Origin of the sequence: Pseudoalteromonas sp. ECSMB14103 (assembly GCF_000813065.1) — a bacterium.
Taxonomy (GTDB): domain Bacteria; phylum Pseudomonadota; class Gammaproteobacteria; order Enterobacterales; family Alteromonadaceae; genus Pseudoalteromonas; species Pseudoalteromonas marina.
In genome coordinates this window covers 114441-172111 of the sequence record NZ_JWGY01000009.1, presented here as the reverse complement: position 1 = coordinate 172111, position 57671 = coordinate 114441, and the positions used below count along the sequence as shown (strand labels likewise).

Genomic DNA, 57671 nt, shown 5'->3' with positions numbered 1-57671 from the left:
GAGGTAAATCATGCAAGTTTCTGTTGAGACGACCCAAGGCCTTGAGCGCCGTATAACTATCACCGTTCCTGCAGAGAACGTTGAGACCGAAGTAAAAAAACGCCTACAACAACTGTCAAAAACACAGCGTATAGATGGTTTCCGTGCTGGTAAGGTACCTGTATCTGTAATTAACAAGCGTTTTGGCGCTGCAGTTCGTCAAGAAGTTGCTGGCGAAGTAATGCAACGTAACTACATTGAAGCAATCGTTGCTGAAAAAATTAATCCTGCTGGCGCGCCTTCATTCGCTCCTAAATCACTTGAAGCAGGTAAAGATTTAGAATTCTCAGCTACATTTGAAGTTTATCCTGAAGTTGAAGTTCAAGGTTTAGACAAAATTGCTGTTGAAAAACCAGCGGTAACAGTAACTGACGAAGACTTAGCAAACATGCTAGAAACTCTTCGTAAGCAACACGCAGAATGGGCTGAAGTTGATACAGCTGCCGGCGAAAGTGACCGTGTAACAGTTGATTTCGTAGGTACTATCGACGGTGAAGTATTTGAAGGCGGTAAAGCTGATGACTTCCCATTAGAGCTTGGTCAAGGTCGTATGATCCCAGGTTTTGAAGATAACATCGTTGGTAAAAAAGCAGGCGAAGAAGTTGTTGCAGATGTAACATTCCCTGAAGATTACCATGCTGAAAACCTTAAAGGTAAAGCAGCTCAATTCACTATCACAGTGAAGAAAGTAGAAGCGCAAGAGCTTCCTGAATTAAGCGAAGAGTTTGCAACTAAATTCGGTGTTACCGAAGGCGGCGTAGACGCGCTTAAAGAAGAAGTTAAAAAGAACATGACGCGTGAACTTGACCAAGCGGTTAAAGCTAACGTTAAAGACCAAGCAATCAAAGGTCTTTTAGAAAACAACGAAATTGAAGTGCCAAAAGCACTTGTTGATCAAGAAGTTGACGCACTACGTCAGCAAGCAGCTCAACGTTTTGGCGGCGACGCTAAAAACATGCCTGAGCTTCCAGCTGAATTGTTCCATGAGCAAGCTGTAACACGCGTTAAAACTGGTCTTTTATTAGGCGAAGTAATCAAAGCTAACGACATTAAAGTTGATGATGCTAAAGTTGAAGCATTAATTGCAACAGTGGCTTCTGCATACGAAGATCCAACTGAAGTAGTAGAATACTACAAAGCAAATGATCAACTTATGCAACAAATGCGTAATGTTGCAATGGAAGAGCAAGCTGTTGAAGCTATTTTAGCTAAAGCAAATGTTTCAGACGTTGAAAAAGCATTTGATGACATCATGAATCCGCAGCAAGGTGCTTAATAAGTCATTGACTTAAGCTCTCGCTAACGATTAAATGGCTCGTGTTACACTGTTTAAACAGCGTGCCCGGGCCATTTTTAGTTTTTGGCTCTTAATTTGCGAAAAACGATAACTATGCTTCCTTATAATAAGGATAAGTATAAGCGCATAAGGAATTAAATAAGTATGAATACTGGTATTACAGATCCCCTAAATGCATTGGTCCCTATGGTTGTTGAGCAAACACCAAAAGGTGAGCGCTCGTATGATATTTATTCGCGACTTTTAAAAGAGCGTATTATTTTTTTAACAGGCCAAGTTGAAGACAACATGGCAAACCTAATTTTAGCGCAAATGCTATTTTTAGAATCAGAGAACCCTGATAAAGATATTTTCTTATACATAAATTCACCGGGCGGCTCAGTAACTGCTGGTATGGCAATTTACGACACAATGAACTTTATCAAACCTGATGTGAGTACTATTTGTGTAGGACAAGCAGCGAGCATGGGGGCATTTTTGCTTACCGCTGGTGCTAAAGGTAAACGTTTTTGCTTACCTAACTCACGTGTAATGATCCACCAACCTTTAGGTGGTTTCCAAGGTCAGGCGTCTGACTTTGAAATACACGCCAAAGAAATACTATCTATTAAAGATAAGCTAAATCGCTTAATGGCAGAACACACGGGTCAGCCGTTAGATGTGATTTCAAAAGATACTGATCGTGACAACTTCATGAGCGCTTCAGAAGCTGTAGAGTACGGCTTAGTTGACTCAGTATTTGCAAATCGCGATAAAAAGTAAGCGCTTGGTGAGCAGGGGACCTGTTAATCACTTTTAGTTACTATGCGAAAAACAATAAATTTTGTTATAGTTAAGCGTATTGAAATAGCCACCATAAATCTTGGTGGCCAACGTAATAAGATGAGGTAGCTGAATGTCTGACACTCCTACAGACGGCGACAAAAGTAATAAATTGTTATACTGCTCTTTTTGTGGCAAGAGCCAGCACGAAGTACGCAAATTAATTGCAGGCCCTTCAGTATACGTTTGTGATGAATGTGTAGAGTTGTGTAACGATATTATCAGGGAAGAGATCAAAGATATTGCTCCTAAGCATGACTCGTCTGATAAACTACCTGTTCCAAAAGAAATTCGAAAACACCTAGACGACTACGTTATCGGCCAAGACCATGCGAAAAAAGTATTGTCTGTTGCTGTTTACAACCATTACAAACGTCTTCGTAATCAATCAACCAAGCAAGATATTGAGCTTAGCAAAAGTAATATTTTGCTAATAGGTCCGACTGGTAGTGGTAAAACATTACTAGCAGAGACGCTGGCTCGTTTACTTGACGTACCGTTTACAATGGCTGATGCAACGACACTTACCGAAGCCGGTTACGTGGGCGAGGATGTAGAAAATATCATCCAAAAACTATTGCAAAAATGCGACTACGATGTGGAAAAAGCACAGCGTGGCATTGTATACATTGATGAAATAGACAAAATTTCTCGCAAATCAGATAACCCATCAATCACGCGCGATGTGTCGGGTGAAGGTGTGCAACAAGCATTACTTAAGCTGATTGAGGGTACGATTGCTTCTGTGCCTCCTCAAGGTGGACGCAAACACCCACAGCAAGAATTTTTACAAGTAGATACGTCTAAAATCTTGTTTATTTGTGGTGGTGCGTTTTCAGGGCTTGATAAAGTCATTGAGCAACGTAGCCATAAAAATACTGGCATTGGTTTTGGCGTTAGTGTTAAAGAGTCTGCAGAAACGCGTTCTTTAAGCGAGACGTTTAAAGACGTAGAGCCTGAAGATTTAGTAAAGTACGGTTTAATACCTGAATTTATTGGCCGTTTACCTGTAGTTGCTACACTCACAGAGTTAGATGAAGCTGCACTCGTACAGATTCTAAGTGAGCCTAAAAACGCGATTACTAAACAGTTCTCAGTGTTGTTTGGTATGGAAGATGTAGAGCTTGAGTTCCGTGATGATGCTTTATCTGCTATCGCTCACAAAGCGATGGTTCGTAAAACCGGTGCTCGTGGTCTTCGCTCTATCGTAGAAGGTATTTTACTAGATACCATGTACGAACTTCCATCTATGGATGATGTCAGCAAAGTAGTTATTGACGAAACGGTAATTAAAGGTGAGTCTGATCCAATCTTGATATATGAAAATAATAATCAAGATAAAGCAGCATCTGAATAGTTTTTAAGCTATTTACATTAAAAAGGAGCCTAGGGCTCCTTTTTTTATAATTAATTTAAACGAGTCGGGGAAAATTGTTGAACTTTAATGTGGTTATCCCCATATACTTGAGTAATCTTTTAAATAAATGAAGTGCGAAGAGAAATATAATGACGCTTGAGAGAACCGACCAAGTCGAAATCCCAGTGCTAGCACTGCGCGATGTTGTGGTGTACCCACACATGGTGATCCCGCTTTTTGTAGGCCGTGAAAAATCAATAAAATGCCTTGAAGCGGCAATGGATAAAGACAAACAAATTTTCTTGGTTGCACAAAAAGATGCAACTGTAGACGAACCAGAGCAAGATGATATTTATCGCATTGGTACTATTGCAACTGTACTTCAATTATTAAAACTCCCTGACGGGACAGTAAAAGTATTGGTAGAAGGCACACAGCGCGCTGAAATCAAAAACTTCGTTGATAACGACGAGTTTTTTGTTGCCGATGCTCAATTTATTGAATCAGATTTAATTGATGAACAAGAGCAAGATGTATTTATTCGAAGCGCAATTAGCCAATTTGAAGGCTATGTAAAGCTCAATAAAAAAATTCCACCAGAAGTGCTCACTTCGGTATCAGGTATTGATGAACCAGCGCGACTTGCAGACACAATGGCTGCGCATATGCCGTTAAAAGTGCCTGAAAAACAAAAAGTGCTAGAAATTTCAAGCGTGACAGAGCGTTTAGAATACCTAATGGCCCTAATGGAAGGTGAGATCGACTTATTGCAGGTTGAGAAGAAGATCCGTACCCGCGTTAAAAAGCAGATGGAAAAATCTCAGCGCGAGTATTACCTCAACGAGCAAATGAAAGCCATTCAAAAAGAGCTTGGTGAACTTGACGATGTTCCTGATGAGTTTGAAGCGCTCAAAAAGCGTATTGAAGAATCGGGTATGTCATCAGAAGCACAAGAAAAAGCCACGACAGAACTTAATAAACTTAAGATGATGTCGCCAATGTCCGCTGAGGCAACGGTTGTGCGTTCTTACATCGATACATTAATTAATGTGCCATGGAAAAAACGTTCAAAAGTTAAAAAAGATTTGGCTGGTGCACAAAAAATATTAGACAGCGAACACCATGGTCTTGATAAAGTAAAAGAACGTATTTTAGAGTATCTAGCGGTACAACAGCGTACTAACAAGCTTAAAGGGCCAATTTTGTGCCTTGTAGGACCTCCAGGTGTCGGTAAAACATCACTTGGTCAGTCTATTGCTCGTTCTACTGGCCGTAAGTATATTCGTATGGCGTTAGGCGGTGTTCGTGATGAAGCCGAAATTCGAGGCCACCGTCGAACGTATATTGGTTCTATGCCTGGTAAGCTAATTCAAAACATGACAAAAGTAGGGGTTAAAAACCCACTATTTTTATTAGATGAAATCGATAAAATGTCTTCAGATATGCGCGGCGACCCAGCTTCAGCATTGTTAGAAGTACTTGATCCTGAGCAAAATAGCCATTTTGCCGATCATTATCTTGAAATAGATTTTGATTTGTCGGATGTTATGTTTGTCGCTACTTCGAATAGCTTTAACATCCCTGGTCCTCTTTTAGACCGTATGGAAGTTATTCGTTTGTCAGGTTACACCGAAGACGAAAAGCTTAATATTGCAAAAGAGCACCTGATCACTAAGCAAGTAAAGCGTAATGGCTTAAAAGACAACGAGATTGAAATAGACGATAGTGCAATTATCGGCATTATTCGCTATTACACACGTGAAGCGGGTGTGCGTAATCTAGAGCGAGAAATTTCTAAGTTGTGCCGCAAAGCTGTTAAAAATATTCTGATTGAAAAAGACACTAAAACGGTGACTATTAATCAAGATAATTTAGAAGAGTACTTAGGCGTTCAACGTTTTGACTATGGTAAAGCAGAAGATGGTGATCGAATTGGTCAAGTTACAGGTCTTGCATGGACTGAGGTTGGTGGTGATTTACTGACAATCGAATGTGCAGCCGTGCCAGGAAAAGGTAAATTGACTTACACCGGTTCACTTGGCGATGTAATGCAAGAGTCGATTCAAGCAGCAATGACCGTTGTGCGTAATCGTGCTGATACTTTTCGCATCAACAGTGATTTTTATGAAAAGCGTGACATTCATGTTCACGTTCCTGAAGGTGCAACACCAAAAGATGGCCCAAGTGCTGGTGCAGCCATGGTGACTGGTCTGGTGTCGAGTTTAACAGGTAATCCAGTTAAAGCTGATGTTGCTATGACTGGCGAAATAACGCTTCGTGGTGAAGTTCTGCCTATTGGTGGCTTAAAAGAGAAGTTACTAGCTGCGCACCGTGGTGGAATAAAAACCGTTATTATTCCAAAAATTAACGAACGTGACTTAAAAGAGATCCCAGATAACGTACTGGCAGGTCTTGATATTCACCCAGTTACATGGATTGATGAGGTGTTAAAACTTGCTTTGGTACATCCTGTTGAGAGTTTTTCAGTCGAAACAGAGAAAAAGCAGTAAAAAACGTAAAAAAAGTGCTTTTTAGGGCTTTTCAAATCTAAACGGTATGATAAGTTAAGCACTGGTTTTCAAGCCTAGGCCTTATGTGGCCTAGGCTTAAGAAAAATATAATCATGTGAGCATTACAAGTTTGCTCTAAAATTTTCAAAAAAGTGATGTTAGTTTAAAAAACCATCGCTCTTGATAATAACAATGAAAGAGGATGATATTGTGAATAAATCTCAATTAATCGATCAAATCGCAGCTGATGCTGACATTTCTAAAGCGGCTGCAGGTCGTGCACTTGATTCATTCATCGAATCTGTATCTGGCGCGCTTAAAGATGGCGACTCAGTTGCACTTGTTGGTTTTGGTACTTTCTCAGTACGTGAACGTGCTGCACGAGCTGGCCGTAACCCACAAACTGGTGAAACTATTCAAATCGCTGCTGCAAACATTCCAGCTTTCAAAGCCGGTAAAGCGCTTAAAGACGCAGTAAACTAATCAATAGTTTAAACAGATTAGTTATGGCGAAAGTAAAGTTACTTAATCAGCCTAACAGTTGAATTGAGTAACTTTACCGCTAGTTACTTCAAGTGAAAAAGCGTATCTGGTAAGATACGCTTTTTTTACATGTGACAAGGTATTGAGCCTTGATCAAAAAGAGATAAACAAATGCTTGAGAAAATCAGAGAAGGTTCGCAAGGACCTGTAGCCAAAATAATTTTAGGCGCGGTGATTTTATCTTTTGCTTTAGCAGGGATCGGTAGTTACCTAGGTCAAACCACGGAACAACCTGTTGCTGAAGTAAACGGAGTTAAAATTAGCCAAACGGAATTTAACCGCGCGTACCAAAACGAACGTAATCGTTTAGAGCAACAATTTGGTGAGTACTTTACACAAATTGCTGCAGATCCAAATTATATGGCACAAATTCGTCAAGGTGTAATTGACCGCTTAGTACAACAAGAATTGCAATCACAGTTAGCGGCAGAATTAGGCCTTCGCGTGAGCGATGATACAGTTCGTAAAACAATTTTAGAATTGCCTTACTTCCAACTTGGCGATAAATTTAATAACGATCGTTATTTACAAGTAATTCGTCAAATGAACTTCCAACCAGATACTTTTCGTGAATACCTTCGCGAAGACATGACACGCAGTCAGTTAGTATCAGCAGTTGCAGGCACAGACTTTGCGCTTGAAAGCGAGCTTAAAAGTGCTATTGCTCTTCAACAACAAACTCGTAGCATTGATTACTTAGTAATTAATAAAGAGTCACTTGCAGATAATGTTGAAGTATCAGAGCAAGAAGTTTCAGATTACTATGACCTAAATGCATCGCAGTTTTTATCACCAGAACTTATCTCGGTGAACTATGTCGAGTTGAAAGCTGAAAATATAGTTGTTGGTTCAGTGACTGAAGAAGATGTGAAAGCGTCTTATGAGCAAAATAAGGCGCAATATGTTGAGCCTGAAAAACGTCGTGTGTCTCACATATTAATAGATAATAGTGAAGACGATGATGCAGCTAAAGCTAAAGTCGATGCGCTTTATGCTGAGCTTCAACAAGGTGCAGACTTTGCTGAACTCGCAGAGTCTTCATCTGATGATATCGTTAGCGCAGAGATGGGCGGTGACCTTGATTGGATTGAACGTGATGTAATGGATCCTGCATTTGAAGATGCAGCATTTTCACTTGAAGCGAAAGGTGATTTTTCAGAAGTGGTTGCGTCAGAGTTCGGTTATCACATCATTAAACTGACTGATATTCAGCCACAACAAGTTAAACCATTTGATGATGTAAAAGCGGACTTACGTGCTGAATTAGAGCGTGCTGAAAAAATTGATGCATTTTACGATAAGCAAACCGAAATGGGTGCAATTGCGTTTGAAATTTCAGATCGTTTAGATGATGCTGCAGAAGTTGCTGAACTAGAAGTTCAGTCAACCCCTCTTTTAGCGTTGAATGCTTTACCAGAGCCGTTAAATACACCGGCTGTTATTACTGCACTCACATCTGTTGACTTACTTGAAGACAGAGTTAACTCTGAAGTTATTGAGTTGGGCGATGAGCACATTGTTATCGTGCGTATTAACGAGCATCAGCCAGCGTCAACTAAACCATTAAGTGATGTAAGTGAACAGATTAAAACACGCTTGGTAAATGACAAGACCTCTGAGCTTGCCAAAGATAAAGCGCGTAGTTTGTTTGCTGAAATTCAAGCAGGTAAAAGTTTGAATGATATTGCAACTGAGCAAGACTTAACGCTTCGTCAAGAGTCACAACTAAATCGTCAAAGTTTTGCTGTCTCGCCAGCGATTGTTACTCAGGCATTTAAAATGGCTCACCCAGCAGACACTGCAGTGGTAGATGTTGTTGACTTAAATAACGGTGATGCAGCGATTGTTGCACTTAACTCAGTGACAGATGCTACAGTAACGGCTGATATTGACCCACAAGCTAAACAAAGCATTACAATGGCTCAAGCAAACAAAAACTATATGGTTTTCATAGAGTCGCTTAAAGCTAAAGCTGAACTTAATTTACCAGTAGTTGAACAAGCTGCTGAATAAGTTAGTTTTGGTTATTAAAAAAGGCGCCTCTGAGCGCCTTTTTTATTGCTTTAAATTCGGGTGTGCTTATACCACTGCGTAATAATACCAATCATTTTAGGGCGCTAGATAGGCCTTGCAATAAATTCAATACGGTTACCGCTAGGCTCTCTTATCATCATGTGCTGCGCAGGGCCTTTACCTAAATTCTCTGGTGCAAATTCTATAGTAATATTATTTTGCATTTTTAAGTGCTTATGCAGCCTGCTTAACTTTTCAATACTCTCAACACTGAGTGCTAAATGGTGTAGGCCCACATTTTCTGCTCGATTAAACTCTACACGTTTTTCATTATTCTTAATTCGCCACAATGTAATGGTTGTTTTTTTATTAGATAAAAAGTACGCAGGATAAGTCGGATCATTTCCCAGCACTTTAAAACCAAGCACATCAGTAAAAAACACTTTAGATGAATTTAAATCTGAAACAGTTAAACCTAAATGATCGATTCCGCCAACCCAGTTTTTAACTTTGTTAGGGGGCTCGGCAATAGCAGAGGCAGATAAAATCAGTAGAGGAGTAATACTAATTAGTGTGTGTTTGAGCATGGAATGGCCTTGTTAAAAAGTAAAAGTTAATAACAAGACCTTCTAAAATGCACTTACATAACAAAAAACTGCATTAACAGCTTAATAGACGCTGCGTTATTTTTGACTGAGGATTATTAAATACATTTTCTGTTAAACCATACTCAACCACCTCACCTTTATCTAGCACAATGACTTGATCACTAATATGGCGTACTAAACTAAGATGATGGGTGATCATGACATAAGTTAAACCCGTTTCACGTTGTAACTTGAGTAATAAATTTACTATTTGGGCACGTATAGAAGGGTCTAAAGACGATACGGCTTCATCGAGCACCATCACCTTAGGATCTAAAATAAGCGCTCTGGCAAAAGCCACACGTTGTAATTGGCCAACACTGAACATATGTGGATAGTAATGTTGGTGATCGACTAGCAATCCAACTTTAGAGAGTGTTGTATTTATTTTTTCTGAGCGTTCTTCTTCATCAAAGTCCGTATTGTATTGCAAGCAATCATCAAGCATGTCGCCAATAGTTAAACCTGGGTTTAACGACGCCCCTGAGTCTTGAAAAATCATTCTAATGTGACGACATTGGTTATCACGAATACCGTTATCTTCTATTACATTGCCTTCAAGTAATATTTGCCCAGTGTTTGCGTTATCGGCACCGGCAAGTAACTTAGCTAACGTACTTTTCCCCGAGCCTGTTTCACCAATTACGGCAATGGTTTCACCTTTACCAATACAAAAAGAAATGTTTTTTAGCACTTCAAATTTTTTGCGTTTAAATAAATCCGCTCGCACATCAAATGTTTTAGATAGCGCTTGTACTTTGAGAGTAGGCTGCATTACTTAACCTCCTTTATAAGCGGAAAGTGACAAGCGTAGCTGTGCCCACTGTGTTTAGTGAGGACAGGTGTAACTACACAATCTTTTTGTGCTTGTGGGCAACGTGGCCCAAGTCGGCAACCAATTGGTAAATGTTGTAAAGTAGGAATAGTACCTTTAAGCGCATAAAACGGTTCTTTATGAGCCAAGCCCTGCTCGTAATCTGGCAAGCTTTTCAAAAGTGCTTGTGTGTATGGATGGCGAGGTTGCTTAAATATTTTATGAGTTGGACCTGCTTCAACCATTTGCCCGCAATATAAAACATGAATCCCATGAGACCAATCAGCAATCTCTTCAAGCTCGTGTGAAATCATTAAAATAGACATATTCTTGAGTTGATTAAGGCTTTTTAATAATCTAAACACTTGCGCACGGGTAGTACTCTCAAGTGCTGTAGTCGGCTCATCAGCAATTAATAGCTTAGGTGTTCGGGCAATTGCCATTGCAATCATTACCTTTTGGCACACACCTTCTGAGAGCTCATGAGGGTAGCTGTCTAGTACCGCTTCATGGTTTTTAATACCAACTTTATGGATAAGTGCTTTAACGCGGTCTTTTCGTTCGCGATTTCGTTTTAAAAAGAATCCCTTGCGAGCGACTTCAGGTAAGGTTTCAGCAATTTGATTAAAAATTTTCGCTGTAGGGTCAAGGCAACGGCTAGGGTCTTGATAGATCATTGCAATATCTTTGCTAACCGTTTGTCTGCGTTGCTCCGGAGTGAGGCGCATTAGGTCAACACCACGCCAGTGAATTCTATCAGCGGTTATATTCCAGCGTTCGTTTAATACACCAACGATTGCTTTTGCGATTAGGCTTTTACCTGAGCCTGACTCACCTACAAGCGCATGCACTTCACCTTCTTTTAAGCTAAAGCTGACCCTGTCAACTGCTCTTATAACTGTTTCTGAAGTGCGCAGTTCAATGGTTAAATTTCTAACATCTAATAATTGCATTTAATCGGCCTTGCGCTCTTTTAGCACTTGTCTAAGTCCATCGCCTACTAAATTGGTCGATAATACCGCTAAAAATAATAATACGCCTGGTAAGGCAACCGTCCAAGGTGCTAAATAAATTAGGCCAAGGTTTTCTGCCAATATGGCACCCCATTCAGTGGTTGGGGGTTGTGCGCCTAACTTTAAAAAACCCAACGCAGAAATATCTAGTATGGCCGTAGACAGTGCCATAGTAAAAATAACCACTATGTGTTCATAAATATTAGGAAAAATACCGCGCGATATAATATGCCAATTTGAAGCGCCGTCGAGCTTAAACGCGGTGATATAGTCTTTGCTTAGCTCTTCTACTATTAGGTTTCTGATTGAATGAATAAACTGCGGTAGTAAGGCTAAAATAATAGCCCATACTGTATTCATCAAGCCCGGGCCTAATACTGCAATAATGATAATAGCCAATAATAAAGACGGTATTGAAAGAGTGATATCAAGTAAATGGTTCAAAAAGCTTGAACGCATACCTCGACTAATGCCAGCAAATGTGCCGACTAATACACCAATTATGGTGGTCAATAATGCAGCGACGACCGATAAACCAAATGTATAGGTTGCGCCGTTCATTAAACGCGACAACACATCGCGTCCTAAATCATCAGTGCCTAAAATAAAACGCACATCGCCCATTTCTCGCCACGAGGGTGGAATAAGTAGCGCATCACTGTGCTGCTGGTTTACCCCATAAGGCGCTAAAAATGGTGCGCTGGCAGCGAGTAAGGCAAATGCCAAAAACACCCATAAACCAACAAGGGCAGGGTGATTGTTTTTAAATTTTCGCCAAAATCGCGCCAGTGGCGATTTATTCGACTCTTCAGAAAATACCTTAAACTTTGCCATGGGCTTGGTTCCGTGAGAGTGGGTCGAATAAACTATAAAGAAGTTCGGTTGTTATAGTGGCTAAAATAACAAATAAGGATACAGCCATTAGGCCTCCCTGAATTGCAGGAAAGTCGCGCTGGTAAATACTGTCTATCAACCAGCGGCCAATACCAGGCCACGAAAAAATAACTTCGGTGATCATAGCAAGTGTTATTAGTGTACTGAATTGCAAACCAATTTTTTTAATTACCGGTAAAAGCGCATTGCGCAGTGCATGATGCATGATTAATTGGCGTCGGTTTAACCCCTTCGCGCGTGCTGTTTTAATAAAATTTTGATCCATTATTTTCAACATTGATTCGCGGGTAAATCTTACAAGCACGGTGGTTGGGTATGTGGCAAGCACAATTGTGGGCAAAGTTAAGTGGTGTAATGCATCTACAAATGCCATTCCTTTATACGGAAAGCCGGCAAGCATGATATCAATGAGCATAAACCCGCTGGCTGCTGGAATTTCATAAAGAAGCCCCATTCTACCCGACATAGGAAACCACCCCAATTTGAGCGAAAAAATCATAATTAGTAATAAAGCTAACCAGAATACAGGCATAGAATAGCCCACAATAGTGGTTGAATTAATAAGCTTATCTGGCCAGCGATTGTAATACGCTGAGCCTATAATACCTGCAGGCACGCCAACAAATATAGACACAATAAGTGCATACACACTAAGCTCTAACGTCGCTGGTAATAAATCAAGGATATGTGAAAAAACATTGTCGCCAGAGGCAAACGATAATCCCCAATCACCCTGAAAAACTCGCCCTAAAAAGGCGAGGTATTGCATAAAATAATTACTGTTATAAAAGTATTTATCTTCTAATTGCGTATTTTGAGAAAAATTATTACTCGGAACGCCACTTAAATTACTTAATGGATCACCAGGGAATAAGTACGCCAACGAAAATGTAAAAATGCTGAGCATGAGCAACATAAAAAGTAATAAACCAAGGCGGCGTAAAATATAATCGAGGATCATTACTTTTTCCTCGCATTGGCTAACGAAATAGCCCCAAATGGGCCAAGCTCTATGCCGTCTACATCGGCACTGCTTGCTTGAAACCGTAACCCATGAGCAATGGGCAACAAGGGTAATTCATCCATGATAAGCGACTGCACATCTGCGTAGTATTTTTTTCGCATATTTAAGTCTGTCGTATCGAGTGCTTGCGCCAGTAATAAATCAAATTTAGGGTTGCACCAATTGGCTGGGTTTTTGCCACTAAATGTTGCTGAGCAGCTTAATAACGGGCTAAAGAAGTTATCGGGGTCTGGCGTATCTGCTGCCCAGCCGAGGAGCACGCTATCGTGTCTGTGCTCTCCAATTCGCTGAATAAACGTATTCCACTCGTATTCTACAATACTGACGTTAACACCTACTTTGCGTAAGTCACTTTGCATTAATTCAGCCATTTTACGTGCATTGGGGTTATAAATACGACTCACTGGCATGGCCCAAATATTCATATCAAACCCATCAGAAAAGCCGGCTTCAGCGAGTAGCTTTTTAGCAAGGTCAGGGTCAAATGATGGCATACTTGTTTGAGCGTTAAAAGCCCATGAGGTTGGTGGCAACATCGATTCGGCACGTGTTCCATTACCGTAATATACCGCTTGCATTATTTTATCTGTATCAATTGCATGTGCAAGCGCCTTGCGAACTCGAATGTCATCAAAAGGTGGGCGTTCTGTGTTAAAAGCCCAGTATCCAACATTGAGGTTGGTTTCTTTTTCAATATTAATATCTTCACGCTGGGCTAAAATACTCAACTGAGCACTACTAGGATGAGCGGCTAAGTCGCACTCTTTAGTTAACAGCTTTGCAATGCGCGCTGTGCCATTAGGGGTAATGTCGTAAACGAGTTGTTCAAGGGCAACGTCGTGTTTCCAATAATCGGGGTTACGGTAAAAGCGGACTAAATTATCACGGCGATATTCACGATAAATATAAGGACCAGTGCCTACAGGGTATTGATCAAAAAATTCTTCTTGCTCTGCAGCTTTACGTTTCATTGCATACTCGGCCGATAAAACAACCGCAAAGTCAGTGGCCATGTTAGCTAAAAAACTACTTTCAGCATTAAATAATTCAAATCTAACTTGGTGGTCAGACACGCGAACAATCTTACGAATGAGCTGATCAACGCCTACACTTTGAAAATAAGGGTAACTGGCATCACCCACAAAATGATAAGGGTTGTACACATCAAATAAGCGACTAAAGGTAAAAATTACGTCATCGGCGTTAAAAGTCCGGCTAGGTGTAAAGTATGCGGTGGTATGAAATGGTACGTCTTTTCGAAGAGTAAAGGTGACCGATTTACCATCTTTACTTACTTTCCAATCTGTTGCGAGTTCGCTCTGAAACTCAGCAGTAACCGGATCAATACTTATTAAGCGGTCATAAAGCTGATTGGCAATAATATCAATAGTTGAGCCTGTGGTTGTCACTTGTGGGTTAAACGACACAGGGTTTGCCTCGGCGCAATAGACCAAGCCTTGGTTTTTTTCTTCAATAACGCGTTCTTCACTATCTAAGCAGCCAACTAAAGTGCCTGCTAGTAAAGCAAGTAAAAATTTATGCACACGCATAACCTCTAACTATTGTTGATCCAACAAATTGTATTTTTTTAGATACCCACGTAATTGATGATACGTTAAACCAAGGACTTCTGCAGTTTTCTTTTGATTAAATTGGCTGTGCTCAAGCGCTTTGTTAATCATATTTATTTCAAATTCATTTGAGCGTTCTTTTAAGCTACAAGGAAATTGAATATTGGCTTCAACTTTTTGCTCAGAAATGTTTACAGGCGCTGCAACAGAAACAGGCTCAGCACTAACATGTTGAGTGGTTATTGGTGCTTTAATACGCGCTTTAGGTCTAAATGGACTTTCGAATGGGTCTAAAATAATCTGGTGAACGGGAATATGTTCACTTCCGTGGCGATATAAGCTACGTTCAACCACATTTTTAAGCTCACGAATATTACCAGGCCAGTTATACGATAAAAGCGTTTCTGTAGCGCTTCGAGTAAACCCGCTGAATAGCTCCCACTCTAAATCGCGTGCCATGTTCATCGCAAATTGCTCTGCAAGCAGCATAATATCGTCTTGACGTTCACGCAGTGGGGGAAGCGTTATTACATCAAATGCTAATCTATCAAGTAAATCACTTCTAAACTCACCTTGTTCAGCAAGGTGTGGTAAGTCTTCATTGGTGGCGCATACTAGGCGAGTATCGACTTTTACAGTTTGCTTACCGCCAACACGTTCAAACTCACCATACTCTATAACGCGTAGGAGTTTTTCTTGCACCATGGCGGATGTATTTGCCAATTCATCCAAAAATAGTGTACCGCTGTTAGCACGTTCAAAACGGCCTTCGTGACGTTTACTGGCCCCCGTAAATGCGCCGCTTTCATGACCAAACAATTCACTTTCGAGCAGGTTCTCGTTCAATGCAGCACAATTTAGTTTTACGTAGTTTTGATCCCAACGTTTAGATAAAAAATGCAGGCGGGCAGCTATCAGCTCTTTACCTGTGCCTCGTTCGCCAATAATAAGCACCGGCTTATCTAGATTAGCTAGTTGCGATACTTGATCCAACACAGATAAAAAGCTGTCTGATTGGCCCAGTAAATTGTCTTGTTGGCGATATTGGCTCATATTCCCTAAGTCTTAGTCATTTTTACTAACTGTTAGTGTATTTCATAATTATGAATAACTAAAGTAATTTGTATATTTAGTTTAACTTAATGAAAATAAAGTGTATTTTAGTTTTTAAAAAGTTGGCAAGCATATTGATACTAGTTAAAGCAGACTAACTAAGTTTTAATTACAGAGGTAAATGTTATGGGAATTTTTTCACGTTTTGCAGATATTGTTAATTCTAATATCAATGCCATTTTAGATAAAGCAGAAGACCCAGAAAAAATGGTGCGTCTGATTATCCAAGAAATGGAAGATACACTAGTAGAGGTTCGTTCTACGTCAGCTAAAACTCTGGCAGAGAAAAAAGAAATTGTTCGCCGCCTAGATACACTTAAAGTTCAAGTAAGTGACTGGCAAGAAAAAGCTGAGTTAGCACTTAGTAAAGACCGCGAAGATTTAGCTCGTTCAGCATTGCTCGAAAAGCAAAAGTCGGCAGATGCAGTGACGGCTGTTGAAGGTGAACTTGAGCATGTAGAGTCTCATATTGAGAAGCTTCAGCAAGAAGTGACCACGTTACAAGAAAAGTTAGCTGATGCTAAATCACGTCAAAAGGCAATAATTCTTCGTCAGCGTTCAGCTGAGTCGCGCCTAGAAGTGAAAAAAGCACTTGATAGCTCCAAGGTAGAAGATGCACTTAATCGCTTTGAACGTTACGAAACTAAAATTGATGGACTAGAATCTCAAATAGAGTCTTACGATTTAGGTAAGCAAACGTTAGCAGACGAAATTGCTGATTTACAAAAAAATGAAAAAATTGATGATGAGCTAGCTGAACTTAAAAAGAAGCTTGCTGATAAGTAATTTACGCAGGGGCATGTAATGTGCCCCACTGCTTAACAAATTTGAACGGATTGTCAGGAGAGGGTTATGTTTGATCCAGAGATACTAGTTGCACCATTTATCTTGTTTATGATTTTTGTTGCGCCACTGTGGTTAATTTTACACTACCGTAGCAAAAAACAAGTAAGCCAAGGGTTAAGTGAACACGAACATCGCCAGTTATTAGAACTAGCACACAAAGCTGAACGTATGGCTGATAGAGTCGAAACACTTGAAGCATTGCTAGACCAAGAGTCACCACAATGGAGACGCAAAGTATGAATTCCAAACGCGAATTATTAAGAGACCCACAACGCGGTAAAATAGCCGGAGTATGTGCGGGATTAAGTGACTACTTTAATATGGAGTTATGGTTAGTTCGCATTATATTTGTTAGTGCGGTACTGCTAGCAGGTGGCCCATTGTTTGTGGTAGCGTACATTGCAGCGTGGTTTATATTAGACAAAAAAGAGCCAACGACTGCACATGCGAGCAGCTCAACAAAAGCTGACGATCCGTTAGAGGTAAAATTTAAAGTATGGCAAAAGGGTGAGCCACCGCGCCGCGCTTTACAAGATTTAAAAGAGCGTTTAGCGCGAGTAGATACACGCCTTCAGGATATGGAACGCCATGTTACCTCAAGCGAGTTTACGGTAAGCCGTGAAATCAACAAACTTTAAAGGATTTAATAGCACTTTGTTCGGTGATTAAGCATCAATGAAGTGCTAGCCCATTATGAGTCGTACGTCATTTGCTAAAAAGACCTTTAAAAGTATTAAAGGCAATGCCCAAAAAGCCCTTCACCGTAGTTTAGATCAGCATGTAAAATTGGCTGTAACTGGGTTAAGCGGTAGCGGTAAAACCGCCTTTATTACAGCTCTAGTCAAGCAGTTAACTACACAGGCTAACGATAAAAACCTCCCTTTTTTTGATGTAATGCGAGAGCACCGCCACATTGCCACTAAAGTTGTACCGCAAGAGGCGTTAAAGGTCCCAACCTTTGACTATCCGCGAGCACTCAATGCTTTACTCCCAAGTGATGGGATGCCTACATGGCCTGCATCAACTGAGCGTATTAACACCTTGCGTTTGGCAATAAAATACCAAAGTGCTTCAGGGTTGCGTGGGCACTTTTCACCACAATCTACTCTGTATTTAGACATTATTGACTACCCAGGTGAATGGTTACTTGATTTACCTATGCTTGAGCAAAGCTATAGCCAGTGGTGCGAGCAGCAATACCCGCTGTTATTACAGCACCCGCGTGTGAACACCTCTAGTGAATTTTTAAATGCGCTTGATCAGCTTGATTTAAACGCACCTGTGGATGAGAGCGTACTTGCGCAAATTGCTGAACTTTATCAACATATGCTAGTGGGTCTCAAAAAAGACACTAAACTAGCTATGTTACAACCTGGGCGAATGCTAATGCCTGGTGATTTAAAAGGTGCGCCGCTATTATTGTTTTTCCCTGTTAATTTTAAGCAGGTTAATAGCGATGATATTATTGCGGGGTCTAATTTAGAGCATCTCATTAAGCGTTTTAACGCCTATGTAAAAGAAGTGGTTAAGCCTTTTTATAACGAGCACTTTAAACATTTTGACCGCCAAATAGTGTTAGTTGATGTTTTAAGTGCTTTAAACGAAGGTCACGAAACACTCCAAGAGCAAAGTAGCGTAATCAACCAATTGCTCGCACACTTTAATTACGGCGAGTCGGGATTTTTTAAGCGCTTATTTAAACCCAACATAGATAAAATACTCTTTGCTGCCAACAAGTCAGATCACATAAGTGCAAAGCACCACAAAGACTTAGCACTTCTACTTGATTCGCTAGTGCATGAGCAAACTAACTATTTAAAATTTGATGGCGTACAAATAGAAACCATGGCTATGGCGTCAATTACTGCAACGCAGCCGCGCCAAGTTACCGATAAAGGCCAAACGCTAGAGTGTATTTACGGCAAGCCACTTAACGAGCAAGATTGGCTAACCTACTTACCCCCACAACCACCTAACCGCATGCTTAATAAAAATGAGTGGCCAGTGCAGGGGTTTGAGTTTTTGTCGTTTGCGCCTATGCCAACCCCCGACAAGCAACTTAAACATATTCGCCTTGATCATGTGATGCAGTATCTATTAGGAGACAAATTATCATGAGCGACACACAGCAAACTTTTCAAGCAGGTAGGCGAATTGATACCCAAGCAGATGAGCAAGTTGAGCCTACGCTTGCTCCTGCAAAAATAATTACTCAGGGTCAAAGTGAATACATTGAAGAGCCTGATGAAGAGTTTATAGATGATGAAATAGACCTAGAGCCAGTATATAAAAAGTCAAAATGGCAAACGCTTAAAGGTGTGTTTGCCATAAGCTTTTTAGTACTGGTGTTACTTGAATTTGCTTATTCATTAGTGTTTGCATTTCAACAGTCGGTTGTTTTAGGCGGTGTGTATTTAACCGCAGTGGTAAGTGGTGTGCTTCTTATTGGGCGCATGTTATGGCGCGAATATAGAATGTTGCGCAGCCTTAAGCGCAATCAGTTACACCGCCACGAAGCCGACAGACTTTTAAATAGCGAGCAAGTAGGCGGCGCATTGCCTTGGCTTGAAAAACTAAACAAGCACCAAAAGCTTAATAATTTTGACAGCTTTAAAAAGCAAGTTGCACAGCATCACAGTGATAAAGAAATAATGACGCTTTACGCAAATAGCTTGCTTATAACGCAAGACACGCAAGCTAAAAAGCTTATAAACCGTTTTGCAACAGAGTCAGCTTTATTAGTTGCACTGAGCCCCATTGCGCTAGTGGATATGATGGCTGTGCTTTGGCGTGGTACTAAGTTAATTGAGCAAATAGGTAAAATTTATGGCATTGGTTTTGGTTACGCAAGCCGCATTAAGCTTTACCGTATGCTTATAAAACAAGTTATGTTTGTAGGCAGTGCAGAGCTTGTCTCTGATTTAGCAGCCACTGCGCTCAGTGCAGAATTGCTTGGTAAGCTTTCAGGACGAGCAGCGCAAGGTGTTAGCGCCGGTATTTTTACAGCGCGAATTGGCTATAAAGCAATGGAGTTAAGTCGCCCACTGCCAAAACTAGAACACAAGCGCAGCCTGTTGAAAGGGACCGTTCAGAGCATTGCAGGTAAAATTTTAAAACGAGGGAAAACAGAGCCCACACAATAACATGGAAATATTTGTGTACAGGTAAGTGGGTAAACTTTGCACAAATAGCCATCTGAGCATCCGGCATGCTTGTGATTTAAACTGTGGTACGTTTTTATCTATGTCACTAACAACACATAATAAAAATGAGCACAAAGATAATGACCAAGCATCATCTTCATACACAATGTATCCATGGCCCGCAAAAAGCAAACGATCCGCATGGCGCACTTACGTCGCCTTTGTATCAAACCTCAACCTTTCATTTTGAAAATGCAGCACAAGGTGCCGCACGTTTTGCAGGCGAAGAGCCAGGTTATATTTATACCCGCCTAGGCAATCCAACCACCACCGAACTTGAACAAAAGATAGCACAGCTAGAGGGCTGCGAAGCCGCTGCGGCAACGGCTACTGGCATGGGTGCTGTATCGGCATCGGTATTGAGCTTTTTATCACAGGGCGACCATCTTGTAGCATCAAGTGCATTATATGGTTGTACGTTCGCGTTTTTTGCACACATGTTGCCGCGCTGGGGAATTGAAGTTACGTTTGTTGATATGACCTGCGAGGACGAACTACGCGCTGCCATTAAACCTAATTCCAAAATGATATTTGTAGAAACACCAATAAACCCAACAATGGCTGTGATTGATTTAGCACTTATTGGCGCTATTGCTAAACAGCACAGCTTAATTAGCGTGGTAGACAACACCTTTTTAACGCCATTGCTGCAATCACCAAAACAATATGGCATTGATATCATTATGCACAGTGCAACCAAATACATAAATGGCCATGGCGATGTGGTGGCAGGACTTGTGTGTGGATCGCTTGAGCATATTACCTTGATAAAAATGACCGTACTAAAAGACATTGGTGCAACCATAAGCCCACACGACGCATGGCTTATAAATCGCGGATTAAAAACCTTAGCCATACGCATGGAGCGTCACTGTCAGAGTGCACAAACAGTGGCTGAATACCTAGAGGCGCATCATCAAGTTAATATTGTTTATTACCCCGGCCTTAAATCACATCCAGGAAATAAATTTATTGGTAATCAAATGAAAGCTGCAGGTGGCGTGATTGCGTTTGAAATAAAAGGTACTTTACAACAAGGTGCGCAATTTATTGATAGCATGAAGCTTTGTACACTTGCTGTAAGCCTAGGCGATGCCGAAACACTGATTCAGCATCCTGCGTCTATGACCCATTCTCCTTATTCACCAGAAGAGAGAGCCGCCGCGGGTATCAGTGACGGGTTGATCAGGCTCTCTGTTGGGCTTGAAGATGTTAACGACATTATTAGTGATTTAGACCAGGCGTTTACTCAAACCCTTTAGCTGTATTTATTTGTTTACACATAAATCTTCGTGTAAAGCCTTTATATGTATGGCTGTAATTTTAATGTGTCACATGTGTAATTTTAACTTTACGAATGAAGTGATCGCGCCAAGTACAGATGTTAGCTTGTCTATTAAACTTTTCTTCACTTTTACATAGTATGGGGTCACTCGATATTCAATAGGTTTGAGTATCACACTGACACCGATTTAGGGCTCACAACCCAGAAGGTACTTATGGCTAAAGCAAGTAAATACACATCCAAAACACCAGACGAAAATGGTGTTATACATTGGAGTGATGAAGAAAATAAAATTTGGTCTGAGCTTGTAGCACGCCAACTTGCGTGCATAGAGGGCAAGGCCTGCGATGAGTATATGGAAGGACTTAAAAAAATAAATCTTCCACACGACCGTATACCGCAACTAAGCGAGCTTAACGAGGTACTTCTTGCCACCACCGGTTGGCAAGTAGCGCCTGTGCCTGCACTTATCGATTTTGATGAGTTTTTTAGATTGTTAGCAAATAAACAGTTTCCGGTTGCCACGTTTATTCGAAGCCGTGAAGAGTTTGACTATCTTCAAGAGCCAGATATTTTTCATGAAATATTTGGCCACTGCGCCATGCTAACAAACCCTGATTTTGCCGAGTTCACACACAAATACGGGCAATTAGGGTACGCAGCGCAGAAAAAAGATCGTGTTTACCTTGCACGCATGTACTGGTTTACCGTTGAGTTTGGTTTAATGCAAACCGAAAACGGCCTGCGTATTTACGGTGGCGGAATTTTATCAAGCCCGGGTGAAACGCAGTATGTGTATTCAGATACACCAGAAATAACGCCTATGAGCGTAATTGATGTGCTGCGTACGCCTTATCGCATTGATATTATGCAACCGCAGTACTACACCATTAATTCGATTCATGATCTGTTTGATATATCGCAAATGGATATTATGACTTTGGTTGAGCAAGCTAAAGAGCTTGGCTTGCATGACCCAAAATTTCCACCAAAAGAAAAATTAGCCAGTTAACTTTAATTTAAAAGAAACGCTAAAGTAAGGATTTAAAATGTCTTCATTAAGTGAACAAAAATGCGAAGCTTGCCACGTAGATGCACCAAAAGTGTCTGACGAAGAGCTTGCACAGCTTATTACAAAAATACCAGACTGGGTACCAGAAGTACGCGACGGCATTATGCAGCTAGAGCGTGTTTATAAATTTAAAAACTTTAAACAAGCCATCGCGTTTACTAACAAAGTAGGCGACATGGCAGAAGACGAAGGCCACCATCCTGGTTTATTAACCGAGTGGGGCAAAGTAACTGTAACGTGGTGGAGCCATTCAATTAAAGGCTTGCACAAAAACGATTTTATTTGTGCAGCTAAAACAGACGATGTATTTAACGCGCTGTAATTAAAAATTAATTGAGCAAACCTAAAAGCACTTATTTTTATAAGTGCTTTTTTATTTGTGTTGGTAAACTACCGCCTTTTATTATCAAAATTGTTACGAGAAAAGCATATGGATAACAAAACGAATATTTACCATGTAATTATCTTCTTAGGTTGATTATTTTATGCCCGAGAATAATATAGGCTGTAAATGAAAGGATAAGTTACATGCCAAAAAAACTGCAGCTGATTAACCCTGATGGTCAGGCTAACTTTGGTTTATTCCCACAGGGGATTGAGCATATTAATTACTTAGATTTTGATTTAAGAAACGCAATGGATAAGCCATGCGGTAAACTTGCAAAAAAATTTAAGTTTAACCAGTTTCAGTTTATAAGCATTACTTGCGATGAATTAGTTATTGGGCTTGCAATCGTTGATTTAAAAATTGCCAGCAACTGTTTTGTTTATGTTTACAATTTAAAAACAGAGCAGTTAGAAGAGCACAGCTTTGTAAATTTATTTTCTAAAAACACATTAATTGAGCCGCAGCCAAATTCTGGCAATAGTTATTTTAAAAAGGGTGATAACAGCGTTTACGTTAATACCACAGATAGACCCGGTGAACGAAAGGTAACAGTTAAAATAAGTACCACGCTGATCCTTGATGCAATAATTAACGAGTCAGATAATTGCCTTCCTTTGAGTGTATGTGCTCGAGCAGGTTATGCTGGTTTCCATTTCACCCAAAAATCGGCCGCGCTAAATTGCTCTGGCACGCTTCTATTAAAAAATACCCGCTACGATTTTAGCCATATGAACGCATTGGCCTGTGTAGATTGGAGTGCAGGCTATATGCGTCGTGAAACATTTTGGAATTGGGCAAGCCTTGCCTGCAAATTACCTGATGGGCGCTACTTGGGATTAAACCTTTCAGCAGGTGTAATTGAAACAGGATTTACTGAAAATGCTATTTGGCTTGACGGAAAGCTATACAAAATTGATATGGTTGATTTTAAGTTTAATCGTTATGGTAACGAAATTGATTGTGACAAGTGGGAACTCCACTCAAACGACGGCCTGATTAATCTTACTTTTGAACCTGTAAGCCAACGTTTTGATAAAACTAATTTACTCATTGTGGCCACGAATTTCACACAAAAAATCGGTCGTTATTTCGGTCAAATAACGCTTCCTAATGAAGTGATAACACTCAACGGGCAGTGGGGCTTAGCAGAAGATCACTATTCAAAATGGTAGATGTAGCTTTTGGGAATTAACGTATATAAACGAACGTTTTAAAAGAATGTAAGGCTCTAAATCTAAAAAGGTTCAGAGCCTTATTTTTTCATCAATAATTTATACTAATGCCATTGTTTTCTATTTAATCATCAATCGAGCGAAGTAGGGCGTTGATGCCTACTTTTTCGCGTGTTTGTTGATCTACTTTTTTCACAATGATTGCAGCGTAAAGGCTGTGTGTGCTATCTTTTGATGGTAGTGCACCTGGTACAACTACTGCGCCTGCAGGTACGCGGCCGTAGTGAATTTCGCCGGTTTCACGGTCGTAAATACGAGTGCTTTGGCTGATATAAACGCCCATTGAAATAACAGCGCCTTCTTCTACTACTACACCTTCAACAATTTCAGAACGTGCGCCAATAAAACAATTGTCTTCAATGATGGTTGGGTTAGCTTGTAGTGGCTCTAAAACGCCGCCTATGCCAACGCCGCCAGATAAGTGTACGTTCTTACCAATTTGTGCACATGAGCCAACAGTGGCCCATGTATCAACCATGGTGCCTTCGTCAACGTATGCGCCAATGTTTACGTACGAGGGCATAAGTACGACGTTTTTACCTACAAAGCTGCCTTTACGTGCTACTGCGTTAGGCACTACGCGCATGCCGCCTTGCTGAAATTGCTCTGGCGTGTAGTCGCTAAATTTAAGCGGTACTTTGTCGTAAAACTGATTAACGCCGTCGTTCATTGGTTGGTTGTCGCGAATACGAAACGATAGTAAAACTGCTTTTTTAAGCCATTGGTGTACAACCCATTCGCCTGATATTTTTTCAGCAACACGCGCGGCACCGCTATCAAGTAGTTCTAGCGCGTCAATAATAGCTTGTTTTACATCGCTAGATACAGTGCTTGGGCTAATGCTGTCGCGGTTATCCCATGCGTTTTCGATCATTGTTTTTAAATCTGACATGTGTGTCCTCTTATTCTGTTTCGGCGTTGAATTTTTTACGTAATGCCTGATGAATTTTTGCTTGTTCTTCATCAGTCAGGGCTTGGTATTCGTTATTTGATACGACAAAGAAATCCTCTGCACGTTCACCTACCGTTGTTATGCGGGCTGCATGAATATGGAGTAAATGTGCTTGGAAAACTTCGGCTATTTTGGTTAGTAGACCGGGTATATCAACCGCTTGTATTTCAATTAAGCTGCGATCTTTTCTAGCATGTGGGCGCAGCACAATTTTGGGTTTGATATTAAAGTCTTTAAAACGTTGTGAGCGACTCTTTTTAAAGCGAATTTTTTTACGCGGGTCATTAAGTGCTTGCTCAAGGCCGCGTTTAATCGATTGCGCGCGGCTACTTGCGATAGGGTCGCCGCTGACTTCAAGAATAACAAAGCTAAACAGTACATAACCGTCTTTTGTGGTCAGTACTTGTGCGTGTTGGATCTGTGCCTTTTTAGTACCAATTATGTTTACTAAACGGGCGAATAGGGCACCCGAGTAAGGACTGTAAACAAACACTTGCGTGCCGCCGTGCATAGGCGCATTCGACACAATTACACTCGGTTGACTTAAATCGGTGCTATTTACTAAATGCTCGGTTTGCCACGATATTTGCTGCTCGCTAAATGCAGTAAAGTAGTTTGCTTTAAAGCGGCTCCAAATTAAGTCAATTTTTTCTTCAAGGTACCCTAAATTAAGCAGGCGTTGTTTTGCTTGGTGCTTTTTATCACGAATTTGGTCGCGTTGGTCCATTGGGTTTTCAAGGCCCAAACGCAATGCACGTTGTGTGTGCAAATAAAGTTCGCGCAATAAGGTGTTTTTCCAATCGTTCCATAGGTTGTCGTTAGTGGCACGAATATCTGCCACAGTTAAACAATAAAGGTAATCGAGTTGGCGCTCTGTTTTTACACGTGTTGCAAAGTCTTTGATTACTGTAGGGTCGTTTATGTCTTTTCTTTGTGCAGTTACCGACATAAGTAAGTGATTACCAACAAGCCATGCGATAAGCTTGCCATCGGATGATGAGAACCCATGTAACTTAGCAAATGCAATAGCATCGACCGACCCTAGCTCTGAGTGATCGCCACCACGGCCTTTCGCAATATCATGAAAAATACCGGCTAAATATAAAAGCTCGGGTTTATCCATTCGAGTGACTATTTCACTACAAATTGGAAACTCACTCACGCCCGTTTTATCAAAGTATTGGTAAATATTATTGATTAATTTGTGGGTGTGCTCGTCTACCGTGTAGGCATGAAATAAATCAAACTGCATTTGCCCAAAAATATTACGCCATTGCGGTAAGTATGCTGCCAGCATGCCGTGCTTATGCATTAATGTGAATGCGCGGCCCATACCGTTAGGGTGTTTTACCAAGCGTAAGAAGGCTTCACGACAGGCCGCGTAATCTTGCAGGTCACCCAACAAACGACGGCGTACTTGGCGAATAGTGCGTATAGTGCTTGGGTAAATATGGGTAATTTCTGGATTTTCAGCAATGTGCTCAAACAGAACAAAAAGTTGATCGCGCCTAAAAAATACAGATGGGTCTTTAACACGAATTTGATGGCCAACACGCTCAAAATTTCTGTCGAGTACTTCAACAACGGCTTCGCTGCTTAGTGGCGAAATACTTTGCTCAAAATACGAAAGCAGCATTTGGTTAAGTTCGCGTACACGGCTCATTATACGAAATAAGCGCTTCATCATACGTTCAACCGACGCTTTACCATCGCTACCAAAGCCAAGTATTTCTGCAGCAAGGGGTTGGTGATCAAATAGTAAACGGTTTTCTGATCGTCCTGCGGCTAAGTGCAGGGCAAAGCGAATGTTCCATAGGTTTTCTAAACACTCTGAAAGCTCTTGAAACTCTTCATGGGTTAAGTAGCCATGGTTTATGAGCTCTTGGAGGGTTTCGGCTCTAAAATGCTTTTTGGCTACCCAAATAATAGTTTGTAAATCGCGAAGACCACCAGGGTTTTCTTTTATGTTTGGCTCTAAGTTGTAAGCTGTTCCGTGACATTTACGGTGACGCAGATTTTGCTCTTGTACTTTGGCTTCAAAAAAGTCGTTAGAGCCCCATACTGGCGTTTCGAGTATAAAGTTTTTAAGCTTTTCAAACTCAATATGGTTACCAAAAATTAGTCGGCTTTCGAGCAAGCTGGTGGCAAAGGTGACGTCTTCGCGTTTTTGCTCTATTGCTTGATCAATTGTACGAACGCTGTGGCCAATCTCTAAGTTAAGATCCCACAGCATAGTGACAAATTGACCTATTTTTTCACATACCGCTTCACTTGGTTGCTCTGTTACAAGCAGTAAGAAGTCGATATCTGAATAAGGGTGAAGCTCACCACGTCCGTAACCGCCTACGGCAATCAGCGCTAAATCAGGCTCATGAGATAGATCATAAACATGAAATAATTTGATCAACAGGCGGTCGATAAACTCAGCCCGGGCATTAATTAAATTACCAACTGGTTGTTTTGAAAATTCGTTATGCAACCATTTGTAAAAATAGCTGGAACAATCGCGATAGTCACTTAGTTGCTCAGCATCGCTAAGCAACTTTTTTACTTTGTTGGGTAATGCCACGTGGGCTGGCTCCTCATTGAACCTTCCACATTGATAAACGTACTATCAACTGCGTAGGTTTATTAGTGTTCGATAATCCTGTCGATAGTATCATCTGATCGTAGCGTTAAAATTTCAACACCATTTTCAGTCACTAATAACGTGTGTTCCCACTGTGCAGACAAACTGCGGTCGCGTGTTACAACCGTCCACTCATCTTTAAGTAGTTTACATTGGCGCTTGCCCGCATTAACCATTGGCTCAATAGTTAAACACATACCCGCTTTTAATGTTTCACCGGTACCGGCTTTACCGTAATGCATAACCTGTGGTTCTTCGTGAAATTCGCTACCAATACCATGGCCGCAATATTCACGTACTATTGAGTAGTTGAAGCTCTCGGCGTATTTTTGAATTGCTTCGCCAATATCACCTAAACGTACACCCGGCTTTACCATTTTAATGGCAAGATATAAGCTTTCTTGTGTTACTTCAGCCAAACGCTTACCTTGAATGTTTGGTTTACCTACGTGAAACATTTTAGATGTATCGCCGTGGTAGCCATCTTTGATAACAGTGATGTCGATATTTACGCTGTCACCTTCTTTTAACGGTTTGTCGTTAGGAATACCATGACAAATTACATGGTTAACAGAGGTGCAAATTGATTTTGGAAAACCATGATAGTTTAAAGGAGCAGGGACTGCTTTTTGCTCGTTAACAATATAATCATGACAAATAGTATTTAGCTCATCAGTGGTGATCCCCGGCACGACATGTGGGCCGATCATTTCAAGTACGTCTGCTGCTAAACGCCCAGCTACACGCATTTTCTCTATTTCTTCAGGGGTCTTGATAATAGCGCTCATTGAGGCTCCAAAGTTGCGTTTCTAACATTTTATCGCTGCATAATTTTTGCACGCGATGTTGAGTATTTAATTTTAATATGGTATAAAGCGCGCCGTCTTTTTACAAATAAATTCTTAAATGATTTTTTGTATTTAAGGCAAACACAATTTGATTTTAACACACACACGTATCGTCACATACACTTGGGTGCATTAGAAGTTTAAATACTTCGGTGTTGGTGCTATGGGATATGTGGAGGCCTAACCCTAAACAACTATAGAGGATCTATAAAATGGCAAACGTTTCAATGCGCGACATGCTTCAAGCTGGTGTTCACTTTGGTCACCAAGCACGTTACTGGAACCCTAAGATGAAGCCTTTCATCTTCGGCACTCGTAACCGTGTACATATCATCAACCTTGAGCAAACTGTACCAATGTTCAACAACGCACTTAAGTTTTTAAGTGGCGCTGCTGCAAACAAAGGTAAAGTTCTTTTCGTTGGTACTAAGCGCGCAGCAAGCGACGCAGTTAAAGAAGCTGCTATCGCAAGCGATCAGTTTTACGTTAACCACCGCTGGTTAGGTGGCATGTTGACTAACTGGAAAACAGTACGTCAATCAATCAAGCGTCTTAAAGACCTTGAAATCCAAAGCCAAGACGGTACTTTCGAGAAATTAACTAAGAAAGAAACGTTAATGCTTAACCGCGAAATGGAAAAGCTTGAAAAGAGCCTTGGTGGTATCAAAAACATGGGCGGTCTTCCAGACGCGATCTTTGTTATCGATGCTGACCACGAGCACATTGCTATCCGTGAAGCTAACAACCTAGGTATTCCAGTTGTTGCAATCGTAGATACTAACTCTAATCCAGACGGCGTTGATTTCATCGTTCCTGGTAACGATGATGCTATCCGTGCTGTAACCCTTTACACTAGCGCTGTTGCAGCTGCTATCACTGAAGGTCGCGAGAATAACATCGTTGCTCAAGCTGAGAATGACGATTTCGTTGAAGCTGAGTAATTAGCTGTCATCAAGTCTTCATCTTAATAGGATGAAGACTTGCTATTCTTGTAGAGCGGGTAACCCGCTTATCTAAACCAGATTTCAGATTTGAGGATTTACTAATGGCTGTAACTACTGCCCTAGTTAAAGAATTACGCGAGCGTACAGGCGCTGGCATGATGGATTGTAAAAAAGCGTTAACTGAGACTGATGGTGACATCGAGTTAGCGATTGAAAACATGCGTAAGAGCGGTGCTGCAAAGGCTGCTAAAAAAGCAGGTAACATTGCTGCTGAAGGTACTATCATCATCAAGCAAAATTCGGGTGTTGCGGTACTTGTTGAAGTTAACTGTCAAACAGACTTCGTTGCAAAAGATGTAAGCTTCTTAGCATTTGCTAACAAAGTTGCTGACGCTGCAATCGCTGAAACAATTTCTATCGAAGACTTACAAGCTAAGTTTGAAGAAGACCGTGTTGAGCTAGTAACTAAAATTGGTGAAAACATCAACGTACGTCGTCTACAGTACATCGCTGGTGAAAACCTAGTTGAGTACCGTCACGGTGAGCGTATTGGTGTTGTTGTTGCTGGTGTTGCTGATGAAGAAACACTTAAGCACGTTGCAATGCACGTTGCTGCTTCAAGCCCTGAGTACTTAACACCTGCTGATGTTCCTGCAGATGTTGTAGAAAAAGAGAAGCAAGTTCAAATCGATATCGCGATGAACGAAGGCAAGCCTGCTGAAATCGCTGAAAAAATGGTTGTTGGTCGCATGAAGAAGTTTACTGGTGAGGTTTCTCTTACTGGTCAAGCATTCATCATGGAACCTAAAAAATCTGTTGGCGATGTTCTTAAAGAGAAAAACGCAACAGTTACTGGCTTCGTACGTGTAGAAGTTGGTGAAGGTATCGAGAAAAAAGAAGAAGATTTTGCTGCTGAAGTTGCTGCTCAAATTGCTGCTGCTAAAGGTGAGTAAGATTGACTAACTGTGAAGGACAAGGAAATTAGATGCAATTAAAGTACTATTTGCTTTTGCTTCACGCTTAGAAATTCTTTAAAATAACCGCGCTTTTATGTTTAACATAAGCGCGGTTATTTTTTATCCATAATTCAATAAAAGTTGGCCCCAAAACTATGACTATCAATCGCAAACCTATTTTTAGACGTGTTCTTCTCAAATTAAGTGGTGAAGCTTTAATGGGAGACGAAGGCTTCGGCATCGACCCTAAAGTTTTAGACCGTATGGCACAAGAAATTAAAGAGTTAGTAGAGCTCGACGTAGAAGTGGGTTTAGTTATTGGCGGCGGTAATTTTTTACGCGGTGGGTCATTAGCTGAAGCGGGTATGAACCGTGTAGTAGGCGATCACATGGGTATGCTTGCAACGGTAATGAATGGCCTTGCAATGCGTGATGCGCTGCATCGTGCTTTTGTAAACTGTCGATTAATGTCTGCTATTCCACTTAATGGCGTATGTGATGCATACAACTGGGCTGAAGCAATAAGCTTATTAAAAACTGGCCGCGTTGTTATTTTTGCAGCGGGTACGGGTAACCCGTTTTTCACTACAGATTCTGCTGCGTGTCTACGTGGTATTGAGATTGAAGCTGATACAGTCATTAAAGCAACAAAGGTTGATGGCGTGTTCAGTGACGATCCTGTGAAAAACCCAGAAGCGACACTTTACCGTCACTTAAGCTACAATGAAATTATTGATAAAGAATTAAAAGTTATGGATTTAGCGGCATTTACTTTAGCCCGCGATCACAATATGCCATTAAGCGTATTTAACATGAATAAATCAGGCGCGTTAAAACGCGTAATTATGGGTGAAGAAGAAGGAACACTTATCTCTTCACAAGCCTCAGATGAAGTAATCAAATAATTAGGATTGAACCGTGATTAACGATATTCAAAAAGATGCGCAAGCGCGCATGCAAAAGAGTGTAACAGCACTAGGTAGCCAACTTTCTAAAATTCGTACTGGCCGTGCTCACCCTGCAATTTTAGATGGCATTATGGTGTCTTACTACGGTGCTCCTACACCGTTAAATCAAGTTGCAAATGTAACAATTGAAGATTCACGTACGCTTGCCATTGGTGTTTTTGACAAGTCATTAGCACAAGCAGTTGAAAAAGCGATTATGGCGTCTGACTTAGGTTTAAACCCTATGTCGGCAGGTACAGTTATTCGTGTGCCACTTCCTCCACTTACAGAAGAGCGCCGTAAAGATTTAATTAAAATTGTACGTGGCGAAGTTGAAGGCGGCCGTGTTGCTGTTCGTAATATTCGCCGTGATGCTAATGGTGATATTAAAGCACTATTAAAAGATAAAGATATCTCTGAGGACGAAGCGCGCCAAGGCGAAGATGCAATCCAAAAGTTAACAGATAAATTTATCAAAGAAATGGACACTCAATTAACAGCGAAAGAAGCTGAATTGATGGAAATCTAAACAGCTAAATAAGCTGAGCTAGTGTATACAAATATATTAGTTTTGAAACGCCGTCTGGGTTATACTAGGCGGCGTTTTTTTATGGAATACTCGATATTTATGGCTTTAAACGCTGATACAATTTCACAACAATGTTTACCTAAGCATGTTGCTATCATCATGGACGGGAACGGGCGTTGGGCGCAAGCTAGAAATAGGCCTCGTGTGTATGGGCACAAAAAAGGCGTGGACGCTGTTCGTCAATCTGTTCAGTTTTGTACTAAATTAGGCGTACAATCGTTAACCTTATTTGCATTTAGCAGTGAAAACTGGCGCCGCCCTGAAGACGAAGTAAATACGTTAATGGAGCTTTTTTTGTTTGTATTAACAAAAGAGGTTAAAAAGCTTCACAAAAACAATGTAAAACTAACCATCATTGGAGACCTATCTCGGTTTTCTGAAGGGTTGCAAAACAAAGTACATAGTGCGCAGCAACTGACAGAAAATAACACAGGGTTGTGTTTAAATGTGGCTGCCAATTATGGTGGCCGTTGGGATATGGCAAACGCGGCTAAACAACTCGCAATGCAAGTTGCAAGCGGTGACATAGACGCACAAGATATTACTGAAGAGCGTATTGCGCAGCATATGAGCATGGCCGATCAACCTGAACCCGATTTACTTATTCGAACGGGGGGCGATGTTCGCATTAGTAACTTTTTACTATGGCAAGCAGCATACGCAGAACTTTACTTTACCGAAACACTTTGGCCTGATTTTAATGAAGCAGCATTTGCTGAGGCCATTGCGTGTTACGTTGCCAGAGAGCGACGATTTGGTTGTACGGGCGAACAAATAAAACAATTACTCGCTCAAACCTAAATAGATTAAGGGTCACAATTTTGTTAAAACAACGCATTTTAACCTCGCTAGTGTTAGCACCCGCAGCGCTCGCCTTGGTTTTTTATACACCATTGACGTTATTTAGTTACTTTGCCGCCGCCATCGTTTTAATGGGCGCTTGGGAGTGGTCAGCTTTTATGGGGCTATGTGACAAAATAAAAAGAGGCGCCTTTGTTGTGCTTGTTGCAGCTTTACTTGCTGTGCTCAATTTACACTGGCCGATAGAGTCGCTCTGGCAAAATGGTCAGCTAGTGGGCGATGCTAATTATTTATTTACTTTGGCGTTTGCATGGTGGATTGTTGCTAGTTACTTAGTATGGCGTTATCCAGCCATGGCAAAAGCGTGGAATGAAGGGCTAGTAATGCGTGGCATTGCAGGGCTTCTGACTTTAGTGCCGTTATGGCTTGCGCTCAATACGCTTCGTAGTGCGCAATACCTTGAATCTACTCACTTTGGCTCTATGCTGATTTTGGTTGTATTAGGTATTGTATGGAGCGCTGATATTGGTGCGTATTTTACAGGTAAAAGTTTTGGTAAACACAAGCTTATGCCAAAAGTAAGTCCAAATAAAACAATTGAAGGCCTTGCCGGTGGTATTGTTGCATCAGTATTATTTGTTATGGCGTTTTGTCACTTTACCGACGTGGATTTAGCCGTATGGCCGATTTACGCCATCATGACGGCATTTATAGCGCTATTTTCAGCAATTGGCGATTTACTTGAAAGTATGTTTAAACGCGAAGCAGGCCTTAAAGACAGTGGCAAATGCTTACCTGGGCATGGCGGTATTTTAGATCGCATTGACAGCTTAACAGCAGCCGCACCTATGTTTGTAATGTGTTATGCATGGACTTTAAGTTTATGAGTCATAAGCAGCAGCTAGTTATTTTAGGTGCTACGGGGTCAATTGGTTTAAGTACACTTGATGTTGTAGCAAAAAACAGTGATTTGTTTGATGTATTTGCTTTAACAGCGGGTCAAAATGCAAAAAAAATGGCTGAGCTTTGTATTAAGCATTCACCCCTTTATGCTGTCATGGCAACACAAAGTGCAGCAGAAGAACTGTCATTGCATTTAAAGGGTACAGAGTGCCAAACACTGATTATGCATTCACAACAGGCAATGAGTGATTTATGTGCGCACCCTGATGTAAATATAGTTATGTCTGCCATTGTTGGAGCCGCAGGCTTGTTACCTACACTCAGTGCGGTTGAAGCAGGTAAAAAAGTGTTGCTTGCGAATAAAGAATCGCTGGTTATGTCGGGCCAATTGTTCATTGATAAAGTTAAAAAGCACAAAGCAACTTTACTGCCAATCGACAGCGAACATAACGCTATTTTTCAGTGTCTACCTCACTCACTACAAAATGCTCAAAGCGATAAAAACCTGCAAGATAATGGTGTCAGTAAAATCTTACTTACCGGTTCAGGCGGTCCATTTTTAACGCGTGATATACGTACCTTAAAAGATGTGACCGTTAGTGAAGCGGTAGCTCATCCTAATTGGTCTATGGGTCAAAAAATCTCAGTAGACTCCGCAACTATGATGAACAAAGGCCTTGAGTTTATTGAAGCCAAGTGGCTATTTAACTGTAATAGCGATGATATTGACGTTGTTATTCATCCTCAAAGCATTATTCACTCAATGGTTCAGTATCATGATGGCTCAATTTTAGCGCAAATGGGTAACCCTGATATGCGTACGCCTATTGCTCATGCATTAGCGTTCCCAAAACGAATTGACGCAGGTGTTAAATCGCTTAATTTTTCTGATATTTGTGATTTTTCGTTTACCAAACCTGACTTTACCCGTTACCCTAATTTGCAACTTGCTATTGATGCATGTTCGGCGGGGCAGGGGGCAACAACGACCGTTAATGCTGCAAATGAGATAGCTGTTGCTGCGTTTTTAAAAGGTAAAATTGGTTTTACAGATATTTATAAAATTAATGCACAAACCTTAGAGTCGGCTCAATACACCAACGTACAGAGTTTAGATGAAATATTGCAATGCGATGAGCTTGCACGTCTCAGCGCAACTCAGTTCATAAATAAAGTGGCTCATTAGTATGTTTGATTTTATTTGGAATCTTGGCTCATTTATTTTGGCATTAGGTATTTTAGTTACTGTGCATGAGTATGGCCATTTTTGGGTAGCACGAAAGGCGGGTGTTAAGGTGTTACGCTTTTCTATTGGTTTTGGTAAGCCCTTAATTAAATGGCACGATAAATACAATACAGAATATGTCATAGCAGCTATTCCACTAGGTGGATATGTCAAAATGCTTGATGAGCGTGTGGACGATGTTCCACCAAATCAGCGACATTTATCGTTTAACTCAAAGTCAGTACAAGCACGTATTGCCATTGTCGCAGCTGGGCCTATGGCAAATTTTTTGTTTGCTATTTTTGCGTTAGCGGTGATGTACATGGTGGGTGTGCAATCGGTAAAACCAGTCGTAGGCAGCATTACTGAAGGGAGCCGAGCAGAGCAAGCCGGGCTGATGCCAAGCCAACACATTATTAAAATTGGTGATGATAATATAACCACGTGGCAAGACGCGACGTTTGCTTTTATGTCGCGATTAGGTGAAGAGCGCGTAGAGATTACAGTTCGCGATGAAAACTTACAAACACGAGTCAAAACGCTCAATATTGATGGTTGGAAGCTCGACCAACAAGATGTTCCTCCACTAACCTCTTTGGGTATTGTCCCCTTTAGGCCACAAGCCACATTAACGGTTGCAGCGGTGACTAAAAATTCGGCAGCGGAACAAGCAAATTTGCAAGTTAACGATACTATTTTGGCTGTAAACGGTGAAACTATAAGCAATTGGCCGCAATTAGTTAATGTAATTACGCAATCGGCTAACAAATCTTTACAATTTAGTGTAAAAAGACAAGATAGTATAAAAAGCATAACAGTGACCCCACAAGGGCGTGTTGGCAACAATGGTATAGAACAAGGTTTTTTAGGTGTAGCACCTGTTGTTCAGCAATGGCCAGAGGGGTATGTACAATCCCGAAGTTTTGGACCGCTAGATAGTATTGTTCGTGGTACAAAAGAAACTTGGCGGTTGATTACGCTGAGTTTTGACATGATTGGTAATTTAATTACGGGTCAGGTTTCGGTTAAAAACTTAAGTGGTCCTGTTGGTATTGCAGTGGGAGCAGGGACTAGCGTAAGCTATGGTTTAGTTGCTTTTTTAAGCTTTTTAGCCCTGATAAGCGTTAACTTGGGCGTATTTAATTTATTACCTCTGCCAGTGCTTGATGGTGGACACTTAATGTATTACATAATTGAACTTTTTCGTAAAAAGCCGGTCTCTGAAAAGACACAAGAATTTGGTTTTAAAGTGGGAGCGTTGCTACTCATTTTTCTAACATGTTTCGCTTTGTTCAATGATGTATCGCGTTTGTAATTACAGCGCAACATTTACTAATTAGAACACGATTGTAACGCACCCGTATTTTAGGTGTTAAGCGGTAATACAGTTGTAAAGGATAAAGATAATAAAATGGCTATAAAAAAACATTTGGCAGTTTCAAGTTTATTGGGTGCAAGCTTTGCCGCCCTAGGCCAAACTTCCTTTATTGTTGAAGACTTGAAAGTTGAAGGCTTACAACGCGTAGCACTTGGTGCTGCATTGACTCATATTCCTATTAACGTAGGCGATAATGTAGATGACTACACAATTTCAAAAACAATAAAGTCACTTTATCGTTCTGGTCACTTCGACAACATCAAAGCATTACGTGATGGCAACAACGTTATTTTTAAAGTAACAGAGCGCCCAACAATTAGCTTTATTGAGTTTGAAGGCAATAAAGATATCAAAGATGAGCAACTTAACGAGTCGCTTGATCAACAAGATATTCGCCAAGGCGAACCATTAGATAAAACCGTAATTGATAATATTGAAAAAGGCTTAGTAGAGTTTTTCCATAGTATTGGTAAATACAATGCAACGGTTGATATCAGCGTTACTAAATTGCCACGTAACCGCGTAAAACTTAAATTGGAGTTTGATGAAGGTGATGCCGCGTCTATCCGCCAAATTAACTTAGTGGGTAACGAGCTTTTTTCTAACGAAGAATTATTAAAACTTGCTGAGTCTCAGCAAGATTTACCTTGGTGGCAATTTATGGGTAGCGATCGCTACCAAAAACAAACCATTGAAGGTGATTTAGAAAAAATCCGCAGCTTTTATTTAGACCGTGGTTACTTACGTTTTAATATTGATTCGACGCAGGTATCGGTAAGCCCAGAGCGTGAATCTGTATATGTTACGGCCAACCTTACCGAAGGCGTTAAATACAAGGTTAAAGGCTTTGATTTTATTGGTGACTTACTCGGTCGTGAAGATTTAATTAAAAGCGTTATCCCACTCAGAGCTGGTGAGCTTTACAATGGTTCTGTTGTAACATCTTCAGAAGAGTTCATTAAAAGTTATTTAGCACGTTTTGGTTATGCAAATGCTGAAGTGCGCACAATTCCAGAAATTGATGACGAAAAGCAAGAAGTTCAGTTAACTTTATCTGTTAACCCAGGTAAGCGTGTTTATGTTCGCCGTATAATTGTTGGTGGTAACCAAAACACCGCTGACGAAGTATTGCGCCGTGAAATGACGCAGCTAGAAGGTGCATGGTTATCAAACCAGAACCTTGAGCGTTCAAAGCTACAAATTCAACGTTTACCTTATATGGAAACTGTTGATTTTAACGTAGTCCCCGTGCCAGGTGTAGACGACCAAGTTGACGTAGATTTCACAGTAAAAGAACAATCTGCCGGTAGCTTTAATGCGGGCCTTGCCTATGGTTCATACCTAGGTCTACAGTTTAATATTGGTGTGACTGAATCTAACTTCTTAGGAACAGGCAACCAAATTGGTTTAAATTTAAATACTTCTACTGGCTCTGAAAGTGTCAGTTTATCGTATACCGACCCTTATTTTACACCAGATGGTGTTTCACAAGGCAGCAGTATTTTTTACCGAAACTACGACGCAAGTAAGTTTAGTCTTGTAGATTACAAATCAAAAAGTTATGGTTTAGGTACAAATATTGGTTTTCCGATTGATGCAATCAACCGGGTTAATTTTGGTGTTCGTTGGATAAAAGAAGAGCTGTCAGATATTGCCGAGTACGAGCAAACGCGTGTATTACGTGAGACATTTTTTGACCCTGAAAACCCTGACGCAGGCTTTGACTTTACCAAATATGAATTAAGTGTTGGTTGGTCACGTATAACGGTTAACCGTGGTTTATTCCCGACAGCGGGTTCACGCCAAACGTTAAATTTAACGGGAACTACACCAAACTCAGATTTAACTTACTTCAAGCTTAATTACGATTCACGCTTTTATTGGCCAATATCTAACGACCATCGCTGGGTTTTCTCGGCTCGTGCGGCGCTCGGTTATGGTAATGGTTATGGGTCAACAAATGGATACGATCAAACGCTTCCATTCCAAGAGTTCTTCCGTATTACGGAAATGGAACTACGTGGCTTTGACCGTAATACAATATTGCCACAAGCTGTGTCACGTATTGCAACGACGATTCCTGGTACACTAAACCCAGATGGTTCTACCTCAGGTCCTATCAATAGTGCGTCGGAGTTTGACCAGTTAATACCACAAGGTCGAATTGGTGGTAACGCCAAAGCGGTGGCGGGTATGGAGTTAATCGTTCCTACGCCGTTTTTAGATGAAGAAAACACAAGTTCAGTGCGTACCAGCTTTTTTGTTGATGCTGCAAACGTATGGGACACAGAGTTTAGCGTAGACCGTTATCAAAACTTACTCGTAGATCAACGCAATAAGCTGGATGATTATTCAGATCCTATGCGTTTTAGAGTATCGACCGGTTTATCATTACAGTGGATCTCTCCAATGGGTCCAATGCTGATTAGTTTTGCGTATCCATTGCAAAAAGAAGAAGATGACGATACGAAGACCATCAGTTTTAATATTAGTAACACTTTCTAAAGGAGTTTTTTATGACTAAATTATTTAAATCAACGGCAGTGGCTGTTTTAGCAACGTTAATGATGGGTACTTCTGCTAGCGCTCTTGCGCACAAAGTAGGTGTTGTAGATATGCAAGAAATCTACAAGCAAATTCCTCAAATGGCTAAAATTGAGCAGTCACTACAAAGCGAATTTGCTGAGCGTCGCCAAGAACTTGAAAAGTTACAAGGTGATATTCGCTTTGAAGCTGAGAAGTTTAAGCGTGAGAGCACAACGATGAGCCAAGCTCAAAAAGATGCACTACGTGATAAAATTCAAGGTATGCAAAAAAACCTTGCTGAAGTAGGTCGTCCTTTAGAGCAAGAAATCAAAGCTCGCCAAAACCAAGAGCTTGCAAAAGTTCAGGGCTTAATTATTAAAACAATTGAAGAGATTGCTAAAGACGGTGACTTTGATGAAGTTAAAGTAAAAGACACTACAATTTACTTCAACCCTAAAGAAGTAACAGACCTTTCATCTAAAGTAGTAACAGCTGTTAGCAAGAAATAATCACTCTATGCAAAATTATACGCTTTCGCAAATTGCGGAACTTCTAGGCGCCGAACTTCAGGGTGATGGCGCTTTAGAAATAACAAAAATAGCGACACTTGCAAATGCCCGTACTGGGCATATTGCATTTTTAGCGAACTCAAAATATCGTGTTCAACTTGAAGCCACTCAAGCCAGTGCTGTTATCGTTAACCAAGCAGATGCCGCGCATTTTAATGGCAATAAAGTGATTGTTTCAAATCCTTATGTCAGTTACGCAAAGCTTGCGCAATTTATGGATACAACACCGCGTTCAGCCTCTTCGGGGATTCACCCAAGTGCAACAATTCACCCTAGTGCAAATATAAGCAAAAGTGCTGCTATAGGCGCTAATGCAGTTATAGAGGCTGGTGCAGTTGTTGGTGATAACGCGCAAATTGGTCCGAACAGTTTTATCGGAGAACGTGTTAAAATAGGTGCCGGGACAAAGCTTTGGCCTAGTGTGACTATTTACCATGACGTTGAAATTGGATCGGATTGTTTGTTCCAGGCAAATAGTGTTGTTGGTAGCGATGGGTTCGGTTATGCAAATGAGCGTGGGCAGTGGCTTAAAATTCCTCAGCTAGGCTCTGTGATCATAGGCGATAAAGTAGAAATAGGCGCCAGTACTACAATTGACCGGGGCGCACTTGATAATACAATTATTCATAGCAATGTGATTATTGATAATCAATGTCAAATAGCACACAACGTTGAAGTTAACTCGGGCACAGCAATTGCTGGCTGCTCTGTTCTTGCAGGTAGTGTTACCATAGGTAAAAACTGCCAAATTGGTGGTATGACTGCAATTAATGGTCACATGTCAGTATGTGATGGTGTTATAATTACGGGTATGAGCATGGTGACAAAATCAATCACCGAGCCCGGTATTTATTCATCAGGTATGCCCCATACAACTAACAAAGAATGGCGTAAATCAATTGCTCACTTGCGTAATCTATCAGACATGAAGTCTCGTTTGAAAGCGCTTGAAGCACTGGCTAAGTCATAAACGTTGAACACATAAAAGGATGCTATTTTGGCAAACGAATTAAATAGCCTTGATATTCAAGAAATCTTAGCTTTATTACCACACCGTTACCCGATGCTTTTAATTGATCGTGTTATTGATTTTACTCCGGGTAAGACATTGCATGCCATTAAAAATGTATCTATAAATGAGCCTATTTTTACTGGCCATTTTCCAAACCAGCCTATTTTCCCTGGTGTGCTAATATTAGAAGCTATGGCACAAGCTACAGGTCTTCTTGGTTTTAAAACAGTTGAAAATCGCAGCGAAGACGAGCTTTACTTATTTGCAGCAGTAGACAACGCTCGTTTTAAGCAACCGGTTGTGCCTGGTGATACATTGCATTTGCATGTAGAGTTTTTAAAAGAGCGCCGCAATATATGGAAGTTTGCTGCTGAAGCTAAAGTTGACGGCAAAGTAGTATGTAGTGCCGAAATTATGTGTGCGAGAAGAGAGTTTTAATAGTGATCCATTCTACAGCAATAATCGAACCTGGCGCTAAACTAGGCAACAATGTCTCAGTTGGTCCATATAGTTATATAGGCAATGATGTTGTTATCGGTGATAACTGTATTATTGAATCTCACGTTGTTGTTAAAGGACCGTCTACCATTGGTTCTGGAAATCATATTTTTCAATTTGCGTCTGTCGGTGAAGCTTGCCAAGACAAAAAATACAACAACGAACCCACTACATTAATCATTGGTGACAATAATGTTATCCGTGAGTGTGCAACCATTCACCGTGGTACCATTCAAGACCAAGGCGTAACAAAAATTGGTAGTAATAACTTATTTATGGCTTATACCCACGTGGCACATGATGCAGTGATAGGCGATAACGTAATTTTTGCTAATAATGCCAGTGTTGCAGGCCATGTTCATGTTGCTGATTGGGTTATTTTAGGTGGCAATTCAGGGGTTCATCAGTTTTGTAAAATAGGGGCACATGCGTTTATTGGCATGTACTCTGGCGTTAACAAAGATGTTCCGCCATTTGTGACCACGATTGGTATGCCAGCAGGTCCTGCTGCAATCAATAAAGAAGGCATGAAACGCCGAGGCTTTGAAAGCGATGAAATAATGGCCGTTCGCCGAGCGTATAAAGCGTTTTATCGTAAGAGTTTAGGTATTGATGAAGCAATTGAATCACTAAGTGAAGATGCGGCTAAATACCCTGCAGTACAAACTATGATAGATTTTGTTAAAAGCTCTGAGCGCGGGATCGTAAGATAAGCACTTTTTGTTTTTAAATAAACCACCTTAGAGAAATCGACGGTGGTTTTTTATTGCCTTTAAAATATTTTAATTCAGTATGCACTCAGCGAGGCAAGGTTAACCTTTGCGCAAATTTACTATATTTAAAGCACAGCTATGTCTCTTACGAAGTTAATTTTACCCCTCAGTTTTTTGTCTATCTTGGCTGCGTGTAGTAGCCAACCTGTCGTTACCACAGCTAATGGTGAGCGTACTCAGTTAGGGAAAGCTTCTTATTACGCTAATAAATACCATGGCCGCACAACGGCAAATGGCGAAACCTTTAATCAAAACGCTGCCACTGCTGCACATTTAGAGTTTGATTTTGGTACTAAGGTAAAGGTAACTAACTTAGCTAACAATAAATCGGTAATCGTAAGAATAAATGATAGGGGCCCGTACGTTAGAGGGCGTGTTATTGATTTATCGTTAGGTATGTTTAAAAAAATAGCCGACCCTAAAGTCGGCGTTATTGATGTCTCAATCAGCGTATTAAAAACGGGTGGTTAGCGACGCATATTCCTGATGTTTTTCGCTAAGCTCTTTGTGGCTACCTTGCGCTACAAGTTTGCCATTTTCTAGCCAAATAATGTTATCCATTTGCGCTAGAAGAGCAGGGTCGTGGGTAATTGTAAGTACGCTTGCGTCACTCATTACGTGCATAATGGCGTTCATTACGGTTTGCTTAGATTGGTTATCTAGCCCTTCTGTGGGTTCATCAAGTACTAAAATAGCTGGGTTTTGTAATAAAGCCTGCGCAATCGCTATACGCCTTGATTGTCCTTGGGATACGCTTCTGCCGCCTGTCCCTAAACGTGTTTTTAAACCCTTTTGTAGCTCATTAAACCAAGGCTCTAGCTGTGCAAGGTTAATGGCTTCAAGCATTTCTTCTTTTGTAGCGCTTGGCTTTGCATAACGCAAGTTTTCACTTAATGTACCATCAAAAATATGATGTTGCTGCGCTAATATATTTATAACGTTTGCTCGGCTGTCACTGCTAAGTGAGTGAAGGTCTTGCGCGTTATTATGGTCACCCAATGTAATACTACCTTGCTGAAGTGGCCATAAACCGGTTAGCAAATTAACTAAGGTGGTTTTACCGCTCCCGCTTCGACCTACAATGGCTACTTTTTGCCGCGATTTAAGCATAAAACTGACATTATTTAATGCGTTATGCTCATCGTATTTATAGCTAATGTTATTAAGCGTTAGCGCAATATTATTTTTATCAAACTGAGTATCAATTAAAGCGCTACAATTATTGCTCTGATCAGATGCTTTATCTTGGAGGGTAAATAACCGCTCTGCGGCTTTTAGTACATTAGGCAGCTCTATAAATGCATTGGGCAGTAGTAATACGCTTTCAAAGCTTGCTAATACAAAAAGCGTTAACATGGCAAGTTCTACGTTAACCATGGAATTAGTATAAACCAATGGGGCTATCGTCACTATGCTAGCTAACATGGCCATTTGTACTATTAATAGAGTCAGTCCATCTGCATTTGCTAACGCCTTATGACGAACAAATAATTGTTCATTGTACTGCTCGTTTAATCTATCGCATTTATTTAACTGCTCAGTACGGGCTTGATAAATACTAAGCTCTCTGAGGCCTGTTAAGGTATCTGATAATTCGGCCCGTAACTGTGCACTAAGGTGTGTTTCTTTGTGACTATTTTTTGTAAGTGAAGCACTTAAAAGCGCAGGTATGACAACGCCAATTAATAAAATTCCCATAAAGCAAATGAGTGCTACATTTGCATTATAAGCAGACATGAAAAGCAAAATGATTGGCACGCTTAACAAAGCAACCATCATGGGCATTAACACGTTCAAATAAAATTTATCGAGTGCGTCAACATCGTTCTGTAGTCGATTCAGTAAATCAGCGCTGCGGCTCATGGCTAAATCAACATTGTTGAGCTTACTGAGTGTTGCAAACATATTTACGCGAATTTCACTCAACAATAAAAAAGTCGCATTATGAGTAACTAAGCGCTCAGCATAACGAGAAGCCGTTCTTACGATAGCTAAAAAACGTATTGTGCCAGCGGGTGTAAAATAGTTCATTTGCACGCCAGCAATACCTGCAGCTGCCATAGATGCTAAAAACCAGCCTGAAATAGCCAGTAGGCCAACGTTCGCAAGCACCGTAATTGTTGCTAACAGCGTACCCAGTAGCATGGCTTTATAATGAGGGCGGCAGAGCTTTATCAATCTAATAAAGTTACTCATCGGAACCCCCTCGCTTAGCGGCATTTAGCAAATTATAAAACACGCCATGTTGAGTGCTTAGTTTTTCAAAGCTACCTTGCTCAGTGACCTTACCCTGGTCCATTACAATAATATTGTCGGCGTGTTTTACAGTGTTTAATCTGTGTGCGATTACCAGTACTAAATTGTTTTTAGCGTACATATTAATGGCGTGTTGAATGTGTTGCTCTGTTTGGCTATCAAGGTGCGCTGTTGGCTCATCAAGCATTAATATAGGGGCGTTTTTTAAAAATGCCCGAGCAAGTGCAATACGTTGCTTTTGCCCTCCAGAGAGTCCTTCACCTTGCTCTCCTATTAACGTATCAGACCCAGAGGGTAGGGTATTTATAAACTCAAGGGCGCCTGCTTGTTGCGCTGCTTGCTCTAGCTCTTGCTGTGATGCGTCTGGTTTGGCTAATTTTATATTAGCGCCAATGCTATCGAAAAATAGTGTTGGGTTTTGTGGTATCCACGCAACTTGATTCTGTAGTTGGGTAATATCGTTTGCTGCTAATGGCAATCCGTTAATATAAATACAAGGTATTACTTGGGGGTGAAAACCCAGCAGGCAATCAAATAAAGTACTTTTCCCTGAGCCACTGTTACCCACAACTGCCACCAAGCCTTTTTTTGGTAGGCTTAAGGTGACATCGTGAATGCCTTCGTTACTGTCAGGGTAAATGTAGGTTAAATTTTTAATGTTTATTGAATCAATAGTATCAGATGTAGTGTATTCGGTTGTATTGTTAACTAGTTCAGTATCTTGATTGGGTAAGGGGGCATTTAAAATAGTCACCATGTCAGCAGCGGCGCTGATACCTTGTAAGCGAGCATGATAATGGCTTCCTAATTGACGAAGCGGTAAATAAAACTCGGGAGCTAAAAGCAGCACAACAAAGCCAGTAGAAAAATCAAGTGTGCCAAAAAAAAGCCTAAAACCAATAATTACAGCCACTAAAGCCACACTGATTGTGGCTAAAAATTCTAAGGCAAAAGACGATAAAAACGCAATTTTTAACACGCCTAGCGTGGTATGCCTAAAGTCATCAGAAATTTTAGCTATTTGTTTTAATTCGGTTTGCGTGGCATTAAATAATTTTAGCTGGGTTAATCCCTGTACTCTGTCAAAAAAGTAATTACCAAGAACAGCAAGTTGTTGCCAACGCTTTTGATTTAGCGCTTCTGCTTTTGATCCAACTAAAATCATAAAAAAAGGAATAAGCGGAGCCGTTAATAAAAATATTAATCCCGCTTTGTAATCGGTCGGAAAAATAACAACCAAGATAGCTAGTGGAATAAGTGCACTGTAAGCAACACCAGGCAGGTATTTAGCGTAATAGTCGTGAAGTTCTTCTACACCATTGTGCAATGTATTTAAGGTTGCACCTTGACCGTGTTGCTCAATATAACTAGGGCCCAGCAAGCTTAATTTAGTTAACAGTGTATGGCGCATAGCCGACTTTATTTTAAGGGCAGCAAAAGCACTTAGCCTTTCACTTAGCGCTAAAAAAGTAGCGCGAAGCAAAACAATACCTGCTAATGGCCACAGCAAGTGAGTGACTTCACTTAAGCTACTACCTTCAAACATTACGTTATGAATAGCCTGAGCAAGTAAATATGCCCCAGCAATCATTAAAATAGCGTTAAAAGTACCCAGTGCAATACTGAGCTTTAACCATAATGAGGCGGGTTTACTTTGTGTTTTTAAAAAAGCGCGCAGTGTTTGTTGCTGCGCGCGATTTGGTCGGGGGTTAGTCGTCATTGTTGGTCGAGTTAGCCTCGTTTAATAAATCATGCATCGGTTGTTCATCATCAGCAATGCTGTTTTTATTTTGATGAAATTCATACCACATTACATTTATTACCCCTAAGGTACAGGCTAAAAGTACACCTAAAATCCAAGCAAAATACCACATAGTTCAGTCTCCTTAGTAGCTGCCGTGAGTGTTAGTTTCAATTTCTTCTACGGTTACTCTGCGCCACATTTTTACATAACACCACGTGGTGTAGGCTAAAATTAATGGTACAAAAATGGCCACGGCTACAAGCATAATGTTAAGCGTTTTATGGCTCGAAACGGCATCCCAAATTGTTAAGCTAATATTTGGGTTGTTAATTGATGGCATAATAAATGGGAATAATGAAACGCCCGCCGTCATAATGACACCTACTAACATAAGTGCAGTCGAAATAAGCCCTAACGCTGGTTTATTGAGCTTTGAAAATACTAATGCACTTAGTGCCATGGCAAACGCTAGAACAGGGAAGGTTACTGTCCATGTACGCTCAGTGTAATTATTTAGCCAAGCGCCTTTTGCTGTGTTAACTACTTTAGCGAGCGGATCAGCATGGCCTTGAGTATCGCCCATAGACACAATTTGGTAGCCATTCAAATTAGCCACCCAAACTCCAGCCGCGGCAAATAAAACAATAAATGCAATCAATGCATAACGTCCGTATTGGCCAGAACGTTCTGCAACCGCATCTGCTGTGCGAAGTTGTAACCACATACCTGCATGTGCAATAAGCATAGCTATACTAATTAAGCCAGCGAGCAGTGCAAACGGGTTTAACAAGCCAAAAAACGAACCTTGGTAACTTACACGTAATAAATTATCAATATTGAATGGTACACCTAAAAACAAGTTACCAAATGCTACACCAAATACTAAAGCCGGAATTGCACTACCTGCAAATAATCCCCAATCCCAGTTATTACGCCAGCGCTTAGAATCAATTTTAGAGCGGTAATCAAAACCAAGAGGTCTAAAAAAGAGTGCAAATAACACCAGCATCATGGCAAAGTAAAACCCCGAAAAAGCGGCTGCATACACCATTGGCCAAGCCGCAAATAATGCTCCGCCTGCGGTGATAAACCAAACTTGGTTACCATCCCAGTGTGCGCCAATTGTATTGATTACAGTGCGTCGTTCTAAATCTGTTTTACCAACTAGGCGAAGGAGCATAGCAACCCCCATATCCATACCATCGGTAATTGCAAAGCCGATTAAAAGCACACCAATGATCAACCACCACAACATTTTTAATGTTTCATAATCAAAAATCATGATTATTCTCCTTTTGCTTGTGTGTTGTTTGGCAGCTCAAAATGGTATTTACCAGTATGTAATGAGCTAGGGCCTTTTTTAATAAAGTGAATCATTAACCAACCTTCAACAATGGCAAGGCCAGTGTAAAAAATGATGAAACCCGTTAAGCTAATCAAAATGTCATTGACCGTTAGTGATGACGTTGCTAAAAAAGTCGGCAGTATTTCAGAAATAGCCCAAGGTTGGCGTCCATATTCTGCAACGATCCAGCCAAATTCAATCGCAATCCATGGCAATGGAATACTTAATACTGTAGCCCAAAGTAACCAGCGTTTTTGCTCAATAATACGGTGTGCATTGTAGTAAAATGCTAATACAAACACAGCAAGCATAGCGACACCACAGGCAACCATAATCCTAAACGACCAAAACATAGGGCCTACTTTTGGGAACGAATCTTTCACTGCTTTTTGAATTTGCTCTTCTGTGGCATCAACAACATCAGATGTATATCGTTTAAGCAACAAACCGTAGCCTAAGTCATCTTTTACTGCGTCAAATTTAGCAATGTTTTCAGGCGTATCTTCGCCGTTTCTTAGTTTAGTGAGATAACCATAGGCAATCATGCCGTTACGAATACGTATTTCATGTTTTTTCTCTAAATCAGAAATACCCGTAACTTTTTCGTCAAGTGAGCGTGTAGCAATAATGCCCAGTGCATAGGGTATTTTTACAGCAGCATGGGTTACTTGCTCTTCAGAGTCAGGAAAACCAAATGCAGTAAACGCAGCGGGCGCTTCTTCTGTGTGCCACTCGGCTTCAATAGTTGCTAATTTTACTTTTTGAATTTCGCCTACTTCATAGCCTGATTCATCACCAAGTAAAATAACACATAAAATTGAGGCTAAACCAAACCCTGAAGCCACTGAAAATGAACGTTTAGCAAATGCTAAATCGCGACCTTTTAGTATGTACCAACTACTTATACCTAAAACAAACATAGACGCGGCGACATAGCCTGCAGATACCGTGTGAATAAACTTAACCTGTGCAACAGGGTTAAATACCAGCTCTGCAAAGCTGGTCATTTCCATTCGCATAGTTTGGTAGTTAAATTCAGCACCTACTGGGTTTTGCATCCAACCATTAGCAATTAATATCCATAATGCTGATAAGTTTGTACCCAGTGCCATTAAAAAGGTAGCGCCTAAATGTTGACGTTTAGAAAGTCTATCCCATCCTAAGAAGAACATACCCACAAAGGTTGATTCTAAAAAGAATGCCATTAACCCTTCAATAGCCAGAGGGGCACCAAATACATCCCCCACATAATGTGAGTAATAAGACCAGTTAGTGCCAAATTCAAACTCCATAGTGAGGCCTGTGGCAACACCAATGGCAAAGTTAATACCAAATAACTTACCCCAAAACTTAGTCATATCACGATAAATTTCGCGACCAGTCATAACATAAACTGATTCCATAATAACTAAGATCCAAGTCATACCTATTGTTAACGGTACAAATATGAAGTGAAAGAGTGCGGTAACAGCAAACTGTAGTCGCGATAGATCCACAAAGGTTTCATCTATCATTTTATGCTCCTTGAATGTGACGGATTAACTGGGCAATGAGTTATTGGCAGAGTTAATGATTGAATGAACTTTCAGTAATTACTGAAAGTTTGCAATATTATTCACAATTGCACAATACTTGTCAATATATATTAGTAAAACTTAATATATAATTTATATGCTACATCAGTATTAAAAATAAACAACAATAGAGATTATATTTACAGTTAAAAAACGAGTTATTTAAAGCGTTTAAACACATACCAAAACGCGGTAAACTAAACTCATGACGCCCGATTAAAATATGAACTAAAAAGCAAATGACGAAAGAAAAAAAACAACTACGAATAGGTATAGTGGCAGGCGAACTGTCGGGCGATATTTTAGGCGAAGGCCTAATAAAAGCATTAAAAGTACATTTTCCAGATGCCACTTTTGAGGGGATTGCAGGACCAAAAATGCAAGCTCAAGGTTGTAAAACTCTATACGATATGGATGAGCTGTCTGTAATGGGCTTGGTTGAAGTACTCGGGCGTTTACCGCGTTTACTGAAAATTCGTAAACAATTGGTTCAACATTTTATAGATAACCCACCCGATGTATTTATTGGAATAGACGCCCCTGATTTTAATCTTCGCGTCGAAAAACCTTTAAAAGATGCAGGCATTAAAACAGTTCAATACGTAAGCCCTTCAGTTTGGGCATGGCGAGAAAAACGTATTCATACTATTAGCGCAGCTACTAACTTAGTACTTGCACTATTGCCGTTTGAAAAAGAATTTTACGACAAGCATCAAGTACCGTGTACGTTTGTAGGGCACACATTAGCAGACGATATAGCGCTTGAGCACGACGATAGCCAAGCACGTGCAAAACTAGGTTTAAGTCTTGATGACAAAGTACTGGCATTATTGCCAGGTAGCCGAGGCTCCGAAGTGGGCTTACTGAGTGAAACCTATATAAAAACAGCGCAGCAACTTCAAGCTCAAAACCCAGACCTTAAAATTGTGGTTCCACTGGTAAACGAAAAGCGCAAAGCGCAGTTTACTGATATTTTAAATGCCACAGCGCCTAGTCTTAATATTAGCTTGCTAGATGGGCAATCTAAATTAGCAATGCAAGCGGCAGATGCCATTTTACTTGCGTCTGGCACCGCCACACTCGAAGGAATGCTCTATAAAAAGCCAATGGTTGTTGGGTATAAAATAAAACCATTAAGCTACTGGATTTTTAAAACCCTGTTTACCTTTAACATTAAATATTTTTCGTTGCCAAATTTATTGGCCGATGAAGAGCTTGTGCCTGAGTTTTTACAAAGCGACTGTAACGTTAAAAACTTAACTCAAGCACTTACCCCAATGCTAGAAACAGACAATAGACAATTAAAAGCACGTTTTTTAGCAATTCATGAAAACATTAGATTAAATGCCAGCGAGCAAGCAGCCAAGGCTGTGGCGGAGTTAATACATGCAAATTGAACGACCTAACGTAACCTTAATTGCCGGTGTTGATGAAGTAGGGCGAGGCCCGCTGGTTGGCGACGTTGTTACCGCTGCGGTAATACTTGACCCAACTAAACCAATAGCTGGTCTAGCCGACTCTAAAAAATTAACAGATAAAAAGCGCCAAGCATTAGCCATAGAGATAAAAGAAAACGCATTATGCTATGCCTATGGCCGTTGTAGTCCATCAGAAATTGATGACTTAAACATTTTACACGCGACCATGCTTGCTATGAGCCGCGCAGTGGAAGGACTAAGCACACAGCCTGAGTTTGTATTTATAGATGGGAACCGTTTACCAAAACTCACTATGCCTGCTCAAGCGGTTGTTAAAGGCGATAGCCTAGTTGCCGAAATATCAGCAGCCTCTATTTTAGCCAAAGTAGCGCGTGATGATGAAATGCTTGAACTTGATAAACGCCACCCGCAATACGGATTTGCAGGGCATAAAGGTTACCCAACTAAAGCGCACTTTGCAGCACTTGAGCAGTACGGCGCAATAGATGAACATCGTAAAAGTTTTAAACCCGTGCAGCGTGTACTTATGCAAGCAAAAGGCGAGGCAAAATAATGGCAGCACCTGATTTTGTACATTTAAGGGTCCACTCAGACTTTTCGATGGTTGATGGCTTAGCTAAAACCAAGCCAATAGTCGCTAAGGCGCAAGAGCTAGAAATGCCCGCGATTGCTATTACCGATCAAATGAACTTTTGTGGATTAGTTCGCTTTTATGGCGCTACCCATAATGCCGGTATAAAGCCGATTGTAGGTGCTGATTTTTGGCTGCGCAGCCCTGAATTTCCGGATGAGCCATGTCGCATTACAATTTTAGCTAAAGACAATGTGGGTTATAAAAATATAACGCTATTAATTTCTGAGGCGTATCAGCGTGGTCATGTATTCCATCGTCCAGTAATTGACAGAGAATGGTTAGCTAATCATAAAGAAGGATTAATTATTCTCTCGGGCGCAAAAGACGGTGATTTAGGTAAGGCATTATTAAAAAATAATCCGGGCGTTATAGAAAGCGTAATTAGCTTTTACAAGCAGCACTTTAGCGATCATTACTATTTAGAGCTTGTACGAACTAACCGCCCGCTCGAAGAAGATTATCTGCACATGGCAGTAGCGCTTGCAGCTAAAGAGCAGCTGCCCGTTGTTGCAACCAACGAAGTGGTATTTCTAAAACCTGAAAATTTTGAAGCGCACGAAATTCGTGTAGCTATATTTGATGGCTACACACTTGATGACAAACGCCGTCCAAAACGTTTCTCAGAAGAACAATACCTAAAAACGCCTGAGCAAATGGCTGAGCTATTTAGCGATATACCTGAAGCACTGCAAAATACGGTAGAAATAGCTAAGCGCTGTAATGTGACTGTAAAGTTAGGCGAATACTTTTTACCAGATTATCCAACAGGCTCTCTTAATATTGATGAGTTTTTGGTTAAAGTGTCAGAAGATGGCCTTGAAGAACGACTCCAGTTTTTGTTCCCTGACGAAGAAGATAGAAAAGTAAAACGTATTGAATACGATGAACGTTTAGCCGTAGAGCTTGGCGTAATCAACCAAATGGGTTTTCCGGGTTACTTCTTAATCGTAATGGAGTTTATTCAGTGGAGTAAAGATAACAATATACCGGTAGGTCCAGGGCGAGGCTCGGGTGCGGGTTCATTAGTAGCATACGCACTTAAAATTACCGATTTGGATCCCCTTGAGTTCGACTTGCTTTTTGAGCGATTTTTGAATCCAGAACGTGTATCAATGCCCGACTTCGACGTCGATTTTTGTATGGACAGACGCGACGAAGTAATTGATCACGTATCGGCATTGTATGGGCGTGACGCGGTATCACAAATTATTACTTTTGGTACTATGGCCGCAAAAGCGGTAATACGCGATGTAGGTCGTGTACTTGGACACCCTTATGGGTTTGTTGATCGTATTTCGAAACTGATCCCAGGCGATCCGGGAATGACCCTTGCCAAAGCCTTTGAAGTAGAGCCGCGTTTGCAAGAAGCCTACGATGGTGACTCAGAGGTAAAAGATTTAATCGATATGTGTCGCATCCTAGAAGGGTGTACGCGTAATGCCGGTAAACACGCCGGTGGTGTTGTAATATCGCCGACCACCATTACCGACTTTGCTGCACTTTATTGTGACGATGAAGGTAAATTTCCGGTAACACAGTTTGATAAAAACGACGTAGAAACCGCGGGCCTTGTTAAGTTCGATTTCTTGGGTTTACGTACCTTGACCATTTTGCAGTGGGCAGTGGATATGACTAACGTGCGTATGCAGCGCGAAGGCAAAGACCCTGTTGATATAAACACTATTCCACTGGATGATAAAAAAAGCATAGAGCTATTACTACGCGCCGAAACAACCGCAGTGTTTCAGCTAGAATCGCGCGGCATGAAAGATTTAGTACGCCGCCTTAAGCCCGATTGCTTTGAAGATATGATTGCATTAGTAGCCTTGTTCCGCCCAGGTCCATTGCAATCAGGCATGGTAGATAACTTTATTGACCGAAAACTGGGTAGAGAGGAAATTTCATACCCAGATGCGCAGTACCAACACGAAAGCTTAAAACCAATACTCGATCCCACTTACGGCATTATTTTGTATCAAGAACAAGTAATGCAAATAGCGCAGGTACTCGCAGGCTATACGCTGGGTGGTGCAGATATGTTACGCCGTGCAATGGGTAAGAAAAAACCTGAAGAAATGGCAAAGCAGCGTTCAACGTTTGAAGATGGCGCGCGTAATAATGGTATTGATGGCGAACTGGCGATAAAAATCTTCGACTTGGTAGAAAAGTTCGCAGGTTATGGTTTTAATAAATCTCACTCAGCAGCGTATGCACTGGTTTCGTACCAAACCTTATGGATGAAAACGCACCACCCAGCTGAGTTTATGGCTGCGGTAATGTCGGCCGATATGGATAACACCGACAAAATAGTAATTTTGGTAGATGAATGTGAAAACATGAAACTTACCTTATTACCGCCCGATGTAAACGCCGGTGAATTTAAGTTTACGGTAAACCTGCAAGGCGAAATTGTGTATGGTATTGGCGCAATTAAAGGTGTAGGTGAAGCGCCAGTAGACGCTATTTTAGAAGCGCGCGCAAAGGGCGGCCCGTTTAAGGATTTATTTGATTTTTGTGCTCGCGTTGACTTAAAACGCCTAAATAAACGTGTCACCGAAAAATTAATTTATGCTGGTGCACTTGATCAACTTGGGCCAGAGAAAACCCAAGCAGGGCGTGCAACATTACTGGCAAGTTTAAAAGACGCTATGCGCGCGGCCGATCAGCACAACAAGGCAGAGCAACTTGGACAAAGCGATTTATTTGGTTTATTGGCTACTGAGCCAGACGAAGTCGAGCAAGCCTTTATTAAGGCCACGGGCCTGACCGACAATGAATGGCTTGAAGGTGAAAAAGATACCCTAGGCCTTTATTTAACTGGGCATCCAATAAATCAGTATCGCAAGGAGCTTAGGTATTACACCAGCGGAAAGCTGGTGGATTTACAACCAACTAATCGTGATGTACTCTCTACTGCCGCTGGTCTAGTTATTTCAGCGCGGACCTTAATTAATAAAAAAGGCAACCGTTGGGGCTTAATAACTTTAGATGACAAGAGCGCCCGTATTGATGTACGCTTGTTCCCAGAACAGTTTGAAATGTACCAAGAAATGCTTCAAGTTAACAATATCTTGGTAATATCTGGACAGGTCAGCTTTGATAACTTCTCTGGTGGCATTACAATGACCGCCAGAGAAATAAACACCATTGCTCAAGCGCGTGAAAAACGTATTAAAGCGATTAAAATGACGCTGAACATGGTGCAAATCGAGGCAGGTTTCTTCGATAAATTACAAAAAGTACTCGAACCTTATAAAATGGGAACGTGTCCGATCAAGGTTTATTACCAACGCCCAGATGCGTTGGCGCAATTAACCCTAGGGATCGAATGGTGTGTCACGCCGAGCGACGACTTGATTCACAAGTTATCACTCATGGCGGCACAAGATGTAGAACTAGAATTTAACTGATTAGGTAGTTTAGAGCATGAGCCTCAATTATCTTGATTTTGAGCTTCCGATTGCAGAATTAGAAGCAAAAATTGAAGAATTACAAAGCATAAGCCGCGCTGGCGAATTAGACCTTGAGCTAGAAGAGGAAGTCAGCAAATTAAAAGAAAAAAGTGCTAAGCAAAAAGAGGAAATATTCTCAAATTTAGGCGCTTGGCAAGTATCGCAGTTAGCGCGTCATCCGTTGCGTCCTTATACTCGAGATTATATCGAGCGCATTTTCACGGAATTTGACGAGTTTGCAGGTGATCGTACTTTTGCTAACGATCCGGCTATTTTAGGCGGTGTTGCACGTTTAGATGGCGAACCCGTTATGGTTATTGGCCAACAAAAAGGTCGCGATACAGCTGAAAAAATTAAACGCAACTTTGGTATGCCAAAGCCAGAAGGTTATCGTAAAGCACTTCGCTTAATGGAAATGGCTGAGCGTTTTAAAATGCCAATAATGACCTTTATCGATACGCCAGGTGCATACCCTGGTGTTGGCGCTGAAGAGCGTGGTCAGTCTGAAGCAATTGCACGTAACCTAAAAGTAATGGCGGCGCTTAAAGTGCCAACTATTTGTACGGTTATTGGTGAGGGCGGCTCAGGTGGTGCATTAGCGATTGGTGTTGGCGACAGAGTTAATATGTTGCAATACAGCACGTATTCGGTAATTTCGCCAGAAGGCTGTGCATCTATTTTATGGAAAAGCGCAGACAAAGCGCCACTTGCTGCAGAGGCTATGGGCGTAACCGCTGAGCGCGTTAAAGAGTTAGATTTAATCAACAACTTAGTTGATGAGCCTTTAGGTGGTGCACACCGAAATTACGATGCCATGGCACGTAACTTAAAAACTCGTTTAAAACGTGATTTAGCAGACTTACAAGCGCTTTCGCTTGAAGACATGCTTGATCAACGTTACAAACGTTTAATGTCGTTTGGTTACTGCTAATAAAAGTAGCTATTACATTAAATGTTAAAAAAAGCCGCTTATGCGGCTTTTTTGTTTTAAAATACTTCTAACACAAATTTTGTAGCGTATTAAATGCAATCATCAGCGATTTATCAGCACGTTAAACACGCCCTTGAGTACTTTTTTAATAAACAACAGTATAATTTTACTGTTGCGCTTTCGGGTGGGGTCGACTCAGTTGTATTGTTACATGTAATGCACGTGCTAAAGCAAGAAATGCCAAAGCTAAAGGTAAGTGCAATATACGTTAATCATGGCTTAAGCGAATACGCTAATGACTGGCAGGCTTTTTGCCAAAACCTATGCGTTAAGCTAGATATACCGTTTAATACCGCGCAGGTAACAATAAGCCGGCAAACACGAACAAGCCTTGAAGCGCAGGCACGTGAGGCACGTTATAAAGCACTTGATGAACTTAGCGCACCGCAAAGTGTTATTTTATTAGGCCAGCATTTAAACGACCAAATAGAAACGTTTTTACTGCGGTTAAAGCGTGGCTCGGGCTTAAAAGGGTTAGGCGCAATGCAAGCAATGCGTGAACTACAAAGCGGGCGAATATGCTACAGGCCGCTTTTAAACATTACGCGCAGTGATATAGAGCACTTTGCCACAGCGTTTAATATTGCGCACATTACTGATGACTCAAATACCGATGAGCGTTTTGACCGTAACTTTTTACGTGCAAGTGTAGTGCCTTTACTTGCAGAGCGTTTTAACGGGTTTGAGCATTGTGCTGGGCGTAGTATTAATTTATTACAGCAACAGCAAACACTCCTTGATGAATACACAGAGCTTGATTTGCAGCACAGTTTAAACTCACAACAGGGGTTATGCGTTAGCCAAATCACAGCCTTTAGTGATATTCGCATTAGTAATGTTGTACGTGCGTGGCTGAATTTGTTCACTCAAGTTATGCCTTCACACAAGCAGTTATCACAAATTATTAATCAGGCAATAAACGCTCAGGCCGATGCTAAAATTCAAATTGACTTAGCTGATGGACAGGTTAGGCGCCATCAAGGGTATTTATACTTTGTAACTCAAAAAAACATTGTGAATGATGATAAGTTAATCACTCATGAACTCATTCTTAACGATGGCCGCGTATTAACAAAGCAAAGTGGTGCAGGAATAAGAGCGCCGCATGCCAATGAGCAGGTTTCAGTAAGATTTAATTATAACAGCGCTCGTATAAAGCCTCTTAAAAAGCCCGGAAGTAATAGCGTTAAGCACTGGTTTAAAGACGCAAAAGTAGCGCCTTGGCTTCGAAGTCAAGTGCCGCTTATTTTTTATAATGAGGAACTAGTACAAGTGGTTGGTTATTTTATAAGTGAAAAACATTATGATGAAAATGGTGTTTATTGGGAGTGTAAATAAATGAGTAAACAGCCACATGTTGGATTATCGCTAGTCAATAAAGCGCCACTAGGCATACTATTTACAGCCCTAATAGCGATAGTTGCTAATGTGTTGCTTGATTTGAACATTGTCACTTTAGCGTATGCTATTTTGGGCGGTGCTGTATCAGCGGTTATATTAATGGCTTATTGGTTAGGTAAAGGAGGCATATTTTTTATATTGGGGGTGAGTTTACCACTCGTTTTAGTGTTATTTACGCCTCTTGATACCGTCGCATCCTTAGTAAATTTAGTGAGCGGTTACTTTTTAGGTTTTTGTGTGGCACTGACAATCTATAAATTTTTACCTGCAAAGCCTATTAAGCAATAGGGCAAGGGTTTTCATAAAAAAGGCTTAGCGGGGGAGGCTAAGCCTTTTAAAAAAGCCTTATAATCAATATGCTTTAGCGCAGTTTCTGCCCGATGCTTTTGCTTTGTACAACCCTTTATCTGCGCGGGAAAATATTTCTATATCGCAGTCATTACTCATTGCTAAGGTATAGCCAATACTAACCGTAACTTCATGCTTTGACATTAAGCTAGATTGCTTTACAAATTGCATTATACGTTCAGATACAACCTGATTAGTTTTGAATTCAGGGTCTTCTATTAGTATTGCGAATTCATCGCCACCAAACCTAAATACGGTATCTGTAGCGCGTATACTTGAATTTAATACCGTTGCAAATTCTTTAAGTGTATCGTCGCCAATTTTGTGGCCCAACTTGTCATTTACCTGCTTAAAATTATCTAGGTCAAGTAACATTAAGCTGAAAGGGCGCTGATAGCGGCGACAATTTTCGAGCTTTTGAGATAAAATGTCATTAAATTGACTACGGTTGTTTAAACCTGTTAATGAGTCTTTTGTAGCCAATTTAAGCACGCGGCTATACATCATTGCATTACGTAGTGGGTACACTAGCGCAGAGTGAAGCGAGCGTAACTTGCTTTCAATTGCTTTACCTAAAGGGTATTTACTAAAGTATATAAGTTGCCCTAAGTGCTCTCTTCCAATCGTTAAGTCAAAAATATAGGGCGTGCTATTAGTATCGCTTTCAGACGTTTGTGCAGTGCCAAGCGTTGATTGAAACTGCAATCCCGTAAAGTTTAAAAGCTTTTTTGTAAATTTTGCGTATATGGCCAATACATCTTCAATAACTAAACTAGTCTGAAGCTCAGCGACTAACTCGTGTGTTGCCGTTGTTTCATTATTTGGTGTGTGTTCAGCCGAAAACGGCAAAAAGTCGCCGCGACCAGAGACACGTTGCGTCAAAATATGGACATTTTCCATTAAATTCTCCCCCGAGAGTGTTGCTTTACAAGTATTAAGCGATTTTTGTGCCATATTTTAAAATTAGCTTAAAAACAATTGCTTGCTATAGTTAAACTACATCCCCTAGTTTAATTGAAGCCGGAGGCCAAATTTGCAAAGTACTAATGCTCAATTTTTTGGCTTACTTGTCGCTGCGGTTATTTTTGTGTGGTTTTTTAAGCGCATCGGTTTGCCGCCAATTTTGGCGTACCTAGCAACAGGTGTTTTAGCTGGCAGCCATGGCGTTGGATGGCTTGAACATACGCACGAAATAGACTTTGTTGCAGAGCTTGGTATTGTATTTTTGCTTTTTAGCTTAGGGCTTGAGTTTTC

52 protein-coding genes (1 of these 52 only partly in view) are annotated in these 57671 nt (G+C 40.8%); 36 read left to right on the top strand and 16 right to left on the bottom strand.

The features are described 5' to 3' along the window. Positions 1 to 10 precede the first annotated feature (10 nt). The 6 genes from tig to RF53_RS14870 all read left to right on the top strand — a co-directional run bounded on the left by tig (position 11) and on the right by RF53_RS14870 (position 8581). Positions 11 to 1315: a trigger factor gene (gene tig / locus RF53_RS14895; RefSeq protein WP_008126620.1), complete on the top strand. Its 1305-nt coding sequence runs from the start codon at positions 11 to 13 to the stop codon at positions 1313 to 1315. 165 nt (positions 1316 to 1480) lie between these two features. Next, positions 1481 to 2098, top strand: a complete 618-nt coding sequence (gene clpP, locus RF53_RS14890) for an ATP-dependent Clp endopeptidase proteolytic subunit ClpP (RefSeq protein ID WP_008126622.1) — start codon at positions 1481 to 1483, stop codon at positions 2096 to 2098. 133 nt (positions 2099 to 2231) lie between these two features. Next, entirely contained in the window at positions 2232 to 3515 is a 1284-nt protein-coding gene (gene clpX, locus RF53_RS14885; RefSeq protein ID WP_006794855.1) for an ATP-dependent protease ATP-binding subunit ClpX, read from the top strand. Between the two features lie 149 nt (positions 3516 to 3664). Next, positions 3665 to 6025 carry an endopeptidase La gene (lon, locus tag RF53_RS14880; RefSeq protein WP_039038130.1) on the top strand — a complete coding sequence of 787 codons (2361 nt, stop codon included), beginning with the start codon at positions 3665 to 3667 and terminating at the stop codon, positions 6023 to 6025. Between the two features lie 192 nt (positions 6026 to 6217). Beyond that, positions 6218 to 6508 (top strand): HU family DNA-binding protein, encoded by a 291-nt coding sequence (locus tag RF53_RS14875; protein ID WP_157849304.1) that lies wholly within the window; start codon positions 6218 to 6220, stop codon positions 6506 to 6508. 171 nt (positions 6509 to 6679) lie between these two features. Next, the gene (locus tag RF53_RS14870; RefSeq protein WP_039038129.1) at positions 6680 to 8581 is read left to right on the top strand and encodes a SurA N-terminal domain-containing protein; all 1902 of its coding nucleotides are present in this window, start codon (positions 6680 to 6682) and stop codon (positions 8579 to 8581) included. Positions 8582 to 8685: 104 nt separating this feature from the next. On the opposite strand, the gene RF53_RS14865 is transcribed toward RF53_RS14870, so the two are convergent. The 7 genes from RF53_RS14865 to pspF all read right to left on the bottom strand — a co-directional run bounded on the left by RF53_RS14865 (position 8686) and on the right by pspF (position 15597). Next, positions 8686 to 9168 carry a VOC family protein gene (locus RF53_RS14865; RefSeq protein WP_039038128.1) on the bottom strand — a complete coding sequence of 161 codons (483 nt, stop codon included), beginning with the start codon at positions 9166 to 9168 and terminating at the stop codon, positions 8686 to 8688. Positions 9169 to 9241: 73 nt separating this feature from the next. After that, the gene (locus tag RF53_RS14860) at positions 9242 to 10003 is read right to left on the bottom strand and encodes an ATP-binding cassette domain-containing protein (protein ID WP_039038127.1); all 762 of its coding nucleotides are present in this window, start codon (positions 10001 to 10003) and stop codon (positions 9242 to 9244) included. After that, on the bottom strand, positions 10003 to 10995 hold the full coding sequence (locus RF53_RS14855) for a peptide ABC transporter ATP-binding protein (RefSeq protein WP_006793653.1): 993 nt from the start codon (positions 10993 to 10995) through the stop codon (positions 10003 to 10005). Before RF53_RS14855 ends, RF53_RS14860 begins: the two co-directional genes overlap by 1 nt. Further along, on the bottom strand, positions 10996 to 11889 hold the full coding sequence (locus tag RF53_RS14850; RefSeq protein WP_006793652.1) for an ABC transporter permease subunit: 894 nt from the start codon (positions 11887 to 11889) through the stop codon (positions 10996 to 10998). Then, the gene (locus tag RF53_RS14845; protein WP_008126634.1) at positions 11876 to 12910 is read right to left on the bottom strand and encodes an ABC transporter permease; all 1035 of its coding nucleotides are present in this window, start codon (positions 12908 to 12910) and stop codon (positions 11876 to 11878) included. Before RF53_RS14845 ends, RF53_RS14850 begins: the two co-directional genes overlap by 14 nt. After that, the gene (locus RF53_RS14840) at positions 12910 to 14517 is read right to left on the bottom strand and encodes an ABC transporter substrate-binding protein (protein WP_008126635.1); all 1608 of its coding nucleotides are present in this window, start codon (positions 14515 to 14517) and stop codon (positions 12910 to 12912) included. The genes RF53_RS14845 and RF53_RS14840 overlap by 1 nt, the downstream gene beginning before the upstream one ends. A 15-nt stretch (positions 14518 to 14532) precedes the next feature. Then, positions 14533 to 15597 (bottom strand): phage shock protein operon transcriptional activator, encoded by a 1065-nt coding sequence (gene pspF, locus RF53_RS14835; RefSeq protein ID WP_039038126.1) that lies wholly within the window; start codon positions 15595 to 15597, stop codon positions 14533 to 14535. Positions 15598 to 15783: 186 nt separating this feature from the next. Here pspF and pspA point away from each other — a divergent pair, with 186 nt between their 5' ends. The 9 genes from pspA to RF53_RS14790 all read left to right on the top strand — a co-directional run bounded on the left by pspA (position 15784) and on the right by RF53_RS14790 (position 23623). Continuing rightward, complete coding sequence (pspA, locus tag RF53_RS14830; RefSeq protein WP_006793648.1) at positions 15784 to 16443, top strand: phage shock protein PspA; 660 nt, start codon at positions 15784 to 15786, stop codon at positions 16441 to 16443. 66 nt (positions 16444 to 16509) lie between these two features. Further along, the gene (gene pspB, locus RF53_RS14825; protein WP_006793647.1) at positions 16510 to 16743 is read left to right on the top strand and encodes an envelope stress response membrane protein PspB; all 234 of its coding nucleotides are present in this window, start codon (positions 16510 to 16512) and stop codon (positions 16741 to 16743) included. Continuing rightward, entirely contained in the window at positions 16740 to 17141 is a 402-nt protein-coding gene (gene pspC, locus RF53_RS14820) for an envelope stress response membrane protein PspC (protein WP_039038125.1), read from the top strand. Before pspB ends, pspC begins: the two co-directional genes overlap by 4 nt. A 55-nt stretch (positions 17142 to 17196) precedes the next feature. Beyond that, positions 17197 to 18621: a YcjX family protein gene (locus RF53_RS14815; protein WP_039038124.1), complete on the top strand. Its 1425-nt coding sequence runs from the start codon at positions 17197 to 17199 to the stop codon at positions 18619 to 18621. Continuing rightward, positions 18618 to 19646: a TIGR01620 family protein gene (locus tag RF53_RS14810; RefSeq protein WP_039038123.1), complete on the top strand. Its 1029-nt coding sequence runs from the start codon at positions 18618 to 18620 to the stop codon at positions 19644 to 19646. The genes RF53_RS14815 and RF53_RS14810 overlap by 4 nt, the downstream gene beginning before the upstream one ends. A gap of 140 nt (positions 19647 to 19786) precedes the next feature. Beyond that, complete coding sequence (gene megL, locus RF53_RS14805; protein ID WP_039038122.1) at positions 19787 to 20968, top strand: methionine gamma-lyase; 1182 nt, start codon at positions 19787 to 19789, stop codon at positions 20966 to 20968. A gap of 237 nt (positions 20969 to 21205) precedes the next feature. Next, a complete protein-coding gene (gene phhA / locus RF53_RS14800) occupies positions 21206 to 22003 on the top strand; it encodes a phenylalanine 4-monooxygenase (protein WP_008126648.1) in 798 nt (265 codons plus the stop codon). A 37-nt stretch (positions 22004 to 22040) separates the two neighbouring features. After that, complete coding sequence (locus tag RF53_RS14795) at positions 22041 to 22385, top strand: 4a-hydroxytetrahydrobiopterin dehydratase (RefSeq protein WP_006793641.1); 345 nt, start codon at positions 22041 to 22043, stop codon at positions 22383 to 22385. 206 nt (positions 22386 to 22591) lie between these two features. Further along, positions 22592 to 23623, top strand: coding sequence for a DUF2804 domain-containing protein (locus tag RF53_RS14790; protein WP_039038121.1), 1032 nt, complete (start codon positions 22592 to 22594; stop codon positions 23621 to 23623). Positions 23624 to 23747: 124 nt separating this feature from the next. Here the strand turns inward: RF53_RS14790 and dapD are convergent, their stop codons facing one another. The 3 genes from dapD to map all read right to left on the bottom strand — a co-directional run bounded on the left by dapD (position 23748) and on the right by map (position 28052). Then, entirely contained in the window at positions 23748 to 24575 is an 828-nt protein-coding gene (dapD, locus tag RF53_RS14785; protein WP_039038120.1) for a 2,3,4,5-tetrahydropyridine-2,6-dicarboxylate N-succinyltransferase, read from the bottom strand. Between the two features lie 10 nt (positions 24576 to 24585). Continuing rightward, positions 24586 to 27204, bottom strand: a complete 2619-nt coding sequence (gene glnD, locus RF53_RS14780) for a [protein-PII] uridylyltransferase (RefSeq protein ID WP_010557179.1) — start codon at positions 27202 to 27204, stop codon at positions 24586 to 24588. 62 nt (positions 27205 to 27266) lie between these two features. Next, positions 27267 to 28052 carry a type I methionyl aminopeptidase gene (map, locus tag RF53_RS14775; protein WP_006793637.1) on the bottom strand — a complete coding sequence of 262 codons (786 nt, stop codon included), beginning with the start codon at positions 28050 to 28052 and terminating at the stop codon, positions 27267 to 27269. Positions 28053 to 28324: 272 nt separating this feature from the next. On the opposite strand from map, the gene rpsB reads away from it, so the two are divergent. The 14 genes from rpsB to RF53_RS14705 all read left to right on the top strand — a co-directional run bounded on the left by rpsB (position 28325) and on the right by RF53_RS14705 (position 41704). Then, the gene (gene rpsB, locus RF53_RS14770) at positions 28325 to 29053 is read left to right on the top strand and encodes a 30S ribosomal protein S2 (protein ID WP_006793636.1); all 729 of its coding nucleotides are present in this window, start codon (positions 28325 to 28327) and stop codon (positions 29051 to 29053) included. 104 nt (positions 29054 to 29157) lie between these two features. Continuing rightward, positions 29158 to 30009 carry a translation elongation factor Ts gene (gene tsf / locus RF53_RS14765; RefSeq protein WP_039038119.1) on the top strand — a complete coding sequence of 284 codons (852 nt, stop codon included), beginning with the start codon at positions 29158 to 29160 and terminating at the stop codon, positions 30007 to 30009. A 158-nt stretch (positions 30010 to 30167) separates the two neighbouring features. After that, on the top strand, positions 30168 to 30917 hold the full coding sequence (gene pyrH, locus RF53_RS14760; RefSeq protein WP_006793634.1) for a UMP kinase: 750 nt from the start codon (positions 30168 to 30170) through the stop codon (positions 30915 to 30917). A 49-nt stretch (positions 30918 to 30966) separates the two neighbouring features. After that, positions 30967 to 31488, top strand: coding sequence for a ribosome recycling factor (gene frr / locus RF53_RS14755; RefSeq protein ID WP_282447153.1), 522 nt, complete (start codon positions 30967 to 30969; stop codon positions 31486 to 31488). 81 nt (positions 31489 to 31569) lie between these two features. After that, positions 31570 to 32349 (top strand): isoprenyl transferase, encoded by a 780-nt coding sequence (locus RF53_RS14750; protein WP_008126663.1) that lies wholly within the window; start codon positions 31570 to 31572, stop codon positions 32347 to 32349. 20 nt (positions 32350 to 32369) lie between these two features. Further along, positions 32370 to 33236, top strand: coding sequence for a phosphatidate cytidylyltransferase (locus RF53_RS14745; RefSeq protein ID WP_006793631.1), 867 nt, complete (start codon positions 32370 to 32372; stop codon positions 33234 to 33236). Beyond that, positions 33233 to 34438, top strand: a complete 1206-nt coding sequence (ispC, locus tag RF53_RS14740; RefSeq protein WP_039038146.1) for a 1-deoxy-D-xylulose-5-phosphate reductoisomerase — start codon at positions 33233 to 33235, stop codon at positions 34436 to 34438. Before RF53_RS14745 ends, ispC begins: the two co-directional genes overlap by 4 nt. 1 nt (position 34439) lies before the next feature. Further along, complete coding sequence (gene rseP / locus RF53_RS14735) at positions 34440 to 35792, top strand: sigma E protease regulator RseP (RefSeq protein WP_039038118.1); 1353 nt, start codon at positions 34440 to 34442, stop codon at positions 35790 to 35792. Positions 35793 to 35888: 96 nt separating this feature from the next. After that, positions 35889 to 38360 (top strand): outer membrane protein assembly factor BamA, encoded by a 2472-nt coding sequence (gene bamA / locus RF53_RS14730; RefSeq protein ID WP_010557176.1) that lies wholly within the window; start codon positions 35889 to 35891, stop codon positions 38358 to 38360. Positions 38361 to 38371: 11 nt separating this feature from the next. After that, entirely contained in the window at positions 38372 to 38890 is a 519-nt protein-coding gene (locus RF53_RS14725; RefSeq protein WP_006793627.1) for an OmpH family outer membrane protein, read from the top strand. A 7-nt stretch (positions 38891 to 38897) separates the two neighbouring features. Next, positions 38898 to 39920, top strand: coding sequence for a UDP-3-O-(3-hydroxymyristoyl)glucosamine N-acyltransferase (gene lpxD / locus RF53_RS14720; protein WP_010557175.1), 1023 nt, complete (start codon positions 38898 to 38900; stop codon positions 39918 to 39920). Between the two features lie 27 nt (positions 39921 to 39947). Continuing rightward, entirely contained in the window at positions 39948 to 40400 is a 453-nt protein-coding gene (fabZ, locus tag RF53_RS14715) for a 3-hydroxyacyl-ACP dehydratase FabZ (protein ID WP_006793625.1), read from the top strand. A gap of 2 nt (positions 40401 to 40402) precedes the next feature. Then, entirely contained in the window at positions 40403 to 41173 is a 771-nt protein-coding gene (gene lpxA / locus RF53_RS14710; protein ID WP_006793624.1) for an acyl-ACP--UDP-N-acetylglucosamine O-acyltransferase, read from the top strand. Between the two features lie 138 nt (positions 41174 to 41311). Continuing rightward, complete coding sequence (locus tag RF53_RS14705) at positions 41312 to 41704, top strand: septal ring lytic transglycosylase RlpA family protein (RefSeq protein ID WP_006793623.1); 393 nt, start codon at positions 41312 to 41314, stop codon at positions 41702 to 41704. On the opposite strand, the gene cydC is transcribed toward RF53_RS14705, so the two are convergent. The 5 genes from cydC to RF53_RS14680 are packed head-to-tail and all read right to left on the bottom strand — an operon-like array spanning position 41687 to position 48092. After that, entirely contained in the window at positions 41687 to 43429 is a 1743-nt protein-coding gene (gene cydC, locus RF53_RS14700) for a thiol reductant ABC exporter subunit CydC (RefSeq protein WP_006793622.1), read from the bottom strand. The two genes, RF53_RS14705 and cydC, sit on opposite strands and share 18 nt — an antisense overlap. Continuing rightward, the gene (gene cydD / locus RF53_RS14695) at positions 43422 to 45209 is read right to left on the bottom strand and encodes a thiol reductant ABC exporter subunit CydD (protein WP_039038117.1); all 1788 of its coding nucleotides are present in this window, start codon (positions 45207 to 45209) and stop codon (positions 43422 to 43424) included. The genes cydC and cydD overlap by 8 nt, the downstream gene beginning before the upstream one ends. After that, positions 45199 to 45363, bottom strand: a complete 165-nt coding sequence (cydX, locus tag RF53_RS14690; RefSeq protein WP_006793620.1) for a cytochrome bd-I oxidase subunit CydX — start codon at positions 45361 to 45363, stop codon at positions 45199 to 45201. The genes cydD and cydX overlap by 11 nt, the downstream gene beginning before the upstream one ends. 12 nt (positions 45364 to 45375) lie before the next feature. After that, a complete protein-coding gene (gene cydB, locus RF53_RS14685) occupies positions 45376 to 46515 on the bottom strand; it encodes a cytochrome d ubiquinol oxidase subunit II (RefSeq protein WP_039038116.1) in 1140 nt (379 codons plus the stop codon). A 2-nt stretch (positions 46516 to 46517) separates the two neighbouring features. Then, the gene (locus RF53_RS14680) at positions 46518 to 48092 is read right to left on the bottom strand and encodes a cytochrome ubiquinol oxidase subunit I (RefSeq protein ID WP_006793618.1); all 1575 of its coding nucleotides are present in this window, start codon (positions 48090 to 48092) and stop codon (positions 46518 to 46520) included. A gap of 299 nt (positions 48093 to 48391) precedes the next feature. On the opposite strand from RF53_RS14680, the gene lpxB reads away from it, so the two are divergent. From lpxB to RF53_RS14650, 6 genes are all read left to right on the top strand, one after another. Beyond that, the gene (gene lpxB / locus RF53_RS14675) at positions 48392 to 49549 is read left to right on the top strand and encodes a lipid-A-disaccharide synthase (RefSeq protein WP_006793617.1); all 1158 of its coding nucleotides are present in this window, start codon (positions 48392 to 48394) and stop codon (positions 49547 to 49549) included. Continuing rightward, on the top strand, positions 49539 to 50144 hold the full coding sequence (gene rnhB, locus RF53_RS14670) for a ribonuclease HII (protein ID WP_039038115.1): 606 nt from the start codon (positions 49539 to 49541) through the stop codon (positions 50142 to 50144). Before lpxB ends, rnhB begins: the two co-directional genes overlap by 11 nt. Continuing rightward, positions 50144 to 53635 (top strand): DNA polymerase III subunit alpha, encoded by a 3492-nt coding sequence (gene dnaE, locus RF53_RS14665; protein ID WP_039038114.1) that lies wholly within the window; start codon positions 50144 to 50146, stop codon positions 53633 to 53635. The genes rnhB and dnaE overlap by 1 nt, the downstream gene beginning before the upstream one ends. A gap of 16 nt (positions 53636 to 53651) precedes the next feature. Then, complete coding sequence (accA, locus tag RF53_RS14660; protein WP_006793614.1) at positions 53652 to 54608, top strand: acetyl-CoA carboxylase carboxyl transferase subunit alpha; 957 nt, start codon at positions 53652 to 53654, stop codon at positions 54606 to 54608. Positions 54609 to 54701: 93 nt separating this feature from the next. Continuing rightward, positions 54702 to 56006, top strand: a complete 1305-nt coding sequence (tilS, locus tag RF53_RS14655; RefSeq protein ID WP_039038113.1) for a tRNA lysidine(34) synthetase TilS — start codon at positions 54702 to 54704, stop codon at positions 56004 to 56006. Beyond that, on the top strand, positions 56007 to 56357 hold the full coding sequence (locus tag RF53_RS14650; RefSeq protein WP_039038112.1) for a hypothetical protein: 351 nt from the start codon (positions 56007 to 56009) through the stop codon (positions 56355 to 56357). A 63-nt stretch (positions 56358 to 56420) separates the two neighbouring features. On the opposite strand, the gene RF53_RS14645 is transcribed toward RF53_RS14650, so the two are convergent. Beyond that, positions 56421 to 57317, bottom strand: a complete 897-nt coding sequence (locus RF53_RS14645; RefSeq protein ID WP_039038111.1) for a GGDEF domain-containing protein — start codon at positions 57315 to 57317, stop codon at positions 56421 to 56423. A 133-nt stretch (positions 57318 to 57450) separates the two neighbouring features. On the opposite strand from RF53_RS14645, the gene RF53_RS14640 reads away from it, so the two are divergent. After that, a protein-coding gene (locus RF53_RS14640; RefSeq protein WP_006793610.1) for a monovalent cation:proton antiporter-2 (CPA2) family protein crosses the window boundary here: on the top strand, positions 57451 to 57671 show its 5' end (the start). It continues 1753 nt past the right edge of the window; the window shows 221 of its 1974 coding nt (coding positions 1-221); it begins with the start codon at positions 57451 to 57453; its stop codon lies beyond the right edge, outside the window.

What these genes read in the sequence shown, in the direction of transcription:
- RF53_RS14725 (WP_006793627.1), top strand. Translation starts at nt 38,372, where the DNA reads ATGACTAAATTATTTAAATCAACGGCAGTGGCTGTTTTAGCAACGTTA.
- dnaE (WP_039038114.1), top strand. Translation starts at nt 50,144, where the DNA reads ATGGCAGCACCTGATTTTGTACATTTAAGGGTCCACTCAGACTTTTCG.
- RF53_RS14650 (WP_039038112.1), top strand. Translation starts at nt 56,007, where the DNA reads ATGAGTAAACAGCCACATGTTGGATTATCGCTAGTCAATAAAGCGCCA.
- RF53_RS14810 (WP_039038123.1), top strand. Translation starts at nt 18,618, where the DNA reads ATGAGCGACACACAGCAAACTTTTCAAGCAGGTAGGCGAATTGATACC.
- lpxD (WP_010557175.1), top strand. Translation starts at nt 38,898, where the DNA reads ATGCAAAATTATACGCTTTCGCAAATTGCGGAACTTCTAGGCGCCGAA.
- RF53_RS14855 (WP_006793653.1), bottom strand. Translation starts at nt 10,995, where the DNA reads ATGCAATTATTAGATGTTAGAAATTTAACCATTGAACTGCGCACTTCA.
- cydC (WP_006793622.1), bottom strand. Translation starts at nt 43,429, where the DNA reads ATGAGTAACTTTATTAGATTGATAAAGCTCTGCCGCCCTCATTATAAA.
- cydB (WP_039038116.1), bottom strand. Translation starts at nt 46,515, where the DNA reads ATGATTTTTGATTATGAAACATTAAAAATGTTGTGGTGGTTGATCATT.
- RF53_RS14645 (WP_039038111.1), bottom strand. Translation starts at nt 57,317, where the DNA reads ATGGAAAATGTCCATATTTTGACGCAACGTGTCTCTGGTCGCGGCGAC.
- pspB (WP_006793647.1), top strand. Translation starts at nt 16,510, where the DNA reads ATGTTTGATCCAGAGATACTAGTTGCACCATTTATCTTGTTTATGATT.
- RF53_RS14865 (WP_039038128.1), bottom strand. Translation starts at nt 9,168, where the DNA reads ATGCTCAAACACACACTAATTAGTATTACTCCTCTACTGATTTTATCT.
- rseP (WP_039038118.1), top strand. Translation starts at nt 34,440, where the DNA reads ATGTTTGATTTTATTTGGAATCTTGGCTCATTTATTTTGGCATTAGGT.
- tsf (WP_039038119.1), top strand. Translation starts at nt 29,158, where the DNA reads ATGGCTGTAACTACTGCCCTAGTTAAAGAATTACGCGAGCGTACAGGC.
- RF53_RS14680 (WP_006793618.1), bottom strand. Translation starts at nt 48,092, where the DNA reads ATGATAGATGAAACCTTTGTGGATCTATCGCGACTACAGTTTGCTGTT.
- pspA (WP_006793648.1), top strand. Translation starts at nt 15,784, where the DNA reads ATGGGAATTTTTTCACGTTTTGCAGATATTGTTAATTCTAATATCAAT.
- RF53_RS14850 (WP_006793652.1), bottom strand. Translation starts at nt 11,889, where the DNA reads ATGGCAAAGTTTAAGGTATTTTCTGAAGAGTCGAATAAATCGCCACTG.
- tig (WP_008126620.1), top strand. Translation starts at nt 11, where the DNA reads ATGCAAGTTTCTGTTGAGACGACCCAAGGCCTTGAGCGCCGTATAACT.
- phhA (WP_008126648.1), top strand. Translation starts at nt 21,206, where the DNA reads ATGGCTAAAGCAAGTAAATACACATCCAAAACACCAGACGAAAATGGT.
- clpP (WP_008126622.1), top strand. Translation starts at nt 1,481, where the DNA reads ATGAATACTGGTATTACAGATCCCCTAAATGCATTGGTCCCTATGGTT.
- cydX (WP_006793620.1), bottom strand. Translation starts at nt 45,363, where the DNA reads ATGTGGTATTTTGCTTGGATTTTAGGTGTACTTTTAGCCTGTACCTTA.
- pyrH (WP_006793634.1), top strand. Translation starts at nt 30,168, where the DNA reads ATGACTATCAATCGCAAACCTATTTTTAGACGTGTTCTTCTCAAATTA.
- accA (WP_006793614.1), top strand. Translation starts at nt 53,652, where the DNA reads ATGAGCCTCAATTATCTTGATTTTGAGCTTCCGATTGCAGAATTAGAA.
- map (WP_006793637.1), bottom strand. Translation starts at nt 28,052, where the DNA reads ATGAGCGCTATTATCAAGACCCCTGAAGAAATAGAGAAAATGCGTGTA.
- clpX (WP_006794855.1), top strand. Translation starts at nt 2,232, where the DNA reads ATGTCTGACACTCCTACAGACGGCGACAAAAGTAATAAATTGTTATAC.
- lon (WP_039038130.1), top strand. Translation starts at nt 3,665, where the DNA reads ATGACGCTTGAGAGAACCGACCAAGTCGAAATCCCAGTGCTAGCACTG.
- rnhB (WP_039038115.1), top strand. Translation starts at nt 49,539, where the DNA reads ATGCAAATTGAACGACCTAACGTAACCTTAATTGCCGGTGTTGATGAA.
- frr (WP_282447153.1), top strand. Translation starts at nt 30,967, where the DNA reads ATGCAAAAGAGTGTAACAGCACTAGGTAGCCAACTTTCTAAAATTCGT.
- lpxB (WP_006793617.1), top strand. Translation starts at nt 48,392, where the DNA reads ATGACGAAAGAAAAAAAACAACTACGAATAGGTATAGTGGCAGGCGAA.
- RF53_RS14790 (WP_039038121.1), top strand. Translation starts at nt 22,592, where the DNA reads ATGCCAAAAAAACTGCAGCTGATTAACCCTGATGGTCAGGCTAACTTT.
- bamA (WP_010557176.1), top strand. Translation starts at nt 35,889, where the DNA reads ATGGCTATAAAAAAACATTTGGCAGTTTCAAGTTTATTGGGTGCAAGC.
- RF53_RS14845 (WP_008126634.1), bottom strand. Translation starts at nt 12,910, where the DNA reads ATGATCCTCGATTATATTTTACGCCGCCTTGGTTTATTACTTTTTATG.
- RF53_RS14815 (WP_039038124.1), top strand. Translation starts at nt 17,197, where the DNA reads ATGAGTCGTACGTCATTTGCTAAAAAGACCTTTAAAAGTATTAAAGGC.
- RF53_RS14870 (WP_039038129.1), top strand. Translation starts at nt 6,680, where the DNA reads ATGCTTGAGAAAATCAGAGAAGGTTCGCAAGGACCTGTAGCCAAAATA.
- RF53_RS14860 (WP_039038127.1), bottom strand. Translation starts at nt 10,003, where the DNA reads ATGCAGCCTACTCTCAAAGTACAAGCGCTATCTAAAACATTTGATGTG.
- rpsB (WP_006793636.1), top strand. Translation starts at nt 28,325, where the DNA reads ATGGCAAACGTTTCAATGCGCGACATGCTTCAAGCTGGTGTTCACTTT.
- megL (WP_039038122.1), top strand. Translation starts at nt 19,787, where the DNA reads ATGACCAAGCATCATCTTCATACACAATGTATCCATGGCCCGCAAAAA.
- pspC (WP_039038125.1), top strand. Translation starts at nt 16,740, where the DNA reads ATGAATTCCAAACGCGAATTATTAAGAGACCCACAACGCGGTAAAATA.
- RF53_RS14795 (WP_006793641.1), top strand. Translation starts at nt 22,041, where the DNA reads ATGTCTTCATTAAGTGAACAAAAATGCGAAGCTTGCCACGTAGATGCA.
- pspF (WP_039038126.1), bottom strand. Translation starts at nt 15,597, where the DNA reads ATGAGCCAATATCGCCAACAAGACAATTTACTGGGCCAATCAGACAGC.
- dapD (WP_039038120.1), bottom strand. Translation starts at nt 24,575, where the DNA reads ATGTCAGATTTAAAAACAATGATCGAAAACGCATGGGATAACCGCGAC.
- RF53_RS14875 (WP_157849304.1), top strand. Translation starts at nt 6,218, where the DNA reads ATGAAAGAGGATGATATTGTGAATAAATCTCAATTAATCGATCAAATC.
- RF53_RS14750 (WP_008126663.1), top strand. Translation starts at nt 31,570, where the DNA reads ATGGAATACTCGATATTTATGGCTTTAAACGCTGATACAATTTCACAA.
- RF53_RS14705 (WP_006793623.1), top strand. Translation starts at nt 41,312, where the DNA reads ATGTCTCTTACGAAGTTAATTTTACCCCTCAGTTTTTTGTCTATCTTG.
- cydD (WP_039038117.1), bottom strand. Translation starts at nt 45,209, where the DNA reads ATGACGACTAACCCCCGACCAAATCGCGCGCAGCAACAAACACTGCGC.
- tilS (WP_039038113.1), top strand. Translation starts at nt 54,702, where the DNA reads ATGCAATCATCAGCGATTTATCAGCACGTTAAACACGCCCTTGAGTAC.
- ispC (WP_039038146.1), top strand. Translation starts at nt 33,233, where the DNA reads ATGAGTCATAAGCAGCAGCTAGTTATTTTAGGTGCTACGGGGTCAATT.